General features: G+C 71.7%; 42 protein-coding genes and 1 pseudogene (2 of these 43 only partly in view). 13 read left to right on the top strand and 30 right to left on the bottom strand.

Features of this window, described 5'->3' with window-relative positions; genetic code table 11:
- Positions 1-398, top strand: partial view of a hypothetical protein gene (locus OG214_RS36500; RefSeq protein WP_405987204.1) — the 3' portion only. It extends 94 nt beyond the left edge of the window; only the last 398 of its 492 coding nucleotides appear in the window; the start codon falls outside the window, past its left edge; the stop codon is at positions 396-398.
- Positions 399-599: 201 nt separating this feature from the next.
- Here the strand turns inward: OG214_RS36500 and OG214_RS36495 are convergent, their stop codons facing one another.
- From OG214_RS36495 to OG214_RS36485, 3 genes are read right to left on the bottom strand one after another with little or no spacing between them, the layout of a single operon-like run.
- The gene (locus OG214_RS36495) at positions 600-2,876 is read right to left on the bottom strand and encodes an RICIN domain-containing protein (protein ID WP_405987203.1); all 2,277 of its coding nucleotides are present in this window, start codon (positions 2,874-2,876) and stop codon (positions 600-602) included.
- A 19-nt stretch (positions 2,877-2,895) separates the two neighbouring features.
- The gene (locus tag OG214_RS36490; RefSeq protein ID WP_382866908.1) at positions 2,896-4,293 is read right to left on the bottom strand and encodes a ricin-type beta-trefoil lectin domain protein; all 1,398 of its coding nucleotides are present in this window, start codon (positions 4,291-4,293) and stop codon (positions 2,896-2,898) included.
- Positions 4,293-5,564, bottom strand: coding sequence for a ricin-type beta-trefoil lectin domain protein (locus OG214_RS36485; protein WP_363085057.1), 1,272 nt, complete (start codon positions 5,562-5,564; stop codon positions 4,293-4,295). Before OG214_RS36485 ends, OG214_RS36490 begins: the two co-directional genes overlap by 1 nt.
- A 385-nt stretch (positions 5,565-5,949) precedes the next feature.
- Between OG214_RS36485 and OG214_RS36480 the strand changes: the two genes are divergently transcribed.
- The 4 genes from OG214_RS36480 to OG214_RS36465 all read left to right on the top strand — a co-directional run bounded on the left by OG214_RS36480 (position 5,950) and on the right by OG214_RS36465 (position 9,645).
- Positions 5,950-6,792: an endonuclease gene (locus OG214_RS36480; protein WP_363085058.1), complete on the top strand. Its 843-nt coding sequence runs from the start codon at positions 5,950-5,952 to the stop codon at positions 6,790-6,792.
- Positions 6,793-7,034: 242 nt separating this feature from the next.
- Entirely contained in the window at positions 7,035-7,397 is a 363-nt protein-coding gene (locus tag OG214_RS36475) for a DUF1304 domain-containing protein (RefSeq protein ID WP_405987202.1), read from the top strand.
- Positions 7,394-8,029 carry a TetR/AcrR family transcriptional regulator gene (locus OG214_RS36470; RefSeq protein ID WP_405987201.1) on the top strand — a complete coding sequence of 212 codons (636 nt, stop codon included), beginning with the start codon at positions 7,394-7,396 and terminating at the stop codon, positions 8,027-8,029. The genes OG214_RS36475 and OG214_RS36470 overlap by 4 nt, the downstream gene beginning before the upstream one ends.
- Positions 8,030-8,193: 164 nt before the next feature.
- Complete coding sequence (locus OG214_RS36465) at positions 8,194-9,645, top strand: PP2C family protein-serine/threonine phosphatase (protein ID WP_405987200.1); 1,452 nt, start codon at positions 8,194-8,196, stop codon at positions 9,643-9,645.
- 19 nt (positions 9,646-9,664) lie between these two features.
- On the opposite strand, the gene OG214_RS36460 is transcribed toward OG214_RS36465, so the two are convergent.
- Positions 9,665-11,158, bottom strand: a complete 1,494-nt coding sequence (locus OG214_RS36460) for a hypothetical protein (RefSeq protein WP_363085061.1) — start codon at positions 11,156-11,158, stop codon at positions 9,665-9,667.
- Between the two features lie 233 nt (positions 11,159-11,391).
- Here OG214_RS36460 and OG214_RS36455 point away from each other — a divergent pair, with 233 nt between their 5' ends.
- On the top strand, positions 11,392-12,537 hold the full coding sequence (locus tag OG214_RS36455) for an aminoglycoside phosphotransferase family protein (RefSeq protein WP_405987199.1): 1,146 nt from the start codon (positions 11,392-11,394) through the stop codon (positions 12,535-12,537).
- A 354-nt stretch (positions 12,538-12,891) separates the two neighbouring features.
- A complete protein-coding gene (locus tag OG214_RS36450; RefSeq protein ID WP_405987198.1) occupies positions 12,892-14,889 on the top strand; it encodes an N-acetylmuramoyl-L-alanine amidase in 1,998 nt (665 codons plus the stop codon).
- Between the two features lie 165 nt (positions 14,890-15,054).
- Here OG214_RS36450 and OG214_RS36445 read toward each other — a convergent pair whose 3' ends face one another.
- The 7 genes from OG214_RS36445 to OG214_RS36415 form a co-directional block, all read right to left on the bottom strand.
- Positions 15,055-16,176: a chemotaxis protein gene (locus OG214_RS36445; protein WP_363083179.1), complete on the bottom strand. Its 1,122-nt coding sequence runs from the start codon at positions 16,174-16,176 to the stop codon at positions 15,055-15,057.
- Positions 16,177-16,491: 315 nt separating this feature from the next.
- Complete coding sequence (locus OG214_RS36440) at positions 16,492-18,843, bottom strand: glycosyl hydrolase family 95 catalytic domain-containing protein (protein WP_405987197.1); 2,352 nt, start codon at positions 18,841-18,843, stop codon at positions 16,492-16,494.
- Positions 18,844-19,057: 214 nt separating this feature from the next.
- Positions 19,058-19,558 (bottom strand): hypothetical protein, encoded by a 501-nt coding sequence (locus OG214_RS36435; protein WP_363083177.1) that lies wholly within the window; start codon positions 19,556-19,558, stop codon positions 19,058-19,060.
- A gap of 454 nt (positions 19,559-20,012) precedes the next feature.
- Entirely contained in the window at positions 20,013-20,255 is a 243-nt protein-coding gene (locus tag OG214_RS36430; RefSeq protein WP_066952556.1) for a DUF397 domain-containing protein, read from the bottom strand.
- A 112-nt stretch (positions 20,256-20,367) separates the two neighbouring features.
- Entirely contained in the window at positions 20,368-21,024 is a 657-nt protein-coding gene (gene aroQ, locus OG214_RS36425) for a gamma subclass chorismate mutase AroQ (RefSeq protein WP_405987196.1), read from the bottom strand.
- A gap of 86 nt (positions 21,025-21,110) precedes the next feature.
- Entirely contained in the window at positions 21,111-22,676 is a 1,566-nt protein-coding gene (locus tag OG214_RS36420) for a fatty acyl-CoA synthetase (RefSeq protein WP_383041970.1), read from the bottom strand.
- A gap of 49 nt (positions 22,677-22,725) precedes the next feature.
- A complete protein-coding gene (locus tag OG214_RS36415; RefSeq protein WP_365903689.1) occupies positions 22,726-23,847 on the bottom strand; it encodes an ionic transporter y4hA in 1,122 nt (373 codons plus the stop codon).
- 222 nt (positions 23,848-24,069) lie between these two features.
- Here OG214_RS36415 and OG214_RS36410 point away from each other — a divergent pair, with 222 nt between their 5' ends.
- On the top strand, positions 24,070-25,908 hold the full coding sequence (locus OG214_RS36410) for a serine hydrolase (protein ID WP_363083173.1): 1,839 nt from the start codon (positions 24,070-24,072) through the stop codon (positions 25,906-25,908).
- Between the two features lie 78 nt (positions 25,909-25,986).
- Here the strand turns inward: OG214_RS36410 and OG214_RS36405 are convergent, their stop codons facing one another.
- From OG214_RS36405 to OG214_RS36395, 3 genes are all read right to left on the bottom strand, one after another.
- Entirely contained in the window at positions 25,987-27,519 is a 1,533-nt protein-coding gene (locus OG214_RS36405; protein WP_405987195.1) for a phytoene desaturase family protein, read from the bottom strand.
- Between the two features lie 254 nt (positions 27,520-27,773).
- Positions 27,774-30,065: a tetratricopeptide repeat protein gene (locus OG214_RS36400; protein ID WP_405987194.1), complete on the bottom strand. Its 2,292-nt coding sequence runs from the start codon at positions 30,063-30,065 to the stop codon at positions 27,774-27,776.
- The gene (locus OG214_RS36395; protein ID WP_405987705.1) at positions 30,047-30,934 is read right to left on the bottom strand and encodes an oxygenase MpaB family protein; all 888 of its coding nucleotides are present in this window, start codon (positions 30,932-30,934) and stop codon (positions 30,047-30,049) included. The genes OG214_RS36400 and OG214_RS36395 overlap by 19 nt, the downstream gene beginning before the upstream one ends.
- Before the next feature lie 384 nt (positions 30,935-31,318).
- Here OG214_RS36395 and OG214_RS36390 point away from each other — a divergent pair, with 384 nt between their 5' ends.
- Positions 31,319-32,935 (top strand): ATP-dependent DNA ligase, encoded by a 1,617-nt coding sequence (locus OG214_RS36390; RefSeq protein WP_405987193.1) that lies wholly within the window; start codon positions 31,319-31,321, stop codon positions 32,933-32,935.
- A 105-nt stretch (positions 32,936-33,040) separates the two neighbouring features.
- Here the strand turns inward: OG214_RS36390 and OG214_RS36385 are convergent, their stop codons facing one another.
- The 10 genes from OG214_RS36385 to OG214_RS36340 form a co-directional block, all read right to left on the bottom strand.
- Positions 33,041-34,078, bottom strand: a complete 1,038-nt coding sequence (locus tag OG214_RS36385) for a phosphatidylinositol-specific phospholipase C domain-containing protein (RefSeq protein WP_405987192.1) — start codon at positions 34,076-34,078, stop codon at positions 33,041-33,043.
- Between the two features lie 258 nt (positions 34,079-34,336).
- Positions 34,337-34,537 carry a hypothetical protein gene (locus OG214_RS36380; protein ID WP_365903695.1) on the bottom strand — a complete coding sequence of 67 codons (201 nt, stop codon included), beginning with the start codon at positions 34,535-34,537 and terminating at the stop codon, positions 34,337-34,339.
- 73 nt (positions 34,538-34,610) lie between these two features.
- A complete protein-coding gene (locus tag OG214_RS36375; RefSeq protein ID WP_405987704.1) occupies positions 34,611-36,536 on the bottom strand; it encodes an NAD-binding protein in 1,926 nt (641 codons plus the stop codon).
- 598 nt (positions 36,537-37,134) lie between these two features.
- Positions 37,135-38,298, bottom strand: a complete 1,164-nt coding sequence (locus OG214_RS36370; RefSeq protein WP_405987191.1) for an NAD-dependent formate dehydrogenase — start codon at positions 38,296-38,298, stop codon at positions 37,135-37,137.
- 101 nt (positions 38,299-38,399) lie between these two features.
- The gene (locus tag OG214_RS36365) at positions 38,400-39,344 is read right to left on the bottom strand and encodes a LysR family transcriptional regulator (protein ID WP_363085822.1); all 945 of its coding nucleotides are present in this window, start codon (positions 39,342-39,344) and stop codon (positions 38,400-38,402) included.
- A 55-nt stretch (positions 39,345-39,399) separates the two neighbouring features.
- Complete coding sequence (locus tag OG214_RS36360; protein WP_363085823.1) at positions 39,400-41,388, bottom strand: ABC transporter permease; 1,989 nt, start codon at positions 41,386-41,388, stop codon at positions 39,400-39,402.
- Between the two features lie 151 nt (positions 41,389-41,539).
- Positions 41,540-42,358, bottom strand: a complete 819-nt coding sequence (gene modA, locus OG214_RS36355; protein WP_405987190.1) for a molybdate ABC transporter substrate-binding protein — start codon at positions 42,356-42,358, stop codon at positions 41,540-41,542.
- A gap of 230 nt (positions 42,359-42,588) precedes the next feature.
- Positions 42,589-42,984, bottom strand: a complete 396-nt coding sequence (locus OG214_RS36350) for a helix-turn-helix transcriptional regulator (protein WP_363086320.1) — start codon at positions 42,982-42,984, stop codon at positions 42,589-42,591.
- Positions 42,985-43,055: 71 nt separating this feature from the next.
- Positions 43,056-44,240, bottom strand: coding sequence for a methyltransferase (locus tag OG214_RS36345; protein ID WP_405987189.1), 1,185 nt, complete (start codon positions 44,238-44,240; stop codon positions 43,056-43,058).
- 333 nt (positions 44,241-44,573) lie between these two features.
- Positions 44,574-45,464, bottom strand: coding sequence for a TetR/AcrR family transcriptional regulator (locus OG214_RS36340; protein ID WP_405987188.1), 891 nt, complete (start codon positions 45,462-45,464; stop codon positions 44,574-44,576).
- Between the two features lie 213 nt (positions 45,465-45,677).
- Between OG214_RS36340 and OG214_RS36335 the strand changes: the two genes are divergently transcribed.
- A complete protein-coding gene (locus tag OG214_RS36335) occupies positions 45,678-47,030 on the top strand; it encodes a DUF2252 domain-containing protein (RefSeq protein WP_382866070.1) in 1,353 nt (450 codons plus the stop codon).
- 75 nt (positions 47,031-47,105) lie between these two features.
- Here OG214_RS36335 and OG214_RS36330 read toward each other — a convergent pair whose 3' ends face one another.
- Entirely contained in the window at positions 47,106-47,594 is a 489-nt protein-coding gene (locus tag OG214_RS36330) for a hypothetical protein (RefSeq protein ID WP_405987187.1), read from the bottom strand.
- A gap of 190 nt (positions 47,595-47,784) precedes the next feature.
- Positions 47,785-48,531 (bottom strand): DUF4118 domain-containing protein, encoded by a 747-nt coding sequence (locus OG214_RS36325; protein ID WP_405987186.1) that lies wholly within the window; start codon positions 48,529-48,531, stop codon positions 47,785-47,787.
- Between the two features lie 488 nt (positions 48,532-49,019).
- On the opposite strand from OG214_RS36325, the gene OG214_RS36320 reads away from it, so the two are divergent.
- Positions 49,020-49,529: a GNAT family N-acetyltransferase gene (locus tag OG214_RS36320; protein ID WP_405987185.1), complete on the top strand. Its 510-nt coding sequence runs from the start codon at positions 49,020-49,022 to the stop codon at positions 49,527-49,529.
- Positions 49,530-49,553: 24 nt separating this feature from the next.
- Here the strand turns inward: OG214_RS36320 and OG214_RS36315 are convergent, their stop codons facing one another.
- From OG214_RS36315 to fdh, 4 genes and pseudogenes are all read right to left on the bottom strand, one after another.
- A complete protein-coding gene (locus OG214_RS36315) occupies positions 49,554-49,826 on the bottom strand; it encodes a hypothetical protein (RefSeq protein WP_382866081.1) in 273 nt (90 codons plus the stop codon).
- A 100-nt stretch (positions 49,827-49,926) separates the two neighbouring features.
- Positions 49,927-50,859: an NrfD/PsrC family molybdoenzyme membrane anchor subunit gene (nrfD, locus tag OG214_RS36310; RefSeq protein ID WP_383040666.1), complete on the bottom strand. Its 933-nt coding sequence runs from the start codon at positions 50,857-50,859 to the stop codon at positions 49,927-49,929.
- A gap of 197 nt (positions 50,860-51,056) precedes the next feature.
- Positions 51,057-51,995, bottom strand: a pseudogene (locus OG214_RS36305) (4Fe-4S dicluster domain-containing protein); the annotation flags it as partial.
- On the bottom strand, positions 51,992-55,252 hold the full coding sequence (fdh, locus tag OG214_RS36300; RefSeq protein WP_405987184.1) for a formate dehydrogenase: 3,261 nt from the start codon (positions 55,250-55,252) through the stop codon (positions 51,992-51,994). The gene fdh and the pseudogene OG214_RS36305, both read right to left, overlap by 4 nt.
- 191 nt (positions 55,253-55,443) lie before the next feature.
- Between fdh and OG214_RS36295 the strand changes: the two genes are divergently transcribed.
- A complete protein-coding gene (locus OG214_RS36295; protein ID WP_405987183.1) occupies positions 55,444-56,676 on the top strand; it encodes an aromatic acid exporter family protein in 1,233 nt (410 codons plus the stop codon).
- 435 nt (positions 56,677-57,111) lie between these two features.
- Positions 57,112-57,671 carry the 5' portion of an LAETG motif-containing sortase-dependent surface protein gene (locus tag OG214_RS36290; protein WP_405987182.1) on the top strand. 88 nt of this gene lie beyond the right edge of the window, so only the first 560 of its 648 coding nucleotides appear in the window; the start codon lies at positions 57,112-57,114; its stop codon lies off the right edge, out of view.

Here is a 57,671-nt window from a genome sequence, read left to right as displayed (position 1 = left end):
CCGAGGTCCGGGTCGCCTTCGAGGGGCTGCTCCAGATCCGGCGGCTGACCCATACGGGCCCGGGTGATCCGGCGGCCACTCCGGCACCGTGGGAGCGGCGGCGTCCGGTGCGGGCCGTCGCGCTCGCGCTGGAGGCGGCAGGACTGGCGCCGTCGGCGGTGGACGGGAACGGGCGGCGGACCGCCACGGGGTTCCGGGTACGCGCCGGTGAGCGGCCCGCGTCCGTACGGGTGGAGTGGACCGGTCCGCACGGCGGCGGGGCGGCCCTGGAGGAGGAGCGCGCGCTGGCCGAGTGCGCCGCCGTGCTGGAACGGCTGGGCTGGGAGGCGCTGGTCTACCGCGGCCCCCGCCGACGCCGCTTCCTGGAGGCCGAGCCGATGGCCGGACAGGCTCCCTGAGCCATGGGTACGGAGCCCCCGCTCCCCCGGCGTGTCCCGCCTCCAGGAGCCCGGCACAACGGCGCACAGGCGGCCCGCGGACGGGGATTCCGTCCGCGGGCCGCCTGTGCTGTTGGGACCGCCTGTGCTGTCGGGACTGGCTGTCAGGACCGCCTGTCAGGACGCCCTGTCGGGATGTCCGTCAGGACCCGGGGGTCCCTGTCACGGGTAGGCGACGAGATTCGCCACGTTCGTGGACGAGTTCGACGGGCCTCCCCGGTCGTTGATGACATGCCGGATGGTCCCGGTGCCGCCGAGCGAGACCGTCACCATGTTGCGGAAGCGCACATTGGCGTTGTTGGGCACCTCGTACGCGTGCTCCGCCGTCACACCGCTGTTGACGTTGAAGAAGCAGTAGCTGCCGAGTCCGTACGCCTGATGACTGGTCACGGACGGGGCCACCTTGTAGGCGGCGTAGCCCTGGGTGGCACCGTTCATCCAGGCCGCCTGGTTGGGCGGGTCGTAGGGCATCTCGTTCTGGTAGAAGTACGTCTTCCCGCCGTTGCCGTTCCAGATCGTCTGATGCTTCTGGTAGTGCTCGACGAACAGGCCGTACATCGTGACATCGGCACCGTTCACGACCAGACCGGTGTCCGCCGTGTTGGTGGTCCAGCCCACCCCGCTGCCGTGGTCGGCGCGCCAGATCCACATATGGTCGCCGATCACATTGCGGCTGTTGACGACCAGACTGGTGGTCGCCTTGCCGACACCCGCGCCGCCGATGCGGAAGAACACATCGTGCAGCGAGGTGGGGTTGGCCGCGTGGCTCGCGCCGGAGCCGTCGGCGCCGACCTCCATCAGCCGCTGGGAGTTGACGGGCCCGGCGTCGATGAGCAGACCCGCCACCTTCACCCCGTCCACATCGGCGACCGACACCGCGGTGATGCCGTTGTCCGGGATGAACGTAGCGAGGCCGAGCCCGAGGACGACGGTGTCGGGACGGGTGATCCTCAGGGTCTGGTTGAGGTGGTAGACCCCCGGGGTGACCAGCAGGTTCTTGCCCTGCGCCAGCGCGGCGTTCAGCTCCGCGGCCGTCGCTCCCGGCTTCACGATGTAGAACTGGTCCAGCGGGAGCGACGTACCCGCCGGGGCCCCGGCCGACCAGGTCGTACCGCTGGAGTTGTCACGCAGCGCCGGGACGAACACCTTGTAGGCGCCCGCCTGATCGACGTACAGGAACGGCTTCTCGCGCACCTGCGGGGTCTGGTCGACCGTCGTGTAGGGCGGGTTGGGGAAGCTGTTCGCGGGCGCGTTCCGCGCGCCGACGAACACCATGTTCCAGTTGGATCCCGTCCAGCTTCCCCACTCGGTGTTGCGGGAGAGCCACTGCTGCTGGGAGCCGGACCTGACCTGGCCGTCGACCTTGGAGTCGGCCATGAAACCGCCGCTGGACCAGCCGCCGTCGTCCAGCGCCAGATTGCCGCGCACATGCATACGGCGGTACGGAGCGGCCTGGGAGACCGCCCAGCGGTCGGTGCCCGTGGTGGGTGTGACGGACAGGTTCTCGGCGCTGCGCCAGAAGTTCTGGGTGGCGTTCTGCGGCGGGAACCAGTCGGCCTCGACATGGACGGCGCCCCGGATGTTGACGTCGTCCGGCGAGAGACCGAGACCGGCGACCTGGGTGTAGAAGCCGACGTTCACATCGGCGTCGTAGGTGCCCGGCTTGAAGAGGAAGGCGGCCCGCTGGGTGCCGAACTGATTGGTCTCCTGCTGCCGGAAGGTGGCGTCCACCCGGCTCTGGATCGTGGCGGCCGGCATCGAGGGATCGAAGACGACCACATTGGGGCCGAGGTCAGGGGTGCCCGGGGGCACCGGCGGATCGGCGGCCTCCAGCCGGAAGGACTGCGCGCCCGATCCGTTGCAGGTGTACTGGTGGAGCTGGACGCTGTCGGCGGTCGAGGCGCTGGGCACGTCGAGGCACTTGCCGCTGGCCCGGTTGACGAAGTGGTACGCCCCGTCGGCCTCCTCCACCGGCAGCCACTGCTGGTTGTTCCCGTCGCTGTAGGTCCAGAGCTGGATCGCCGCGCCGTCCGCGGCGGATACGTCGGTCACGTCCCAGACCTGACTGCCGGCGTTGCGGTTGCCCGCCCTGACATGACCGCCACTGGTGGCGGTGAGGCTCCAGTGCTGGGCGAGGCTGCCGTTGCAGGTGTACTGCTGTACGGCGGTGCCGTTGCCCGTGGCGGCGGCGCGCGCGTCGACGCACTTGCCGCTCGTCTTGTTGACGACGGTGGTCCACCCGGTGGGCAGTGCCGCCGCAGCGGCACCGCCCACCGTGACACCGCCCTCCACGGCGGTCCCCGCCGCGGCCTCCTGCTGGGGCAGGGCGACCAGCGACATACAGAGTGCTGCCACGGTCAGCAGCAGGGTGAGCGGGGACAGCCGTCGGTACGGGTGGCGGCCCGGCAGGGCGCCGCCACCGTACGAGAGCGCGTTCATCTGTTCTCCTCGCCCGGCCTCAGCCGGTGTACTGAGCGAAGACGCGGGTGAAGTCCCACGCCTGCTGGCTGACACCGGAACAGGTGTCGGCTCCGCCACCGGTGCAGGGCCGGTCGCGGTTGACCGACCAGAAGGTCAGCCGTGCGAGATGGTGCTGCTGTGCGTAGGCGAGGATGGTGCGGAAGTCCGCGACGGTCACCGTCTCGCTGTTGTCGGTGATGCCGTTCATGGACGAGATGCCGATGCTGCGGTACGTCTGGTCGTCGCTGTACCCGTACGCGTTCTTGACCGCGTTCTTCAGGCCCTCGGCGGCACGGGTGGTGAGCGTGCCCATGTTCTGGCCCGCGCCCCCGAAGTTGAACGGCATGATCGTCCAGCTGTCCACCGTCAGGCCTGCGGCGGCCGCGCGGTTGATCAGGCTGGTGTCGGGGCCGTTCTGGCCGGTGCCGAAGGTGATGTACACCTTGATGCCGGGGTTGTTGGCCTTGATGGTCTTGAGCGCGTCCACGGTGCGCTGCTGGACGGTGGGGCTGTCGTACGCGGCGGCCTCGATGTCGATGTCGATGGCCTTGAGGCCGTACGCGTTGATGACCTTCTGGTACGCGGCGGCCAGCTCACCCGCGCTGGAGCAGGAGCTCTCCAGCTTGTTGCCGCTCCATCCGCCGAAGGACGGGATGATGTCGCCGCCCGCGCCGCGCACGGTGTTGATGGTCTGCTGGTCCACTCCGCCGGTCAGCGGGCGTCCGCCGTCCCACTGCGGGTTGCAGTAGCCGTTGCTGAGGACGAAGGCCAGGGTGAACCACTTCACGCCGGTCGCGTTCATGACCGTGGTCGGGTTCGGCGGGCTGCCCCAGCCGTTGTAGATGTACGGCGCGACCGCCATGGGTCCGCTGGGCGCGGGCGGGTTGCCGCCGCCCGAGGGCGCGGTCCACTTCTGGTTGGCGGTGCCGGTGCAGGTCCAGATCTGGAGCCGGGTGCCGTTGGCGGACGTGTTGCCCGTCACATCCATGCACTTGTTCGCCTGGGTGTTGACGATGTCGCGTGCCGCCGAGACGGACCACTTCTGATTCGGGGTGCCGGCGCAGTCCCAGAGCTGGAGCTGGGCGCCGTTGGCCGTGCTGTTGCCCGTCACGTCGAGGCACTTGCCGAGCGCGCGGATCGAGCCGTCGGAGGCGACGTCCCACTGCTGCGCGGCGGAGCCGTTGCAGTCGTAGAGCTGGACGGCCGTGCCGTTGGCGGCGCTGCCCGCCGCCACATCGACGCACTTGCCGCCGAGGCCCGTGATCGAGCCGACCGCCGCGACGGCGGCGGTGGCCGGGGCGGGCGTGGTGATGAGCGACGCGGCGAGGGCCAGCGGGAGCGCTGCCAGCAGCACGAGGGTTCTCAGGGGCTTGATACGGCTGAGCACACCGGCCATCAGCGGTTCACCGTCCACTTCTGGTTGGCGGTGCCGGTGCAGGTCCAGATCTGGAGCCTGGTGCCGTTGGCGGAGCTGTTGCCGGTCGCGTCCAGGCACTTGTTCGCCCCGATGTTCACGACATCGCGGGCGTCGGGCAGGGCCCAGCGCTGGTTGGGAGTACCCGCGCAGTCCCAGAGCTGGAGCTGGGCCCCGTCGGCCGTGCTGTTGCCCGTGACGTCCAGGCACTTGCCGAGCGCGCGGAGCGAACCGTCGGAGGCGACGCTCCACTGCTGCGCGGCGGAGCCGTTGCAGTCGTAGAGCTGGACGGGGGTGCCGTTGGCGGGGTTGGCCGCGGCCACGTCCACGCACTTGCCGCCGAGACCGGTGATCGTGCCGCCGGTACCGCCGGAGCCGCTGTCATCGGTGCTGACCCGCACATAGTCCACGACGAGCTGGGACGGGAACGGGGTGCTGCTGTTGGGGTCACCGGGCCAGTAGCCGCCGACCGCCAGGTTCAGGATGATGAAGAACGGCTTGTTGAACACCCAGGCGCGGCCACCGAGATCGGCGGGGGTCCGCCGCTGGTAGACATTGCCGTCGACGCTCCAGGTGATCGCGTTGGGCGACCAGTCGATGGCGAAGGTGTGGAAGGCGTCGGCGAAGGCCTGGCCGCCCGGCAGGGTGTAGCCGGCGCCTATGCCGCCCGAGCCGGAGTAGCCGGGGCCGTGCAGGGTGCCATGGACGGTGCCGGGCTCGAAGCCGACGTTCTCCATGATGTCGATCTCACCGCTGTTGGGCCAGCCGACGTTGCCGATGTCGTTGCCGAGCATCCAGAACGCGGGCCACATGCCCTGACCGCGCGGGACCTTCAGCCGGGCCTCGACCCGTCCGTAGGTCGAGGTGAACTTGCCCGAGGTGTTCAGCCGGGCCGAGGTGTACTCGCACCGGCCGTACCAGCACTGGTAGTTGCCCGGGTTGTCCTTGCGCGCGGTGATGACCAGGTTGCCCTGGCCGTCGAGAGCGGCGTTGTTGTTGCCCGCGGTGTAGTACTGCCGCTCGTGGTTGTTGACGTTGTCGCCGGTCTCGATCTGCCACTTGCTTCCGTCGACACCCGATCCCGCGGGGCCGTTGAAGTCGTCGGAGAAGGTCACGGCGGCGATCGAGGCCGCGGCCTCGGAGCGCGCCTCGGGTGCGGTGGCCGCGCCGGCGGGGGCCGCGGTCAGCAGACCGGTACAGCAGAGCAGGGCGAGCGCGGAGAGCGCCATCCGGCGTCCCAGAGGGATTCGCACAGTCATCACATCGCTTCAGTGGGGGGTCATGCGCATGACATTGCGGCCGAGGGGGAGGTCGCGCGTGAGCGCCTCGGGCGCTTATTTCAGTACTTGATTTAAGGCAGGGCGCGAGGGGTCGTCAAGAAGCTGGTATGGACCAAAGTTGACCAGATTCATGGCCGCCGCACATCCATATGAACCCAGACCCTCCACAACCGGGCGCCCGGTGGCCGATCTCACGGTTGACTTGACCTGCACATGACCGACACTGTGTGTTCACACGGGCCCACGGGTCCTGTGGAAGGCTCCCGCTCGACCACGACCTCACGACCACCGCGGCACCCGCCCCCACCCTGTGGCCGTGCGCCGTGGCGGTCCCCCCGCCGGAGAGGACAGCTTCCCCATGTCCCGTCGCCAACGTCCCATCGGACGCCTGCTGCTGGCTCTCGGTGCCGCCACCGCGGTGCTCGCCACCACCGCGGCCGCCGCACCCGCCGCACCGCCGTCCACAAACGTGATCTCCGCCCCTGGTGCGGGCTCGGCCGGCGCGGTGGCCGCGCTCGACGACACGTACTACCAGGGTGCGCTCGGCAAGACCGGATCCGCCCTGAAGTCGGCCCTGCACACGATCATCAGGAACCAGACGAAGATCTCGTACGCACAGGTCTGGGACGCGCTCAAGAACACCGACCAGGACCCCGCGAACAGTTCGAACGTGATCCTGCTGTACAGCGGCCGGTCGCAGTCGAAGTCGAGCAACGGCGGCAACTCGGGCCAGTGGAACCGCGAGCACGTCTGGGCGCAGTCCCACGGGGACTTCGGCACCGCGGCCGGACCCGGCACCGACCTCCACCATCTGCGCCCGGAGGATGTCGGCGTCAACGGCGTGCGCGGCAACAAGGACTTCGACCGGGGCGGCAGCGCGGTCTCCGGCGCGCCGGGCAACTACACGGACTCCGACTCCTACGAACCGCGCAACGCGGTCAAGGGCGATGTCGCCCGGATGATCCTCTATATGGCCGTACGGTACGAGGGCGGCGACTCCTGGCCCAACCTCGAACCCAACGAGCGCGTCAACAACGGCTCCACGCCCGCGATGGGGAAGCTGTCCGTACTGAAGGCGTGGAGCGACCAGGACCCGCCGGACACCTTCGAGAAGCGCCGCAACGAGGTCATATACAGCCAGTACCAGAACAACCGGAACCCGTTCATCGACCACCCCGAATGGGTCGAGGCCATCTGGTGAGCGCGGCGCGGCATGCCCGTACCTGATCACCGCCGGTGCCAGACTGTGCCGCGTTAACTCCAAGCGCCCCCATCGGGGAATGCTGGCCCTGGCCCCCGGGAACGCGCTTCTCCCGGGGGCTTCGGCTTGCCCAGGACAAGGAGCCGCGGCCTCCGCCCCTCCGGCGGACCGCTCCTGGACATGTGTCTATACTTCCTGGACACATGTCCATCCTTTGTTTCCGAGTACGGGGGACCCGCGTCATGCGGACAGCCGCGCACATCCTGGTCGCTCTGGTGGCCGCCTTCCATGTCTATGTCATGGTCCTGGAGATGTTCCTGTGGGAGCGCAAACAGGGGCGCGGCCTCTCCGGGTTCGACGCCGAACTGGCCCGCGCGACCGCGCCGCTCGCCGCCAATCAGGGGCTCTACAACGGCTTTCTGGCCGCCGGGCTGTTCTGGGGACTGATCGCCGACGACCCGACCGGGTACCGGGTCCGGATATTCTTCCTGATCTGCGTGGCCGTCGCCGGGGTGTACGGCGGGATCACCGCGAACCGGCGCATCCTGTCCGTCCAGGCGCTGCCCGGCGCGATCGCACTGGCCGCGGTCCTGGCGGCGGGATGACCGGATCACCGCCCGCGTCACCTTCCGGACCACCGCCCGGCACACCTCCCCCGACGGCTCGCGGCGAGGGCCCGGCCTCGGCTGATCCCCGTACGGCCAGGACCCGGGCCGGACTGCGGCGGGCGCTGCTCGACGAGTGCGCGGAACGGCCGCTCGAAGAGGTCGGTGTCGCCGCCCTGGTGCGCCGGGCCGGGATGGGCCGGGCCACGTTCTATCTGCACTACCCGGATCTCCAGGCGCTGGCCGTGGACGCGTGCGCGGAGGTGGTACGGGACGCGGTGGACGCCCTGCACGCCTGGCGGGGCGCCCCGGATCCGCGCGTTCCGCCACCGCCCCTCGTCCCGTTCTTCGCCGCCCTCACCCGGCACGCCGCGCTCTACCGGACGCTGCTGCGACCGGGAGGCGGCGGCCCGCTGGGGGAACTGCTCCACCGCGAGCTGCGTGAACGCAGCCGCGCCGAGCGGGCGCTGGCCGGGGCACCCGCCCCCGAGCTGATCGCCTCAGCGGTGGCCGCCACCTTCACCGGGGTGCTGGCGGACTGGCTGCACGGTCTGATCGAGGACTCCCCCGAAGGCATCGCGACCCGCATCTGGCGGCTGCTGGTGGCGCTCCACCGGCTTCCCGCCGACTGAGAGGGAGCATGCCGTACCCACGCTCCGGAGAGCCCGCGGCATATGCCGGAAGCAACACTGGATCGAGTGTTGCCAAACGCCTTACGGCCCCCGGGTGCCTGTGCGACAGTTCATAACAGTCCATCAGCTGGACCAGACAGTGCCGCGCCGTATCGGAGTACGAGATGCCGTCCCCTCTGTTCGCGGACCGTTCTGCCCCGCAGCCTCCCGAGCGGGGGACGGTGGAAGCGCTCATCACCCAGACCCGCCGGCTGCGCGGAGAGGTGGACGCGGTGCGCCGGGACACCGAGGTGGACGACGACGACACGCTCTGGCGCTGGCAGCGGGCGCTCTGCGATCTGGCCGTCCATCAACTGGACGATCTCGGCGCGCACTTGGAGGAGCTGAAGGCCGGCAGGCCGGACGGCCCCGCTCCGGAGGAACCGGCGCGGGGACAGCACCGCGCTCCCCGCCAGGGGCGGGAGATCCAGGACGGCGCCGCCCCGGCGCGGGGGCGGATCGGCAGCGCGGAGTGGAATCTCCTCACCGACGAGGTGAGCTGGTCGGACGAACTGTTCGAGATCTTCGGCCGCCCGCCGGAGAGCGGACCGCTGTCGCTGGACGAGCTGCCCTCCCTGGTGTTCGCGGACGACCAGACGCTGCTCACCGCGATGGTGACGGGCTGTCTGATCGACGGCAGGCCCATGGATGGCGAGTTCCGTATCGTCAGGCCCGACGGCCGGGTGCGTACGCTGCGTATGACGGGTGAGCCGGTCCTCGACGCCGACGGCTGCACCGCCTCCATGTGGGCGGTCCTGCGTGACATCAGCGAACTGCGCCGCAGCGAACGGGCGGTGCGCGACGTACGGGACTCGCTCCACCGCGAACATCACATCGCGCAGACCGAGCGACGGCTCGTGGTCGAGTTGCAGGAGGCCGTTCTGCCGTCCTGGCGCGGCTCGTCACGGCCCGCCGCCCGGAGCGGACCCGCCGCGCTCGACGTGGCCGCACGCCATCTCCCGTCCACGGCCGATCCGTCGGCCTGCCGGGACTGGTACGACGCCCTCGAACTGCCCGGCGGAGACACCCTGCTGACCGTCGGCGAGCTGACCGGTCAGGACATGGCCGCCGCCTCCTCCATGGCGATGACGCTGGGGGCGCTGCGCGGTATGGCCGTGGCGGGCATCGAGCCCGGTGCCCTGCTGGGCCACCTCAATCAGCTTCTCGACACCTCCGAGCGGCCCGCACTGGGCAGCGTGCTCTGCTCCCGCTACAACCCGAGGACCCGGACTTTCGCGTGGGCGCAGGCAGGACACCCCGCCCCGCTGCTGTTCCGCGACGGGACGGGGCGTGTGCTGACTCCGCCGGACGGCGTGCTGCTCGGGGCGACCTCGGGGGCCGCGTACGAGCAGGCCGACATCCGGCTCCGGCCCGGGGACCTGCTGGTGCTGTACACCGACGGGCTGACCCGTGACGGTGACACCACGGGGACGGACCGGGACCGGCTCCTGGCACTGGCGCCCCGGCTCGCCGGGACCCGCACCGCGCAGGAGTGTGCCAGGGCGGTCGTCGAGGAGCTCGGCACGTCCGAACGCACCGACGACGCCTGTGTGATGGCCGCCAGGGTCGGCGGCTGAGGTGAGGTGACCAGGGCTGTCAGATGTCGGCGCTCCCCGCCTTCTTGGCGGGCGGCTTGGGCAGGGCCGACTGGATCTCCTGACGCAGATCCTTGATCTTCCCGTGACCCGCGTACTGGCCGGTGAGCCGGTACATCTCCCGCAGCCGGTCCCAGGTGCGGTGCGACGAGGTCTCCCCCATCGACACCAGCGCGAGACGCGCGTACCGGTCCGCCTGCTCCGGGTCGTCCGCGATGAAGCAGGCGGACGCCAGCGAGATGTAGTCGAAGATCTGGGAGCGCTGCCGGCCGTCGCCCCGTAGCTCCAGCGCCTTCCTGGCATGGCTCTGCGCGACGCTCGCCGCCGCCGGTTCATGGTCGGCGAGGGTACGGAAGGCCAGCGCCTCCATCCCGTGGAGATCGGCCTCGTCGAACATCTGCATCCAGCACGGCGGCGGCACGTCCCCCTTGTCCGAGACGAAGAGTTCCTCCGCCTCGCCCAGTGTTCTGCGCATGGCCTGGCCACGGCCCATGGACGCCTGTGCCCAGGCCTCGATGGTGCGCAGCATGGCGCGGGTACGGGGCAGAGCCTCCTCGCCCGAGCCGGACTTGGCGAGCTTCATCAGATCGAGTGCCTCGTCGGGCCGGCCGAGATGGACCATCTGCCGGGCGGCTCTGGACAGCGCCTCACCGGCACGGGGCCGGTCACCGCCCTCGCGTGCCGCGTGGGTGGCGATGACGAAGTACTTCTGGGCCGTGGGTTCGAGGCCGACGTCATGGGACATCCACCCGGCGAGTACGGCGAGATTGGCCGCGACGCCCCACAGGCGCCGCTGGAGATGGTCGGGGTGGCGGTAGGCGAGCATGCCGCCCACTTCGTTGAGCTGGCCCACCACCGCCTTTCGCTGGAGCCCGCCGCCACGGGCGGCGTCCCAGGCGCGGAACACTTCGACGGAGTGCTCCAGCGCGTCGATCTCCTGTGACCCGATGGGGGCGGCCTCGTAGCGGTCGAACCCAGCGGGGTCGGCGTGCAGGGGATCGTCGAGCCGGGGGGCGTCCGACGAGAGTGCGGGGTCGGAGTGCAGCCAGTCGTGCATGGCGCTGGTGAGTGCGGAGCCTGCGGTGAGCGCGGCACCCGCGCCCACCAAGCCGCGACGGTTGAGCATGAGGTCCATTCCCGTGAATTCGGTGAGGACCGCTGCCGTCCGGTCGGGCGCCCACGGCAGACCGTCGGGGTTGTCAGCCTTCCCGGCGTTCCGTCGTTTCCCCGCGCGCCCGCTCCGTACGAACCCGAGGTCCTCGATGGTCACGACACGACCGAGCCGCTCGGTGAACAGGGCTGCCAGCACTCTCGGCACGGGTTCGCGCGGGGTCTCCCCCATGTCGATCCAGCGCCTCACCCGCGAGGTGTCGGTGGCGAGCTGGAGGTGGCCCATGACCGCCGCCTGCCGGTTCACCAACCGCGCGAGTTCGCCCTTGGACCAGCCGGCCAGGCCGAACAGATCCGACAGACGGGTGTTGGGTTCTCCGCTCACGTCAAGCCCCCAGGTTCTCGGCTGACTTGACAGTAGCCCTCCGGCAGATGCGTGGCGACTATTCGCCAGGGTTCGCCAGGGTGCGCCAGATGGTGTGCCACCCGCGTTCGGGTGTCGGGTAGGAAAGCGCCACCCCGCCCCGGCGGCAGGACGTACTCCCCAGGGTGCCGAAGGGCCGCCGGGGCGGGACGGCGCACGCAACTCGCCGGCACACGAAGGGATCTGTATCGCCCATGTACACAGCATCGGCCTCCGTGTCCGCCCCGCCCCGGTCGCAGCGTACGGTCGTGCCCGGGAGCGGACCGTATCTCGACCCCACCCATGTCGGGCGGACTCGGATCAGGACGGGGGCCGTCACCCAACCGCTCAGCGGGAGACTCGACTTGTCCGGCCCCCAGGGCGCGCAGTTGCGGATGGCCATCGCATCGGTGCACCGGATCTGTCCGGAGTTCAAGCCGGTACAGGTACTGCGCCGCAGCGGCCGCTCCGTACTGCTCGTCGGAACCACCGGGCGTACCACCGCGGTCGCCAAGTGTTTACTGGACCACTCGCCGGTATGGACCGAACGGTTCCGGCACGAAATAGCCGCTTACCGTTCCTTCGTACGGCACCGGCCACCGGTGCGGGTGCCCCGGCTCGTCGCCGCGGACCCGGACAACTGCACGCTGGTGATCGAGCGGATGCCCGGCCGGGCCGCGGCGCTGACCCGCCATCCGGCGGAGGCGCCGCCGAGGGCGGATGTACGGGCCGCGCTCGGCGCGATCGCCCGGATCAACACCTGGCGGCCACCGGCCGGACTCTTCGACGCGCCTCTCGACTACGCGTCACGGATCGCCCGCTACCACGAACTGGGGCTGTTCACCGACCGCGATCTGGGGGACCTCCAGAAGCTGCTGCACGGTCTGGCGGCGGGCCGCCAGGGCATGGGCCAGTTCTGTCACGGTGACGCCCTGCTCTCCAACATCCTGCTGTCACCGGCGGGCCCGGTGCTCGTCGACTGGGAACACGCGGGCTGGTATCTGCCCGGATACGACCTGGCGACGCTGTGGGCGGTGCTCGGGGACGCTCCCGCGGCACGCCGCCAGATCAGCCAGCTCGCCCAGGTCAGGGGCCCCGCCGAGCGGGACGCGTTCCTGGTCAATCTGATGCTCGTACTGACCCGGGAGATCCGGATGTACGAGACGGCGGTGCAGCGCGCGATGCACGAGGCGCCGGAGTCCGGCGCGGGCCCGGCCTCGTCGCCGTCCGCTCCGGGAGCCTCCGCCTCCGCGCGGAGCGGTCCGTCCACCGGCGAGGAGCAGCGGCTGCTGCTGCGCCGGCTCCACGACGACTGCGCGATGGCGCGGCGGGCGGTGCGCGCCGCGGTCGGCACCCGCTGACCCGTTCCACCGACCGGAGGAAGAGAACCACGTCGCGTGCCCCGTGCCGGCACACGGGGCGCGTGGTGCGCCGACGCTCCTCGCCACGGGACGGCGCCGCTCCTCGACGGCCGCCGCACTCCGCCCGCCGGGCCGTGAACCGCCCCCCGGACGGCGGGCCTTGTTCTTTCATTGGTTCACTCCACTGACGCGCCGCAGGCGGGGACACCACCGTCGCGAAACTCCACGAAACCCGCGCTGACGTGGGAAATCGCCCCTGTGGCGGATGATTGACGGATCGTCCGGGAGCCGATACCTCTGTAGTCGGCCCCGCCCGGCAGACCCCTCGCGTATCACCCGTCACTGGAGGCTGCGTTGCAAGGTTCCGTCCCCCCACATCCGAGAGCCCGTCGTGGGCGTGCGCTGAGGGCGGGGGGCGCCGTGGCATCCGCCGCGCTGCTGCTGCCCCTGGTCTCGGCCGCGCCCTCCGCCACCGCGGAACAACCCCGCGCCGATACGCTCCAGCAGGAGTTCGCCGAGGCCTCCGAGCACTACGGGGTGCCGCAGAGCGTGCTGCTCGGGGTCGCGTATCTCCAGTCGCGCTGGGACGCGCACAGCGGGGCTCCCAGCGTCACCGGCGGCTACGGCCCGATGCATCTGACCGACGCCAGGGCCGCGCTCGCCGGCACACAGCACCACTCGGAGGGCGCGGAGGACGCGCGCGGTGACACCTCCCGTCCGGCGCGGACGGCCGGGGCGGTACGGTCCGCCGCGGCGACGGCGCCGCCCGAGATGTCCGAACTGCCCGCGCGGCTGCGCACCCTGGACCGCGCCGCCACCCTGACCGGGCTGTCCGCCGAGGCGCTGCGGGAGAGCCCGGCCGCCAATGTCCGGGGCGGCGCCGCGCTGCTGGCCGCGGCCCAGCGGGACCTGGGCGAGCCGCTGAGCGGCGATCCCGCCGACTGGTACGGCGCGGTCGCCCGTTTCTCCGGAGCGGACGACTCGGCGACCGCCAGCGCCTACGCCGACGATGTGTACGCGGTGATCAGGGGCGGCGAGCGCCGTACGACGGACAGCGGCCAGCGGGTGGTGCTGCGCGCGGTCCCGGCGGTCTCGCCCGACACCTCGCAGACCGCGCGGCTCGGACTGCGTACCGTACCGACGGACCGGACCGAGTGTCCGAGGACGGTCGCCTGCGAGTGGCTGCCGGCGGCGTACGCGGAGTTCGGCGACAAGGACTACGGCAACCACGACAAGGCCGACCGGCCGGCGTCCCAGTCGATCGACTACATCGTCATCCATGACACCGAGGGCTCCTGGGACACCACACTCAAGCTCATCCAGAACCCGGACTATGTGTCGTGGAACTACACACTGCGCTCGTCCGACGGGCATATCGCCCAGCATGTGGCGACCAAGGACGTGGCCTGGCACGCCGGCAACTGGTACATCAACGCCAAGTCGGTGGGGCTGGAGCACGAGGGCTTTCTCGCCGCGCCGGACGCCTGGTACACGGAGTCGATGTACCGCACCTCGGCACGGCTGGTGAAGTATCTGGCGGAGAGGTTCGACGTCCCGCTGAACCGGCAGCACATCCTGGGTCATGACACCGTGCCGGGCACCACCACCCCGCTGATCCCCGACATGCACACGGACCCCGGCCCCTACTGGGACTGGGCGCACTACTTCCAGCTGCTCGGCAAGCCGTTCGAGGCGACCGCTGGCGCGAACGCCGATGTGGTGACGATCCGGCCCGACTACGCGTCGAACAAGCCGGTCTACACCGGATGCGAGCAGCCCGGCGAGGCCTGTGCCCCGCACGGCTCGGGCGCCGTACGGCTGTACACCGCGCCGGACGCGGGCGCCGCGCTGGTGAAGGACATCGGGCTGCGCCCCGGCGGCGAGGACACCACCACCGATGTCAACGATCTGGGGGCCAGAGCCACGACCGGCCAGCAGTACGCGGTCGCCGGGCGCCAGGGCGACTGGACGGCGATCTGGTACCTGGGCCAGAAGGCGTGGTTCCACAATCCGCGTACGGGGCCGACGGCGGTGGGCGCCAAGGCCTCGGTGCTGACGCCGAAGGCCGGGGTGGCCGAGGTGCCGGTGTACGGGCGGGCCTATCCGGAGGCTTCGGCGTATCCGGCGGAGGTGCCGGTCCAGACCGTCTCCGCGCTGCCGTACAAGGTGCTCGCGGGACAGCGGTATGTCGTGGGTGACAGCGCGCCGGGCGAGTATTACTACGCGCCGGCGTTCGACACCAGCGGGCACCGGGTGGTGCGGGGCCAGGAGAGGTACTACGAGATCCAGTACGGACACCGGGTCGGCTATGTGAAGGCGTCCGACGTCGAGGTGCTGCCCGTGCGCCGCTGACCCGGCGGACAGGACGGGGGACACGGCGGGTGTCGTCGGCCACGGAGGGGCCGATGACACCCGCCGTCCGCGTATGCCCCGTGTCCACCGCCAGGACCTCTCGTCCAGGACCTCTCGTCCTCGTCCTCGTCCAGGACTCTCGTCCGGATCTCGCCGGGCCCGGGGTCAGAAGCGCAGGACGGCGGCGATCCTGTCGTGCGCGGCGAGTGTGCCGTCCGGCAGGAACACCACCTCGGCTCCGCCGTCCAGCGCCGTCTCCACCAGTTCGTCGACGATGTCGTCGCGTACGTCGTTGTGCCCGGCGGCCACGGACGCGGGCGCGTCGTCGAGGGGCATGAGATGGCCGTCCCGGACCCTGGCCGTACGGCGGTAGTGCTCTTCGAGAGCGACCAGTTCGGCCCGCTTCTCCCGCACCGACTCCCAGACCTCGTCGAGTCCCGCGGCGAAGATGCGCCGCCCCCTGGCCTCGTCCAGCCGGGTCAGCACCTCCTCCTTCTCACGCCGCGCGTACTCCTCTGTCACCGGCTGGAGTTCCTTGAGCAGCACCGGCGCCGGCCCGTCCACCAGACCGCCCTTGACCAGTCTGCCGACGGCCGAGCGGGTGGCGTTGCCCGCCTCCTCCAGCAGGGCGAGCGCGGGGGCGAGACCCACGAGATGCAGCGGTCTCGGCCTGCGGGCCAGGACCGCGCCCACGGTCTCGTCCACGGATCTCAGGAACTTGCGGGTCTCCTCGTCGGTGAAGGTGCTCGGTGTGTCGCCGATCCGCTCCTCGCGTTCGACGTCCCAGCTCTCCTCGGGCGCCACCATGGGGAATCCGTCCGCGCGGTGTTCCCGCAGCGACTCGCCGGAGCCGCTCCACAGCGTCGCGCGGTCGGCCGCGACCCCCAGCACCCAGTACGGCCGCGACTGCGCGGTGGCGGCCACCAGATTCCGGGTGAGATAGCTGTCGCTGAGGACGACACGCTCGGGCACGTCACGCGGCAGATACCAGATCCGGTGCTCCTGGCTGTCCGCGAGGAGCAGCAGCCCGTCGAGCGTATGGCTCAGATCGACCTCGGCGACGGCCCGGTCGAGCTGTGCCCTGACCGCGACACGTGCCCGCTTGTCCATGTCCGGGTCGGACTCGATGCGGTGTCCCGCCTCGGCGAGGAGATTGCGCAGCCGTACGGCGTCCGCCTCGGCGCGGGGATCGCGCCGGTTGGTGGGCATGGTGAGGGACATGGCCGGGTACGGGCGCGGGCGGCGCAGCTCGCGCAGGACCTCCGGCGTCAGACCGTTGTTGTCCATGCTGTCCCTTCGCTCGATGAAGGTCCGGCAGCGGGCGGACAGCCACGTGCCGGCGGGCCCCCGGCGTATATCCATCGTGCGGGATACGGTCCGGTTCCGCGCGAGGTGCGGACCCCGGTTCCGCGCGGGACACCGGCCGGACGGCGCACGGCCCCGTCCGGCGGTGTGCCGGACGGGGCCCATGGGACCCGTGGCGCCTGGGACAGAGGCGCCACGGGGGTTATCGGGGTCACCGGGGTCACCGGGTCCGGAGCTCGGGCGGCCTGCCCCGTGCCTGGTGTCCTGTGTCCGGTGTCCGGTGTCCGGTGTCCGCGCCTAGGCTCCCCGGAAGACGTAGGTCTTTCCGGCGACGGCCCGGAATGTGCGTTCTCCGCCCGTGAACAGGGTGCTGCGCAGCGTCAGCTCGGTCGTACGGCTCGCCCGCAGGGTGATCCGGGTCGCCCGGCCGCCGGACCACTCGATGTCGAGCTCGGCGCCGCCGCGCGCCCGCAGCCCCGTCACCCGGCCGGCGGGCCAGGAGGCGGGCAGGGCGGGCAGCACCTCGATCGGTCCGTGCTGGCTCTGCACCAGCATCTCGGCGACCCCGGAGGTGGCGCCGAAGTTGCCGTCGATCTGGAACGGCGGGTGCGTGTCCCAGAGGTTGGGCAGGGTGGAGCTCTTGAGCTGCTCGGAGAGCATCTTGTGGGCGTGGTCGCCGTCCCGCAGCCGCGCCCAGAAGTTGATCTTCCACGCCTTGCTCCAGCCGGTACCGCCGTCGCCGCGCGCGGTCAGCGAGACCTTGGCGGCCTCCGCCCACTCGCCGCCCGCCTCGATCTGCCGGCCCGGGTGCAGGGCGTACAGGTGCGAGACATGCCGGTGGTCGTCCGTCCGGCTGTCGAGGTCGGTCTTCCACTCCTGGAGCTGTCCCCAGGAGCCGATACGCAGTCCGGGGTCGAGCTGTCCGAGGACGGTCTCCAGCCGGGTGCGGAAGGCCCGGGAGTCCCCCAGGGTCCGTGCCGCCTCAAGGGTGTTGGTGAACAGATCGAAGACGATCTGCTGCGACATCGCCGCGCCCACCGTGAAGTCGCCGTGCTCCGGCGAGTAGCTGGGTGTGACGACGAGCGTGCCGTCCCTCGGGTCGGTCCGGAGATTGGCGAGCCAGAACTCCGCCGCCTCCTTCATCACCGGATAGGCGGTGGAGCGCAGATAGCTGGTGGAGCCGTTGAACCGGTAGTGGTCGTAGAGCTGCTGGGTGAGCCAGGCGGCCGCCTCCGGGAACCAGAAGGAGGTGGCCCAGTTGTGGACCCCGGTGAAGCCGTACGGGTTGGTCTCGTTCTGTACGACCCAGCCCCCCGAGCCGAAGATCTCCCGCGCGCTCACCCGGCCGGGGGCCCGCATCGCCTCGACATAGCGGTCGTAGGGAGCGGTGGTCTCGGCGAGATTGGTGACCTCGGCGAGCCAGTAGTTCATCTGGAGATTGATATTGACGTGGTAGTCCGCCGACCAGGGCGGATTGGTGACGTTGTTCCAGACGCCCTGGAGGTTCGCGGGCAGCGAGCCGGGGCGTGAGGAGGCGATCAGCAGATAGCGGCCGTACTGGAAGAAGAGCGCTTCGAGTGCCCGGTCGGCGGCGCCGGCACCCCCGGTGTACCCCGTCAGCAACTGGTCGGTGGGCAGATCCGGGAGCTGCTGGCCGATGTCGAGCGAGACCCGGTCGAAGAGCTCCCGGTGGTCGCTCACATGGTCGGCGCGCAGGGCGCCGTACGAGCGGCGGGCGGCGGCGTCGACCGCCCTGGTGACGGCCGTGTGCGGGTCGGCGCCCCGGTACCGCGGATAGGTGTCGGCGTAGTCGGTGCCGGCGGCGAGGACGAACCACGCGCTGTCGGCGCCGCTGACCGTGAGGGTGCCGTCCGCGCCCGCGGTGACCCGGCCGCCGTCGGTACGGACCCGGATCTGGGTCTCGAACCGCAGCCCGTTCTCCTGGAGCGCGCCCCGCACGGTGAGCCGGTCACCGCTCGCGGTGGCCGTGAAGTCCTCGCGGGGCGAGGTGTAGCGCAGGGTGAAGCCGGTCTTTCCCGGCCGGTCGGCGGAGAACCGGCCGGCGATCACCTTGCCCGGGTAGGAAGCGAAGAACTCCCTTGTATACGTGACGCCTTCATGGGTGTACGAGACGGCGGCGAGGGCGGTGCCGAGATCGAGCGAGCGACGGTAGGAGGCGTCGGGGGCCGTCGGCGCGCCCGGTACGTCCAGCTGCAGCTCGCCGAGGACCTGGTAGGCGCCGAAACCGTGCTTGGGCTGGCCGAGTTCGGCGGCGACCGTCTCCGGGGTGAGCTTGCCCTCGGTGTCCAGGCGCTGCTGGACGGAGGCGAGCGCGCCGGGGCGGGGCTCGGTCCAGTTGCCGTGGTCGTAGCCCCCCTGATCTCCGGGACCGCCGGTCCACAGGGTCTTCTCGTTGAGCGTGAGCCGCTCGGTGGCGAGCGTGCCGAACACACTCGCGCCGAGCGCTCCGCTCCCGATGGGCAGCGATTCACGCTCCCAGTCGGTGGCGGGCGTTTGGTACCACAACGTGAAATCATCGGAGGAGTGGGCGGCTGCGGTTCCTGACAGGGCCGGAACTCCCAGTGTCAAGGCGCTGGTTACACCCACTGCGGACTTGATCGTGGTTCTACGGCTGATCCCAGGCGTCATGGCCAGCACCGTAAAAGTCCGATGACTGAATTGGCAATACACATGACAAATTCGCTTCACACGGGGTCGGCCCACAGGTGATCGGCGGCCAGGGGTGATCCACCCCCGGCACGCCCTCTCGTATCCGCCCGATCAGCTCCGCGCGGTCCTGCCGGCTCCGTGCGATCCGGTCCGCCGGACCGGCGCTCCGCCGTGACTCGCGCCCGTGCCCGGCTCAGCCCTGCTGGAACAGCTCCGCGGGCAGCGGCTTCAGCAGCGCGTAGAGATCGTCCGTGATCGGCCGGTCCCAGCTCGCGATGGTGACCAGGACATGGTCACTGCGGTCGAACTGCACACAGGAGATCCGGCCCTCGGAGAGCTTGAGACGGCGGACGATCAGCAGATTGTCGCCCTGCATCACCGGGATGTCCTCGGTGCCGATGACCTCGACGGGCTCCTCGTTCTCCAGCGCCAGCAGGAGCTGTGCCACCTCGAACGGGATCTGTCCGTCCACCAGCTCGCGGGCCGGTGAGCCCTCGGGCAGATTTCCGATGATCATCGCGGGGCCACGGCCGCCGAAGAGGTCGTACCGGAGGAAGACACCCTGGCAACTGCCGTCGGGGGCGGGCAGCAGACCGGCGCCCAGGTTTCCGGGCCAGTCACCCGGGTCCATGGCCAGGACGTCGAAGTCCGGACCCGCGGGTGTGGCGGCGCTGCGGCGGCGGAGGAAGGACATCCCACCATGGTACGTGTTCGCGCCACTACTCCGGAGCCGGGTGAACCCTTTTATGGGGGTATGCGAAACCATCCATGAGCGTGTTCTGCCGCCTCCGCCGCCGCCGGGTTTCCGCCAGGTTTCCGCACATCGTTACGGGTGGGGCGGATGGGGCGGATGGGGCGGGATGGTACGGCTGTGGCGACCATGACACCCCGAGCGGGGCCGGACACATGGGGCCGTCAGCCATGGGCGAACGCGTCGGCGACGCGGGGAGGACCCGGCGGCCCTCCGTCGTACCCGGGCTCAACCACCGCACCACGGTGGAGAGTCCGGAAGAGAGCGCCGGGGAAACCCTCCGGTCCCGGGCCTGGGAAGCCGGTCTGCCCCGGGGCCGGTCGGCTTCCCGGGGCCGGTCGGCTTCCCTGAGCCGTCCCGCGCCGCGCGGCGGCTCGCGCGCGGCCGGGCCGCACGGTCAGGTGAGGTCGAACTCCCCCTCACGCGCGTTGATCACGAAGGCCCGCCACTCGGCCGGGCTGAAGATCAGCGAAGGGCTCTCGGGCCGCCCGCTGTTACGCATGGCGATAAAGCCCTCGACGAAGGCGATCTGGACATCACCCGTGCCTTGGCTGCTCGACTGCCAGTCCGCGTTGCTCAGATCGAGCTCCGGCTTGTCCCAGCCCGAAAGCGGCTTGTGGGTGGTGATGCTCTCGGCCACGTCCTGCTCCTCCCGCTGCGTCGTCCCGGGCCAGCCTATCGACCGCCGTCGGTCCTCGACAGGCCACGACGGAAGGACCCGGGAGCGCGCGGGCCATGGCGGGGCCGCCCGGTCATGACGGGCAGACGGACCGCAGGGAGCGGCTCAGCGCCGCCGTGTACGGGCCGTCCAGCCGCCGTTCGGCGCGTACCCGCAGGACGGAGGCGAGCAGCACGCCACCGCAGTACGGTGCGGCACGGTCCCGGGCGGAGCCCGCGATCGCCCGTACGAGCGCGTCGTTGACCCGGTTGATCTCCGCCCGCGCCTCGGTGAGATCCGCGCGTGCCCCGGTGAGATCGGTGAGATCCGGCCGCGCGGACGGCGCTCCCGGGACGTCCGTCTCCCAGCGGCGGAGCAGGGCTCGCTGGATGTCCTTGTTGGCCTCGATCTGGTCGCGGAAGATCCGCAGGGCCACCGCCGGCTCAACTCCCCTTTCCCGGGCCTGCCGTGCGACCGTGTCGAGGACCTGCCGCTCACGGACGGGATCGTCCACGGGGCCGCCGGTCCGCCATTTCGCCGCCGCGACCGGACGGGCGGTGGCGAGGCGCCGCGCGGACAGCTCGACGACCGGCGGAAGGCGCGTGGACGGCGGCCCCGCGCGCCGGGCGGCGGCCACCGGGACGGCCGTGGCGGCCCCGACGTCGGTGACGGGGCCCGTTCCCGCCAGCAGGAGGGCGGCGGCGGTCAGGGCGAGCGGACGGTGTACAGAGCGGCGTACAGGACGGCGCACGGGTCGGCATACGGACGGCATGAAACGCATCAGGGCCTCTCAGCGGTCGGAGCCCCCGAGCCTAGGGACGCGCCGTCGGCCGGGGCTCAGGGCGCGCTGAAGCGCTCCCTCAGCTCACGCTTGAGGATCTTCCCGCTGGCGTTGCGCGGGAGCGCCTCCACGAACAGGATCCGCTTCGGGGCCTTGAAGCCCGCGAGCTTCTGCCGTGCGTGGGCGAGGAGTTCGGCCTCGGTGGTCTCGCCCTTCAGGACGACGACGGCGGTGACGGCCTCGATCCAGCGTTCGTCCGGCAGTCCGATGACGGCGGTCTCCGCGACGGCCGGATGGGTGTAGAGGACGTCCTCGACCTGCCGGGAAGCGACCAGCACACCACCGGAGTTGATGACGTCCTTCACCCGGTCGACCACCGTGTAGTAGCCCTCGGCGTCCCGGACCACCAGGTCGCCCGAGCGGAACCAGCCGTCGCGGAACGCCTCCGCCGTCTCCTCCGGCTTCTCCCAGTACCCCGAGCAGAGCTGCGGAGACCGGTAGACGACCTCACCGGGCGTGCCGTCGGGCACCTCCTCGCCGTGCTCGTCCACGACCCGCGCCGTCACGAAGCGGACGGGCCTGCCGCAGGAGTCCATCCTGCCCTCGTGCTCACCGGGTCCGAGGACGGTGGCGAGCGGGCCGATCTCGCTCTGTCCGAAGCAGTTGTAGAACGCGAGCGCCGGGAGCCGCTCGCGCAGCCGTTCCAGTACGGGCACGGGCATGATCGAGGCGCCGTAGTACGCCTTGCGCAGCGCGGTCAGATCCCGCTCGGCGAACTCCGGGTGGCCGGCGAGCCCGATCCATACCGTGGGCGGCGCGAAGAGGGTGTCCGCGCGGCCTTCCGTGACGAGGTCGAACACCGTCACCGGGTCCGGTCCGTCCAGGATCGTGTTCTCGGCGCCGGCCGCGAGATACGGCAGCAGGAACACATGGGTCTGGGCCGAGTGGTACAGCGGCAGCGCGTGGACGGGCCGGTCGCTCTCGCGCAGATCGAGGGCGGTGAGGGCGCTGACGTACTCGTGGACCAGGGCGCGGTGCGTCATCATCGCGCCCTTGGGCAGGGCCGTGGTACCGGAGGTGTAGAGAAGCTGCACCAGATCGTCCGGGTCGCCGTCGCGCTCGTACGGCCGCGGTGTGTCCAGCGCGGTGAGCAGTGAGTCCCCGGTGTCGCGCAGGGCGCGGACGGGGACGCCCGCCGGGATCCGGCCGGCGAGTGAGGGGTCGGTGAGTACGAGCGCGCTGCCCGACTGCTCCAGCAGATAGGCGAGGTCGTCGCCGTCGAGATGCTGATTGACCGGTACATGGACGAATCCGGCCCGTGCGCAGGCGAGGAAGGCGATCAGATACACGTCGGAGTTGTGGCCGTAGGCGGCGACCCGGTCGCCGTGCGCCAGCCCGTGTCCGGTGAGCACGGCGGCGGCGGTGGAGACGGCGGCGTCCAGCTCCGCGTATGTCCACACCCGGTCCGCGTACCGTACGGCCACCCGGCCCGGCACCCGTCGCGCCGTGCGCCGTACGACACCGTCGACGGTGCGGTCGAGCAGATCGTCGAACGAGCCGCCGCGCGGTCCGTCGGAGGGTGTGTCGGGCGGTTCCGGGAAGGTGCGGTCCTCGGCGGTCATGGCGTGATCCTCGGCGGGCGCCGCCGGAGGGGTCAATCCCCCTGTCGCGTCAGGGGCTGATGGCGAGGAAGACGAACGCGGTGAAGATGCCGAGATGGACCCCGCCCTGGAGCAGGGTGGCACGTCCCGGCGCGACGGTCAGCGCGCCCACCACCACGGTCAGCGCGAGCAGCACCATATGGGTGGCGTCCAGTCCGAGGACCAGCGGTCCGCTCAGCCAGATGGTGGCGAGGGCGATGGCGGGGATCGTCAGCCCGATGCTGGCTATCGCGGAGCCGAGCGCGAGATTGAGACTCGTCTGCACCCGCTCGCGGCGGGCCGCGCGTACGGCGGCGAGGGTCTCCGGCAGCAGCACCAGCAGGGCGATGACGACACCGACCACCGCCTGGGGCAGCCCGGCCGACTCCACTCCCGACTCGATGGTGGGCGACACCGCCTTCGCGTCACCGACGACGGCGATCAGCGCCACGACGAGCAGCACCAGACTGAGCCCGGTCGCCCGGCGGCTGGGCAGCGCCGCGTGCGACTCCTCCTCACGTACCTCACCCTCCTGGGTGACGGGCAGGAAGTACTCGCGGTGGCGCACCGTCTGTACGGCGACGAACAGGCCGTACAGGATCAGCGACGCGACGGCGGCGAAGCCGAGCTGCGCCGACGAGAACTGACGCCCCGGCCGGCTGGTGGTGAAGGTGGGGAGCACCAGGGTGAGGGTCGCCAGGGTGGCGACGGTGGCCAGCGCGGCGCCCGTGCCCTCGGGGTTGAACACGGCGATTCTGCTGCGGAGCGCCCCGACCAGCAGACAGAGCCCCAGGATGCCGTTGCAGGTGATCATGACGGCGGCGAAGACGGTGTCCCGGGCGAGTGTGGCCGACTTGGCGCCGCCGTCGATCATCAGGGTGACGATGAGCGCCACTTCGATGACGGTGACGGCGACGGCCAGTACGAGCGAGCCGAACGGTTCCCCCACCCGGTACGCGACGACCTCGGCGTGGTGTACGGCCGCGAGCACCGCGCCCGCGAGACAGAGGGCGACCAGGGCGACCGCGAAGCCGGGCAGGGAGCGTCCCCAGCTCAGTACGAGGGCGACCACGGCGAGCAGAGGCACCGCCACGGTCCACCGGGACGCCAGTGACCTGATGGCGTTGCTCGTCGTCGTGCGCCTCACGGTCATGCGCCTCACGCTGCCAGAGCCACCGGAGGTACGCGCGGTGGGCTGCGCCGGACGGCGTCCGCGGACCGCTCCCGGTGATGCGGTGTCAGTTCCGGCGTGGTATCGGGGCCCGCGTGGTGTCGGGGCCGCACGGGACGGAAGGGTTGACAGCCCACAGGTCCCGCAAGAAAGTTTCAGAAGTCGATCGAGATCCCGAAAGATACTTTCAGGGGAGGCTTCCTGATGGCACAGGACGGTACGGGCGACGGGATCAGCCGGCGCGGGCTGGGCGGCGGGGTGCTGGCCCTGGGCGGGGCGCTCGCGCTGGCGCCGATCCCGTTCGCCGAGAGCGCGGCCCGCGCGGCGGCGGGCGGACCGGGTGGCGGCGCGGGGGCCACGGGCGGTACGGGCCACGGGCCCGGCTCCGGGCACAGCACGCTGCGGCGCGGCTCGGCCGAGCGGGCCGGTCTGCTCCCCGGCGAGCTGGAGCGGCTGGTCACCGACGCGGAGGCCTTTCTGGGCCCGTCCCCCGTCCACCCCTGGTACGCGGGCGCCGTGCTGCTCGCCGGCCGGGGCGGGACGGTGGCCCTGCACCGGCCGATCGGCAAGGCCGTGCGGTACGCGGCGTACGACGAGAGGACCGGTACCGGAGTCGAGTTCCCCGCCGAGCGGCAGATCCCGATGGCCGAGGACACCGTCTTCGACCTGGCCTCCGTCTCCAAGCTGTTCACCTCGATTCTCGCCGTCCGGCGGATCGAGCGCGGAGAGCTGGAGCTGGAGGAGAGGGTCACGGCGTATCTGCCGGAGTTCGGCCGGGCGGGCAAGGAGGACATCACGGTGCGTCAGCTTCTGACGCACACCTCCGGCTTCCGCGCCTGGGTCCCGCTCTACCCGGCGCCGACCTACGAGGGCAAGCTGGAGCTGCTCTGGAACGAGGCCCCGCTCAATCCGCCCGGCACGGTCTATCTCTACTCGGACCTCAATCTGATCTCGCTCCAGCTCATCCTGGAGCGGATCGGCGGGCGGCGGCTGGACGCGCTGCTCCACGACGAGATCACCGCTCCCCTCGGGATGCACCGCACCCGCTACAACCCGCCCGCGTCCTGGAAACCGAAGATCGCCGCCACCGAGGACGCGCGGCAGCCGTGGTCCGGGCTGGACCGCGGTCTGGTGTGGGGCGAGGTGCACGACGAGAACGCGTACGCCCTGGGCGGGGTCGCGGGGCACGCCGGTGTCTTCTCCTGCGCCTGGGACCTGGCGGTCCTCGCCCGTACGCTCCTCAACGGCGGCGCCTACGGCCGCGCGAGGATCCTGCGCCCGGAGTCCGTGGAGCTGATGTTCACGGACTTCAACACCGGCTTCCCCGGGGACGCCCACGGCCTGGGCTTCGAGCTGTACCAGCACTGGTACATGGGGGCCATGGCGACGCCGGGCACGGCGGGCCACACCGGCTTCACCGGGACGAGTCTCGTCCTCGACCCGACCACCGACTCGTTCCTGATCGTCCTCGGCAACTCCGTCCATCCCGTCAGAAGCTGGCGCTCCGGGAGCGCGCCGCGGGTCGCGACCGCCGACCGGATGGCCAGGGCCGTCGCGGTCCGGCCGGAGAGGGGCCGTACGGCCTGGTTCTCGGGCATGGCGAGCGCCACCGCCGCCACGCTGGCCCTGCCCCCGCTCACACCCGGGTCCGGGCAGGCACGGCTGCGCTGCTCCCTGTGGTGGGACACCGAACCTGGCTCCGACGCGCTGTTCCTGGAGGCGTCGGCGGACGGCGGCGCGAGCTGGCGGCCGGTGCCCTTCACGACCGTACGGACGGGACAGGAGCCGCTGGCCCATCCCACCGGCTCGGCCACGGGCTGGTCGGGCCGGGTCTGGCACCGGCTGACCGCCGATCTCGCGGCCTGGCGCGGTACGGAGGTACGGCTGCGCTGGCGGTACACGACGGACCGGCTGTACACCGGACGGGGCGTGTACGTGGACGGTCTGCGGGTCGAGGACGGCGGCCGTACGGTCTTCGACGAGGCACGGCCGAAGGACGCGGCCCGTATCGCGGCGGCCGGCTGGGTGGCGTCCGAGGACTGACCCGCGCCCGCCCCTCCCTCTGTCCCCGGCCGTGCCCCGCCGTCACCCGTGGTCACCGCCCCTGGTCATGGCCCGGGGTCACCGGCCCAGGGCCGCCATCGCCGCGTTGTGGCCGGGCACACCGCTCACCCCGCCGCCCCGTACGGCGCCCGCGCCGCACAGCAGCACATTCGCGTGCGCCGTCTCCACACCCCAGCGGCCCGTCTCCTCCGTGGCGTACGGGAAGGACAGATCCCGGTGGAAGATATGGCCGCCGGGCAGCCGCAGTTCGCGTTCGAGGTCGAGCGGGGTCTTCGCCTCGATACAGGGGCGGCCGTTCTCGTCCACCGCGAGACAGTCGGCGATCGGCTCCGCGAGCCGTTCGTCGAGCTGCGCGAGGGTCGCGGCGAGCAGCTCCGCGCGTACGGCGTCGTTGTCCGCGGCGAACAGCCGGGCGGGGGTGTGCAGTCCGAACAGGGTGAGTGTCTGGTACCCCTCGGCGGCGAGTCCCGGGCCGAGGATCGACGGGTCGGTGAGGGAGTGGCAGTAGATCTCGGACGGCGGCGCGCTCGGCAGGCGGCCGGCCGCCGCCTCCTCGTACGCCGTCGCCAACTCTTCGTAGCCTTCGGCGATATGGAAGGTACCGGCGAAGGCCTCGCGCGGGTCGACGGACGTGTCGCGCAGCCGTGGCAGTCTGCGCAGCAGCATATTGACCTTGAGCTGGGCGCCCTCGGCGGCGGCGGGCGGTTCCTCGCCGAGGAGCGCGGCGAGGGCCTGGGGGGACGCGTTCACCAGGACCTGACGGGCCGTCACCGTACCCTCGCTCTCCCCTGCGCGGAAGGCGACCTCGGCGGCGGTCCCGTCGGTGACGATCCGGGTCGCCTCGTGCCCGGTGACGATCTCGGCTCCGGCCGACCGGGCGGCGTCCGCCAGGGCGTCGGTGAGCGCTCCCATCCCGCCGACCGGCACGTCCCAGTCCCCGGTGCCGCCGCCGATCACGTGGTAGAGGAAGCAGCGGTTCTGGACGAGTGACGGGTCGTGGGCGTCGGCGAAGGTGCCGATCAGGGCGTCGGTGAGCACCACTCCCCGGACCAGATCGTGGTCGAACCGCTCCTCGACGGCGGCACCGATCGGCTCCTCGAAGAGTGTCCGCCAGGCGGTCGTGTCGTCGACGCGCGCCCGCAGTTCCTCACGCGGGGGCAGCGGCTCGGTGAGGGTGGGGAAGACCCGCTCGGCGACCCGTCCCGTCATCGCGTAGAACTCCCGCCAGGCCGCGTACTCGCGCTCGCCGCCGGTCAGCGCGGCGAAGGAGGCGCGGGTGCGTCCCTCGCCGACCAGCAGTCCCCCGTCGGCCAGCGGGGTGTACGAGGAGACGGTCCGCTTGCGCACCGCGAAGCGGAGTCCCAGCTCCCGCACGATCTTCCGCGGCAGCAGCGAGACCAGGTACGAGTAGCGGGAGAGCCGGGCGTCCACCCCGGCGAAGGGACGGCTGGAGACGGCCGCGCCCCCGGTGTTCCCGAGCCGCTCCAGTACGAGGACGGAGCGGCCCGCGCGGGCGAGATAGGCGGCGGCGACCAGACCGTTGTGGCCGCCGCCGACGATGACGGCGTCGTACGAGACATGTGCGGGCATGGCTCTTGGTAACACGTGGATGATCCCGGGACCAGGGGTGGCCCGGGATACACCGGAGACCCGAGGGGCGCGGCCCCGAGGGGACGGCAGGTACACGGGCCCGGACAGACGGTGCCGGTACGGACGCGGCGGGCGGGCGGGCGCGCGGACGGCCGAGGCTCCTTTACGCGTCGGGCGCGGACACCGTTCCACTCGCCGGCCCCGGACGTCGGCCCACCGGCCCCGGACGTCGGCTCAGCGGCTCCCGCGTCGGCTCAGCGGCCCCGGAGGCCGTGTCCCTGGCGCAGCGCCGCCACCCGCCGGTACAGCTCCACCGCCTCCGCTCCCCTGCCGAGCTGCTCCAGACAGTGCGCCTCGTCGTTGCGGCCGGCCAGGGCGTCCGGGTGGGTCGGGCCCAGCACCCGGTCGCGGGTCTCGGCGACCTGGCGGTAGACGGCCAGGGCCTCGCCCCAGCGGCCCAGCCAGCCCAGGCCGACGGCGATCTCCCGGCGGCTGACGAGTGTGTCGGGATGGTCGGGGCCGAGGACCCGTTCACGGAGCGCGCAGACATCACGGGACTCCGCGAGCGCCTCCTCCCAGCGGGCGAGCCTGCCGAGATTGACCCCGAGGCCGTGCCGTGCGCGGAGGGTCTCCGGATGCTGCGGGCCATGGACGCGCGTACGGTCCGCGACCAGCGCGCGGTACAGCTCCAGCGCCTCCGCGCTGCGGCCGAGCCGCCCCAGGCTGATACCGACCTCGTAGCGGGCGGCGAGGCTGTCGGGATGGTCGGGGCCGAGCGCCTGGGCGCGGGCCGTCGCCACCTCGTGGTACGCGCTCAGCGCCTCCGGCCAGCGGCCCAGCAGACCGAGCGTGTAGGCCACTTCGTACCGGGTGATCAGCGTGTCGGGATGGTGGGCGCCGAGCACCCGGGAGCGGGCGTCGGCGACCTCGCGGGCCAGCCGGTAGGCGTCCTCCAGCCGGCCGAGCCGGCTGAGGTTGTACGCCAGGTTGTGACGGCAGCGCAGGGTGTCCGGGTGGTCGGAACCCATGGTGCGCTCTCGGGAGGCGAGCACCGCCGCGAACACCTGGTGCGCCTCGAAGTGCCGGCCGAGCTGCCCGAGGACGTACGCCATCTCCTGGCGGGCGGTGAGCGTGTCCGGATGGTCGGGGCCGAGCGCGCGCTCGCGGCCCTCCACGACCCGGGTGAACTCGCGCAGCGCGTCGGCCGTCCGCCCGGTCCTGCTGAGGGTGAACCCCACTTCGTACCGGCTGCCGAGGGTGTCCGGGTGGTCGGGGCCGAGGGCGTGCTCCCGTTCGGCCGCGACCGCGCGGTGCACCTCGCCCGCCTCCTCCCAGCGGCCCAGCCTGCCCAGGCTCAGACCGGCGTTGTGCCGGCTGGCGAGGACGGCGAGCTGCTCGGGCGACGGGGTGGGCCGGGCCCGGTGCGGATACGCCCCGGTGGCCAGGCGCGGGTCGGCGGGCGTGGTCCACTCGCCCGTCAGCCCCGCGGTGTGGTCGGGCGGGGTGGACCGCAGGACGGAGACACCGGTCGCCTTGTGCCCGGTCGTCATCCCCCGGGTCCAGGACGGCAGCCGGTCCTCGTCCGGCAGCGGTGCCCGGCGACCGTGGAGGGGCGGCGCGGGCCCCGGGTCCGCCCCGGTCGGGACGGGACGGCCGGGCCTGCTGTGGTGGGCGGCGAAGGCATCGGGCCCCAGGGCCGAGCGTGCGCCGCTGATCCGGCGCCGCAGATCGCCCGCGTCCGAGGGCCGCTCCTCCGGTGCCTTGGCCAGCAGGTCGAGCACGATCCGGTCGAAGAATCCCGGCAGGTCCGCGCGGTGCCCGCTGGGCGGTCTCGGGATCGTGTCACGGTGGCCGACCAGCACCGCCCAGGCGTCGTCCAGGTCGAACGGCGGGGCGCCGGTGGAGATCTCGTACAGCACACACCCCAGCGAGTACAGATCGCTGCGGTGGTCGACATGGCCGCCGCCGATCTGCTCGGGGGACATGTAGTGCGGGGTGCCCATGGCGATGCCCGTCCCGGTGAGCCGGGAGGTGAAACCGATGTCATGGCCGAGGCGCGCGATACCGAAGTCGCAGATCTTCACCGTGCCGTCGGTGAGCCGCATGATGTTGGCGGGCTTCAGGTCGCGGTGGATGATGCCCTGTTCATGGGTGTAGGCGAGCGCGTCCGCGATCTGCTCCGCTATGTCGACGAGATCGGGCACCGGGAGCGGGCGCTGCTCGTTGTCCTCCAGCAGCTGGCTGAGGTTGCGCCCTTCGAGCAGTTCCATGACGAGATAGAGGACACCGTCGTGCTCGCCGAAGTCATGGACGACCGTGACACCGCGGTGCTGGAGCGCGGCGGCGACGCGCGCCTCACGGCGGAACCGCTCGCGCATGATCCGTGTGAGCGACGAGTCCTGCTGCGGCCCCAGCGGCTTGAGGCACTTGACCGCGACCCGCCGGCCGAGCGACTCGTCGCGCGCCCGCCACACCTCGCCCATCCCCCCGCGCCCGATCAGATCGAGCAGCCGGTAGCGGCCCTGGATCAGCCTGGTGTCCGCCATCGCGTGCTGTCGCCCCCGTCACCTCGCTGCGCCCTCCCCGGCCCGTCCAGTATGGCCGCCCGGCCCTGGAGTGTGTACGGGCTGGGCCGGGTGTCGGGGCCGAGCCTCGCCGTCGCCCGGAGAATGTGCTTCGGCGGAAGCTGCCAGCGCACCCGCGCCGGGATCCGGCGCAGCAGCTTCCCGGTGGCGGTGAGCCGGTGGCCGACGGTACGGGGTGAGGGGGCCGCCCTGCCGTACAGCGCGTGGGCGAACGGCGGCAGGGCCTGGTAGGCGAGCGAGGCCACCCGGCGCCAGAGCAGTTCACGGGCGGGTACCAGCAGGGGGTGGGCCGGTGGCCGGCGCAGGAAGTCGTCGACCTCCCGTGCCTCGGGTCCGCACGCCAGCTCGGGCAGGACCTCGGCGAAGTAGTCGGCGAGCTCCGCGGTGGTGGCGGGGACCGTCCCCGGGTCGAGGCCGACCAGCCGGGCCCCCACGCGGTGTTCGGCCACATAGCGGTCGGCCTGCGCGTCACTGAGGGCGATGCCGGAGCGGCGCAGGACCTGGAGATACGAGTCGACCTCGGCGCAGTGCACCCAGAGCAGCAGCGCCGGTTCGTCGACGCCGTAGCGCTCCCCCGTGACGGGATCGGTGGCGGTGAGGAGCCGGTGGATACGGCGGACCCGGGCGCCCGCCCGCTCGGCGGCCTCGGTGGTTCCGTAGCTGATGGTCCCCACGAAGTGGGCCGTACGACGCAGCCTGCCCCAGGCGTCCTTCCGGAAGTCGCTGTTCTGGGTGACGCCCCGGACGGCTCGGGGGTGCAGGGCCTGGAGATAGAGGGCGCGGATTCCGGCGATCCACATCATGGGGTCGCTGTGGAGCTGCCAGGTGATGGAGTCGGGTCCGAAGAGCCCGGGGTCGGCGGACCGCTCGCCGGACTCACCGCGAAGGCCGGACTCAGGGCGGCGCCCGGACTCAGGGCGGCGGCCGGACTCAGGGCGGCGGCCGGACTCGTCTCGGGCATCCGGCCCGCCCCGGAGGTCCGACTCGCCCCCGAGGTCCGGCTCGCCCCGGGGATCCCGTTCACCGCTCGTGTCCCGCGCACTCCGGGGTTCCGTCCCGCCCATCTCCGCACTCCCCGCCGTGTACTCGCTCCGGCCGTCCGGCCACCGGGCCGGGTAGAACCACGCTAGTGCTGTGTAACAAATCCCGCCCGGCCCTCGATCCCCTCCCCCATCAGACGCGCGCGCACGCGTCCGGCGTAGCAGGATGGCTGCATGATGCTGGCTCCGCTCGCTCATGTCTCCCGTGAGGTCGCCCAGACCTCGGCGCGATCCCGGAAGATCTCCCTGCTGGCCGGGGTGTTCCGTACGGCGGGGCCGGAGGACGTGCCCGTGGTCATTCCGTATCTGGCCGGGCGGCTGCCCCAGGGACGTATAGGCGTCGGCTGGCACGCCCTCAGGAATCCGCCCCCGCCCGCGGACCGGGCCACCCTGACCGTGCGCGGGGTCGATGACACCTTCACCGCTCTCGCCTCGGTCGCGGGTCCCGGCTCGCAGGGCGAGCGCCGGCGGCTGGTCCAGGAGCTGCTCGCCGCGGCCACGGAGGAGGAGCAGCGCTTCCTCTTCGGGCTGATCTCCGGTGAACTGCGGCAGGGGGCGCTGGACGCCGTCGCGGTCGAGGCGCTCGCGGAGACCTCGGGCGCCGGGGCCGCCGTGGTGCGGCGGGCGGTGATGCTGGCGGGCTCGCTGGAAGAGGTGGCGCGGCGGCTGCTGGCCGAAGGACCGCATGTGCTGGAGGAGTTCCTGCTGACCGTGGGCCGGCCCGTCCTGCCGATGCTCGCGCAGAGCGCCAAGAGCGTCACGGAGGCGGTCGGGCGGCTGGGGACCTGGGCCGCCGTCGAGGAGAAACTGGACGGGATCCGGGTGCAGGTGCACCGGGAGGGACCGACGGTACGGACCTTCACCCGCACGCTGGACGACATCACCGACCGGCTGCCCGAGGTGACGGCGGCGGCGCTCGCGCTCGACGGCGACCGTTTCGTCCTGGACGGCGAGGTGATCGCGCTGGACGAGGACGGCAGGCCGCGGCCGTTCCAGGAGATCGCCGGCCGGGTGAGTTCCCGTACCGATGTGCGGTCCGCGGCGACGGCGGTCCCGCTCTCCCCCGTCTTCTTCGACATCCTCGCGGCCGACGGCGAGGATCTGCTGGATCTGCCGGGCGCGGAGCGGTACGCGGCGCTGGCGCGGCTGGTGCCCGAGCCGATGCGGGTACGGCGGATCGTGGTCGCCCCGTCGTCGGGCGGCACGTCCGGCGACACGCCCGCCGGGCCGTCCGGTGAGGCTCCCGGCGGAGCGTCCGGTGCCGCCTCCGGCGAGGAGTTCTTCCGGGAGACCCTGGCCCGGGGGCACGAGGGCGTGGTGGTCAAGTCGCTCGACACCCCGTACAGCGCGGGCCGCCGGGGCGCCGGATGGCTGAAGGTGAAGCCGGTGCACACCCTGGATCTGGTGGTGCTGGCCGCCGAGTGGGGACATGGGCGGCGCACCGGCAGACTCTCCAATCTGCATCTGGGCGCACGGCGCGAGGACGGCTCGTTCGCGATGCTCGGCAAGACCTTCAAGGGGCTGACGGACGCGATGCTGGAGTGGCAGACCGAGCGCCTCGGGAAGCTGGCCGTACGGGACGACGGCTACACCGTGACCGTACGTCCTGAGCTGGTCGTCGAGATCGCGTACGACGGGCTCCAGCGGTCGTCCCGCTATCCGGCGGGGGTGACGCTGCGCTTCGCGCGGGTGGTCCGCTTCCGGGAGGACAAGACGGCGGAGGAGTCGGACACCGTGGGGACGGTGCTGGCGGCCCACGGCCAGGACGCCGAACAGCCTGAGCGGGGCTGAGGGGTGCCGTCGGAGCCCCGCCGGGAGAGCGGGACTCCGACGGCGCCCCGGGGCGCCCCGGCCGTGGGACATGGGGACGGTGCGGCGGGGGTCGGTGGGAGGGGACTACTGGGCCGCGCCGCGCGCCACGACGGAGGAGAGCACCGGCTTCAGCCCGTGCCAGTCGGCCGAGATCAGACTCGCGTTCCGCTGGGCGAGCAGGGCCAGCCGGTCGCGGGCCTGCTGCTCGGTCGGGTTGGTGCCGTCGATGGCGGGCGCCACGTTGTGCGCGTCCGTCATCAGCAGGAAGTAGTTCCGCTGCGCGTACCAGGAGGTGTCCAGACCGCTGAACGCGGAGGCGTCTCCGTCGAAGAAGACGAACCAGGGCCTGATCGAGGCGTCCGTGTACCTGGTACGCGGATCGCCGGCCGCCGCGTTGTGGACGGCGGGGAAGGCCGCCGCCTCGCGCAGCCGCCCCGCCGCCTTGAGATCACGCAGATAGGTGGCGTACTCCCGGTCGGTCCAGAGGGTGTCGAAGGGGTTCTGCTCCTCGACCGTGCCGGGGATCAGTTCGACGATGAACTTCCCGGCCATCTGCGCGCGTGTGGGCCAGGCACCGGCCTGGGCGGCCTGGTCGAGGTCGCTGTGACCGCCCACCAGATCCGCGGGACGGTAGAGCGCGTCACCGAGCTTGCTGGTGAGCAGGGCGTCGAGGGCGGCGGGGCCACGGCCCGCGTTCCCCTGGAAGCCGTCCTTCAGTTCGAGCTTGAGGACGATGGGCCGGTGGCCCGGGTTCGCGTCGTGCCAGACCTTGATGTCGGCCAGGCAGCCGGCCAGATCGCGGTTCTGCGCCTTGTTGCGCAGCTCGCCGGCGTTGGTGGCGTTCACACAGTTGTTGTCATTGCCCAGCGGGTTGCTGTGCGAGACGCGCCAGGAGGCGCCGAACACATTGGTCCACAGGTCGAGTTCGAGCATTCCGGCGCCGGAGTCCAGGGCGTCCGCGAAATAGGGGAAGGTGGCCTTCTCATAAGAGTTGTGGACCCCGACCCCGGTGGTGGAGGGGTACGGAAGCCGGCTGGGGTCGGCGGCCTGGGCCGGGGTGGTGACGAAAGCGAGCACGGCCACGGCACCGGCCGCGACCGCGGTACGAAAGAGCTTTGCCATATCCCTTGTTCCTCCCGCTGAGCATGTCTTGGGCATGTCAACCGAGAGGGAGCGTAGGGGAATTCGGTGACCAGCGGGAGGACGCGAGTTTACGGTTGCGCAGGCCGGACAGGGCCTAGCGGGGCGGACAGAAGCGCGTCCCCGCCGCGGGTGTGCGGCGGGGACGCGCTGGGACGAACCGGGGGCCGACGACTCGACGCGGCCCTTCTCGGGGGTGGCGGCTACGGCGATCCGTGACCGCGGACGGTGACCGAGGGGCTACGGGAGCTGCTCCTCGATGGCCGCGCGGCCCCTCTCGGCCAGCCTGCGCCTGGCCCACTCGATGTTCTCCGGGGTGAGATCGCGACCCGAGGCCAGTGCCAGGTCTTCCGCCGTCACCTCGGCACCGGCGGTGTGCAGCAGCCGGTCCGGGGTGATGCCCTCGTGCTCCTCCGGCCGCGCAGCGGACTCCGCGTTCATGCCGCCTCCTCGTTCATCCGGTGTGTGGCCATTCTCGTTCCCGCCCGCCCCGCCCGCATCCCCGGCCACAGCACTAGCCGGGATCCGGGGGCCGGCGGGCGGGGCGGCGGCCGAGCAGCTCCGCGAGGCCGCGCCGGGTGGCCGCCAGTACCACCCGGTCCCGTGGGTGCAGCACATAGCCGGGGTGCAGATCCCAGACGAGCCCCTGCGGCCGGCGTCCCTCGCGGTCGAGACGGGTGTCCGCCAGATCGGGCACCCGGTCCCCCGGCTCCGCGGTGTCCAGCGCGATGATCCGCCAGGCACCGGGCCGGAACACCTCCTCGACCGTGCGTCCTTCGAGCCGTGGATGGCCCGCCACATCGATCGCCGCCACGAGCAGCACCTTGCGCTCCACCGGGATGGCGCCCAGGATCTGACGCCCCATCATGGCGATGGCGAAGGCGGGGGCCGCCAGGGTGGAGACACTGCGGCTGCGGGTGAGGGCGCCGGGATGGGCGGCACGCAGGGTGCGGTAGACGGCGGTCGCGAAGTCGTCGTCGTACACCCGCAGCGCCACCCGCAGACCGGGGACGACCGAGCGCGCGTACAGCGCGGCTTCGAGATTGGTGGTGTCGGCGCTGGTCAGGGCCAACAGCGCGTGCGCCCGCTGGATCTTGGCCGCCTCCAGCACCCCTTCCTGGGTCACATCACCGAGGACGACCGGTACCCGCAGACTGCGGGCGAGCGCGATGCCCCGCGCGTCGGGGTCCTCCTCCACACAGACCACCGGGATACCCAGCTCACGCAGCCGCACCAGCACCCGGCTGCCGATCTTGCCGAGCCCGAGCAGCACCACATGGCCCGAGATACCGCGCGGCGGACGGCGCAGGGCGGACGCCGTACGGAACGTTCCCAGGGCCTCCAGCACCGCCGCGATCACCACGGGCAGCAGCAGAAGTCCCGTGGCCCCGGAGAGGAGTTGCAGGATCTGACGCGGAGCCGGCTCGCCGACCGCCGGATCCCCTATGGCGAAGAGATCGAGCAGCGTGAGATAGGTCGCGCGCAGCGGATGGGCTCCGGTGAGGACCGAGGACGCCACGGCCAGGGTGAGTACGGCCAGCGCGATCCCGGCGAAGGACCAGCGCACCCGGCGGGAGAACAGCGAACCCAGCGGCGCGCCACGGCCGGCGAGCCGGCCCGTCGGCAGGTCGGGGCCCACATGGGACACCGCCTCCAGGACCACCGTGCCCCGTCCGGTGGCGGCGGCCGCGCTGGCCTCGTCGGGCAGCAGCCGCGGGCCCTCCTGACCGCTGTTGTCCGAACCCTCCGCGCCCGCGGGATCGTTGGTGGTGGCGGAGAGCAGGGCGAGGGTGCACAACCCCGGATCGGCCACCTCGCCGGGCCCCGGCGGAGTGCGCTCCACGGCCCTGAGCATCAGCCCGTCCGCCCTGACGACCTTGCTGGTGCCCGCGACGGCGGTGGCGGCCAGCGCGGGCGCCGCGGTGTCCGCGTCCGAGAGAACCGTGGTGGACGCGTCCAGCGCGGCCGTGTCGAGACCGGGCACGGCGACCGCGGCGGCCTGGTCCAGCAGCGCCTCCAGATGCTGGCCGAGCTTGCGGTTGTAGAGCCTGATGACCAGGCGCAGCTGGGGGTTGAGCCGTCGGGCGGCGAGCGCGGCCCGGATATTGATCTCGTCGTCCCCATGGACGAGCGCGAGCGCCGCCGCCTCCCGTACGCCCGCGTCCACGAGAACCTCCTCGTCGAGGTCCAACGCCTCGACGACACGAGGCCCTTCGGCCCTCCCGCCACCGCCCACCGGTCCGGGCGGGTCCGGGGCCGTACGGGTCACCGCCGCGGACATCCTCCCGATGAACGCGGACGCCCTGCCCCGCGCCACGAGCGGCGCGGTCGGAAGGTGAGCGCGTACGGGAGGAACGACCAGCGTGACCTGCTCGCCGTAGACGTCCCGCAACTCGCCGGCGAGCCGCTGGGCCAGCGTGTCGTCGCCACAGACGACCATATGGCCCGCCGGGGACCCGAGTTGAACCTGGTGAGGAAGTGAGGACACAAACACCAGTGTGACGGTTGTCTTTGGGGCTCGGTTCGCCTCCGGGGCGCTTCATGTCGATGCCGACGGTCGACCGTGCGGGACCGGCACGTCTCCGCGGCCCGGGTGGCCGAGGTAACCCGGCAGGAGGCGACCGCCTCCCCCGCCGGCCCGCTGAGGGTGACGGGCGGGAGGGGGACGGGGTCGCAGGAGGTGCGTGTCCGGACACTAAAGCGTGATTTGTGCCGCACACCGAGCCGCACCCGACAACGAGACCCGCACGCGGCGTAAATCATGCCGTCCGGACATGTACCTCCGGAGTGCCCCGGCACCCGCACCACCCACACACCGGCCCCCGCGCCGCCAGGCGCGCACCGCGCCGCAGGCGCACACCGCACCCGCGCCGCCAGGCGCGCACGCCACGGAAGCGACCGACACCCCGCACACACCCACCGGCCGAGCCGAAACGCACCAGCGCCACGGCCCCCCGCCGGGAGGCGAACCGCGGCGGGCCGGGGTCCCGCCGCGGTGACCGGACACCGTAGCCGTCAGCTCCTCGCGACGGAGTACGTCAGCTCTTCGCCACCGAGTAGGAGTGCGCCCCCACCCCGGCCAGCGCACCCTTGTCGACGATCAGATACTCGTCACGCAGCGGGGTGCCCGCGAACCAGTTCTCCAGGATCTCCCGCGTGCCCGCCGCGTACCGCGCCTGCGCCGAGAGCGAGGAGCCCGAGATGTGCGGGGTCATGCCGTGGTGCGGCATGGTCCGCCAGGGGTGGTCGGCCGGCGCGGGCTGCGGGTACCACACGTCGCCCGCGTACCCGGCGAGCTGTCCGCTCCGCAGCGCGCGGTCGATCGCGTCACGGTCGGCGATCTTCGCGCGCGCCGTGTTGATGAGATACGCGCCGCGCTTCATCGTGGCGATCAGCTCGTCGCCGAAGAGTCCCTCCGTCTCGGGGTGGAGGGGCGCGTTGATGGTGACGACGTCGCAGTGCGGGACCATCGCGGCGGCGCTCTCGTGCCAGGTCAGCCCCAGCTCCTGCTCCACGGACTCGGGCAGCCGGTGCCGGTCGGTGTAGTGCAGGCCGACATCGAAGGGGGCGAGACGGCGCAGCACGGCGAGCCCGATACGGCCCGCGGCCACGGTGCCGACCTGCATGCCCTCCAGGTCGTACGAGCGGGCGACACAGTCGGCGATGTTCCAGCCGCCGTCCAGGACCCACTTGTAGGAGGGCAGATAGTTCCGTACGAGCGACAGCGTCATCATCACCACGTGCTCGGCGACGCTGATGCTGTTGCAGTACGTGACCTCGGCGACGGTAACGCCCTTGGCGATGGCGGCGTCGAGGTCGACATGGTCCGAGCCGATGCCGGCGGTGATGGCCAGCTTGAGGTTCTCGGCCTTCGCGATCCGCTCGGGCGTCAGATAGGCCGGCCAGAAGGGCTGGGAGATGACGATGTCGGCGTCGACCAGTTCCCGGTCGAAGACCGATCCCTCCCGGTCCTTGTCGGATGTGACGACCAGGGTGTGTCCCTGGGACTCCAGATAGCTGCGCAGACCCAGTTCACCGGAGACGCTTCCGAGCAGATGCCCGGGGGTGAAGTCGATGCCCCGCGGGGTGGGGGTGGTCTGGCCGCCGGGGTAGTGGTCGATCTTGGGGAGGTCGTCCCGGGCGTAGGTCTTCGGGTATCCGTCGACCGGGTCGTCGTACAGCACGCACAGCACCTTTGCCATGACTGCGGCTCCTCGTCCGTTGTTGCGGGAAGGTGTTTCCACCCTGCTCCGGACGGTGCCCATGGTCAAAATGAACCTTTCTATGTCGGGATAGGGACCGGCTATCCCAGTGGCCCGGCGGGGTGCAGATAGGTGTCGAGGAGCTGGTCGAGGGCCTCCCGTACGCCCGCTCCCCTGGCGATCTCCAAGAGAGCTCTGGCCAGTACGGGTTCGGGGCTGCGGTCGGCGATGACCAGACCGACCCGGGGGCCGTGCGCCGGGTGCGCCACCGGGATGACGACCATGCCGTCGGGAACGCCGAACATATGGAGCCAGGCGTGCGAGATCACGCTGGACCACCGTCCTGCCGTGAGATGCGCGTACAGACCGGCGACGGAGTCGGTCTCGATCGCGGGGACCACGGTGGTCACCCCGTCCGCGGCGAAGTACTCGTCCATGATCAGACGGTTGCGCATCTGCGGGGAGAGCAGACAGAGCGGCAGTTCGGCTATCTCCGCCCAGCCGGCGGCCGGTTGTCCCTTCATGGGGCCGTTCCGCGGGGTGAGCAGCAGATAACGCTCCTCGTAGAGCGGGGTCCTGCGCACCTGGCCGAGACTCTCGTCGTCCAGATAGGTGAGCGCGATGTCCAGCTCGAACTCGGCCAGACGCTGGGTGATGTCGCGTGAGGAGAGCGAGTCGAGCGAGACGCGCGCCCGGGGGTGCCGTTCCACGAACGGTGTGGTGAGCAGCGAGGCCGCGGTGAGAGCGGTGGGGATGGCGCCCATCCGCAGGGTGCCGGCGAGCCCGCCGCGCATCGCCGACAGCTCATGGCGCAGGGCGTCGCGTTCGGCGAGGATCCGCTGCGCCCAGAGCAGTACCCGCTCGCCCTCGGGCGTCAGCCCCTCGAAGCGGCGGCCACGGCGCACGATCGGTACGTCCAGCTCGTGTTCGAGCTTTCTGATCGCGGCGGACAGCGAGGGCTGGGACACGTAGCAGGCCGCGGCGGCGCGAGCGAAGTGCCGTTCCCTGGCGAGGGCCACCAGGTACTCCAACTGACGCAGCAACATCGCTTGCTCCCTGCTCTCCTGGACCGCTCACCGGGACTGCTCCCCGGGACGGTTCTCATATGGCGACGAGAGTCACCTCGGTGGCCTTGACACTGGTCCATACGGACGCGCCGTCGGCCAGGCCGAGTTCGGCGGCGGCCTCCGGCGTGATCTCGGCGACCAGGTCCGGTGCCTCGTCCGAAGTGATCAGAACACGGAGCCGGCTGCCGAGGGCGGTGATCTCCCTGACCGTTCCCGGCCAGACGTTGCGGGGACTGCCGGCGGGCCGGGTCCGGTGTACGGAGACGGCCTCGGGCGCGATGACGGCCAGTGCGGCCGTACCGTCGGCCGACGGCTCGGCGACGATCAGCCGCCCGCCCGCGGTCAGTTCGAGCCCGCCGGGACCGAAGGTACCGGGCCAGGCGTTGCGGCCGAGCATCCTGGCCACCCAGGGCGAGCGCGGATGGCGCGTCACCTCGCCGGGAGGGGCGTCCTGGAGGGCCAGCCCCTCGTCGAGTACGAGCACCCGGTCGGCCAGCGAGATGGCCTCGACGGGATCGTGGGTGACGATCAGGCAGACCCCGCCGAAGCCGTCGAGATGGCCGCGCAGGGTGTGCCGTACCCGCGCCCGGGTGGTCTGGTCGAGCGCGGCCAGCGGCTCGTCCAGGAGCAGCAGCCGGGGGCTGGCGGCGAGCGCGCGGGCGAGCGCGATCCGCTGCGCCTGGCCGCCGGAGACCTGGTGCGGCTTGCGCTGGGCGAGATGGCCGACACCGAGCCGGTCGAGCCACTGCTGGGCGGTGCGGCGGGCCTCGGCCCGCCGCACGCCGTGGGCGCGCAGTCCGTACGCGGTGTTGGCGAGCGCGCTGAGATGCGGGAAGAGCGCGCCGTTCTGCGGGACCCAGGCGACACCTCGCCGGTGCGGCGGCAGCGAGGTGACGTCCAGGTCGCCGAGGCGGAGCCGGGCGTGGGCGCGCGGAGTGAGTCCGAGAAGGGCGCGCAGCAGCGTGGTCTTGCCGGCTCCGTTGGGTCCGACGACGGCGATGGTGGTACCGGGCTCGGCGTCGAGGGTGAGCCGGTTGAACCCGGTGACCTCGGCGTGCAGCCGCCACCGCTCATGAGGGGCGGGCGGTCCGGCGGCGGGCGGCCCGGGGACGGCAAACGGCTCGTGGTCCGCGGGCCCTGCGGTCTTGGGGGCACCCATGCCCAGGGCGGGCGGTGGCGCCGCCGGTTCGTCGGGCACCGGGCCGGGACGGGGTACGCGGTCGACGGCGCCGGTGGTCCACCGTCCGCGCAGGGCGATCAGTACGCCCATGGCGATGGCGAGCAGCAGCAGCGAGACGGAGGTCGCGGCCTCCGGCGAGTTCTGGAGCAGCAGATAGACCTGGAGCGGCAGGGTCTGGGTGGTGCCCGGCAGATTGCCCGCGAAGGTGATCGTGGCACCGAACTCACCGAGCGCGCGGGCCCAGGTCAGCGCGGCGCCCGCGGCGAGACCGGGGGCCACCATGGGCAGGGTGACGGTGAGGAACACCCGTACCGGTGAGGCGCCCAGCGAGGCGGCGGTCTCCTCGTAGGCGGGCCGCAGCCCGGCGAGGGCGCCTTCGAGACTGATGACGAGGAACGGCATCGCCACAAAGGTCGCGGCGACCACGGCGCCCGAGGTGTGGAAGGGCAGGGTGAGCCCGAAACTCTCCTCCAGCCAGGGACCGAGCAGCCCACGCCGGCCGAAGCCCAGCAGCAGGGCGACCCCGCCGACGGTGGGAGGCAGCACCATCGGCAGCAGCACCAGCGTGCGCACCAGTGTCTTGCCGGGGAACCGCACCCGGGCCAGCAGCCAGGCCAGCGGCACCCCGAGCACCAGGGAGAGCCCGAGCGACCAGAAGGAGACCAGCAGCGACAGCCGCAGTGCCTGGACCACCTCGGGGCTGGTGAGATGCGTACCGAGTTCGCCCCAGGAGGTACGCGCGAGAATCCCGATCAGCGGCAGCAGCAGAAAGGCGATCGCGAGCAGCGCGGGCACCGCCAGTGCGACAGGGGCGCCGGGACTGCGGGTGCGGGAGCGGCTCATCTGGTTCCTGGGCTGAGGGGTCGGCGGACAGCGGGGGCGGTGGTGTGATGACAGGCTTGTCCGGTCCCGCGCCCCGGACAAGCCCTGTCACACGGCGGATGTCATCCGACGGGTGTCCGGGCCGTCGGTGACGGCTTGCGCGCGGTGGGTGCTACGGCTGCTGGAATCCGGCGTCCTGAAGGATCTTCTGCGCCTCGGGGCCGCTGAGCCAGGTGACGAACGCCGCCGCGGCGGCGCTGTGCTCGGACGTCTTGAGGGTGGCGGCCGGGTACTCGGCGATGGCGTTCTGCGCGTCGGGGATCTCCACGGCGTCGACCTTGTCGGGCGCGGAGTCGGCGTCCGTCTTGTAGACGATGCCGGCGTCGGCCTCGCCCAGCTCCACCTTGCTCAGCACGGCGCGGACGTTCGGCTCCTCGGAGACCGGCTTCACCGTGATGCTCTGCGCTTCGAGGACCTGCCGGCTGTACCGGCCCACGGGGACCTCTGACGCGGCCAGGACGACCTTCAGCTTCGGATCGGCGAGGTCCTTGAGGTTCTCGATCTTCTCGGGGTTCCCCTCGGTGGTGGCGATCACCAGCCGGTTCTTGGCGATGATCGCCGGGGTGCCCGTGTCGTCCTTCAGCCCGTCCATGGTCTTCGTGTCGGCGGTGACCAGCGCGTCGGCCGGGGCGCCCTGCTCGACCTGGGCGGCGAGTTCCTGCGAGCCGGCGAAGGAGAACGTCACCTTCGTGCCGGGGTTCTCCTTCTCGTACGCGGCGCCCGCCGTCTTGAAGACATCGGTCAGCGACGAGGCGGCGAGCACGGTCAGATCCGCCTCCGGGGCCGCGCTCGCCGACGGGTCGGCCGGGGAGGCCGAGGGGGCGGACTCGTCGGTGCCGTCGTCATTGCCGCCGCACGCGGCCAGCGGCAGGAGAAGGACGGCGGACACGAGCGCGGTGGCCGCGCGGCGCCGGGTGAGAGCGAAGGACATGGGGGTGGACTCCTTTGCGGTACGGGCCCGTAGGGGCACGCGAGCGGACGGGCCGACGACGGCGGCCCGTGCGGTGCGATGGCGCTGGAAGTACGGCGGCTCGGGCGGCGCGGTGGCCCGCCGAGCCGCTGGAACGCGGAACGGCGCGACTGCGGGAACGGCGGAAGCGGCGGGGCACGCCGGAGCGGACCGTGGCCTGCGAGCGACAGCGGCTCGACGGACCATGCCGGTCAGGCGCGGTCGATGTGCACGCTCGTGGACTTCACCCGGGCGGTGGCCTCCATGCCGACCTCGAGCCCCAGTTCCTCGACGGCCTCCCGGGTGAGCAGGGAGACCAGCCGGTGCGGTCCCGCCTGGACCTCCACCTGTGCCGCGACATCGCCGAGGGTGACGGCGGTGACGATGCCCGGGAACGCGTTGCGGGCCGAGGTGTACGAGACGTCGTCCTCGCCGCTGCCGCCCTGCGCGACCTCGACGGAGAACGCCGCGAGCGCGCGGCCGTCGATGACCCGGCGACCGCTTTCGTCACGATGGGTCGTGACCCGGCCCGCGTCGGCCCAGCGGCGCGCGGTGTCGGGGCTCACCCCGAGAAGCCGGGCGGCCTGGCCGATCGTGTAGGACTGCATGTGCGACAAGATAGGCCGTTCAACCTCGCATCTACAACCCTTGAGGCGATACCGTCTCGCAGATGCGAGGTTCAGCGTTTGACGGCCCGTAGGATGACGAACTTGGGATCGCTCGTGACGGTCTCGCAGTTGCCGAAGAGCCGCCGCAGCTTGATGTGGTAGCCGAGATGCCGGTTGCCGATGACCCACAGCTCTCCCCCGGGCCGCAGCGCGGCGCGCGACCCGGTGAACATCCGCCAGGCCGTCGCGTCGGTCGTCGCCTGGTGGGAGTGGAACGGCGGGTTGTTCAGCACCAGGTCGGCCGTCCCCGCCGGCATGTCGGACAGACCGTCACCGAGCAGGAAGTCCGCCGGGGCCGCGGCGTCGGCGTTCGCGCGGAAGGTGGCCTCGGCCGAGGCCACCGCCGAGAACGACTCGTCGACGAAGGTCACCCTGGCCGCCGGATTCGCCAGCGCCGCGGCGGTGCCGATCACACCGTTGCCGCAGCCGAGGTCGACCACATGCTCGGGACCGTGGCGGCGCGGGAGATTGCGCAGCAGGAAGCGGGTGCCGATGTCGAGCCGTTCCGCGCAGAAGATCCCCGCGTGATTGACGACGGTACGGCCCGACACGGCGCCGAGCCCCTCGGGCAGCGTGTAGCTGTGCGGCCAGGGACTGGGGGTCCTGGTCCGGCCCGCCGCGGGCGCGCAGAAGATCAGCCGCGCCTTGCGCTCGGCGAGCGAGGTCCTGGTCGGACCGAGGATCTGCTCGAAGAGCTTCAGGGTGGAGGTGTGGATCTCGGTGACCCGTCCCGTACCGATGACCACGGTCCCCGGGTGCACGGCCGGTGCGAGCCGGTGCAGTTGGTCCTCCAGCAGCGCCAGGCTCTTGGGGACACGGATGAGCAGCACATCGATCCGCTCCGGCGGGGTGTCCCTGACCGACCGCAGCCGTACCCCCTCCGTGTCGGCGCCGCCGCGCCGCAGATTGGCCCGGGTCGCCCGCTGGGTGAGATACGAGTCGGTGATCTGTACGAGCGGCTCCGCGCGCAGCTGGTCGAGGCGGCGGACGGCGAGCACGGTGGTCAGGGCGCCCCACCGGTCCCCCAGGACGACGACGGTGCCCGAGAGGTCCGTCGGCCCGGTGCCGGTGTCGGTCCCCGCGAGATGCCGCAGCAGATACTCGTCGGCGGTGTCCCACGCGCGTAGCGTGTCGCGGGGAAGCTCGGGGAAGCGGGTGAGGCCGAACTCGCCCCAGGGTGTCGTCAAACGGTTCATCGTGCTCTCAGGCTAGGGCCTCGGCGGAGCGGTCATGACACCAGGATCACGCGCCGCCGATCATGCGGTCGGCGGCGGGCGCCGCGAGGACGCCCTGGTGGGGCCATATGTCCGGCGGGACGGGGGTGCGGGCCGGGGGGCCGGTGGGACCGGGGCCGGTGGGTCCCGGAGGCGCAGGCGGGCCGGGGGCCGGTCGGGGCCGGGGTCCGGTCATACGCCACCGGCCGTACGCCACCGGCCGTACGGGACGGGCTCACGCGGCGTCATACGCGGTCGAGGGCCGTCCGCGCCCGGCCATGGGTCAGGACCTCCTGCCGGAGTCCGGCCGTCGCGTCATTCCCCTTCGTCCGCGGCGGGGCCGCCCGGCGGGATACCGAGGGTGGCGAGAGCGTGGTGGACCAGCTCGTCGGCCAGCCGCCGCCGGGTGAGCGAGCCGCTGTCGCGCGCCCAGTGCGCCATCAGCTCGTTGACGGCCCCGATGAGGGCGACCATGGCGAGTGTGTAGTCGCGTGGCACGGCCTCGCCGCGCCCGACGGCGCGTTCCGCCTCCCCGGTGAGAAAACCGGCCCACAGACCGCGCCACAGGAGCCGGTGATCGTCCAGCGCCTGCCCGGCCCCGACGACCTCGATGAACGCGATCCGGGTGGCCGCGGGATCGGCGGTCACGGCGTCCACATAGGCGTGTGTCAGCGCCGTGATCCGCTCGCGGGTGCTCGCGCTCTCCGCCGCGGGATCGCTGAGCACCGTCAGCGCGGCCTCCATACCGGCTCGGGCGACATCGTTGTGGAGGGCGATGAGCACCGCCTCGCGGCTCTCGAACTCCTCGTAGAACGCGCGGATGGAGACATGGGCGCCGGCGCAGATCCGCTCGATGGAGGTGCCGGTGTAGCCGCGGGTGGTGAACAGACCGAGCGCGGTGGTGAGCAGCCGCTGACGGCGCTGCGCCCGCCGGTCCTGTCCCATGCCGGCCGTGTGGTCCCCGCCGGGCGGCTGATGCCCGGTGCCGTTCGTGCGGCCGTCCCGCCGTGTCTGTGCGCTCCGGTCCCCGCGGACCGGCGGGGCGTCGGTGGAGGAGGTGGAGGAGGGGTCCGCGGGAGCGGCTCCGGTGCGCGGCGTACCCGCCCGGGATATGCCCGTACGGGTCGCCCCCTCGGAAGGGGCGCCCGCGCGGGACGTCCCCGTACGAGCTGACGGTGTGTCTGCGGATTCCCCGCCCGTGTCCATCCGACCTCCCGAATCACCCTGCGAACGCGCGGTGTTGCCGCCGGTAAGGGCTCTTATCGAGCATGCCACGCAGAGCACGCCGACAGGTACGGTTCCGTATTTGTCAGGACCACCCGAATGCCCGTCCCGCCGGGCTGCCCGCCCGCGGGGAGGGAATGCTCGTGCTCAGCAACCGTGCCGCGGCACCCACCACCGGAGCGAGAGGGGCCTTTCATGTTCACCCCCGCCGACCGGGCGGCACGCGGCAGGGCCGCGCGCAAAGAGGCGTCGCGCTCCTCGCACGGACTGTGGATACCGGCGGCCGACCGGCTCGATCCGCTCACCTCACTGGCCCGGCAGACCGCCACCCGGGTGCCCGAACTGCTGCCCCTGCGCTTCGAGCGGATGGCCGTCTCCCCCTACGCCTTTCTGCGCGGCGCCGCCGCCGTGATGGCCGCCGATCTGGCCACCCAGCCGCGCTCGGGGCTGACGGTGCAGCTCTGCGGGGACGCCCATCTGCTGAACTTCGGCGCCTTCGCCTCGTCCGACCGCGCCCTGCTCTTCGATGTGGACGACTTCGACGAGACCCATCCGGGACCGTTCGAATGGGATGTGAAGCGGCTCGCGGCGAGCATCGCGGTGGCCGCCCGCGACAACGGGCAGTCCGGCACCGACACCCGCAGGGCCGTCCACGCCGCGGCCGAGGCGTACCGCACGTCGATGCACCGGCTGGCCGGTCTCGGTGAACTCGACGTCTGGTACGAGCACATCGACACCGCCGACATACTGCCGCTCGTGCGCCCCGGCCGGCAGGAACACATCGAGGCGGACCCGTCGCTCGCCCGGCCGCGCACCACCCTGCGGGCGCTGGAGGAGCTGACCGACACCCCGGACGGACAGCGCGGGATCGCTCCCGACCCACCGCTGCTCGAACCGGTGGGGCGGCTCGACATGGCCATGCTGCGGCGCATCTTCATCGGTTACCGGTCCACGCTCCCGGAGGAACGGCGGACCCTGCTCGACCGGTACCGCTTCGTGGACGCGGCCCGGAAGGTGGTGGGGGTCGCCGGTGTCGGTCTGCGCTGCCACATCGTGCTGCTGGCGGGGCGTGACACCGACGATCTGCTCCTCCTCCAGATCAAGGAGGCCGAGAGGTCCGTACTGGAACCCCATCTCCAGCCGAGCGGTTACGCCCATCAGGGACATCGCATCGTCGCGGGGCAGCGGCTGCTCCAGACGGGAGGCGATCTCTTCCTCGGCTGGGTCACCGGGCCCGAGGGGCGTCATTTCTACTGGCGTCAGTTGCGTGACACCAAGGCCTCCATCACCATCGACGATCTGTCGCCCTCGCTGCTGTACGACCAGGCATGGCTGTGCGGCCGGGCTCTGGCGCGTACCCACGCGCGGTCGGGCGACCGCATCGCCATCGCCCACTACCTCGGCGCCTCCGATGTCTTCGACCGTGCCATGGCCGATTTCTCGCTGCGCTACGCGGACCGGAACGCTGCCGATCACGCGGCGCTCGCCTCGGCGGTCGTGGCGGGCCGTATCCCGGCGGGGCGCCCGGCACCGGCCGGACGCCGGTGAGGGCTCCGGTGAAGACGCCGGTGACAGGGACCGCCGGCCGGTACCTCTCAGGCGGTACGGCTCAGGCGGTACGGCTCACCGGATCGACGGATTGACGGCGTCGAACAGGACCACACCGCGGTCGACGCTCAGATAGAACGTTCCGGTGTATTCGCCCCTGGTCACGGCGGCGTCGAAGCCGGCGCTGGTCAGCCAGTCGCCCTCCGTCGGCAGTTCGGACAGAAGGGTCTTCGGAACCGAGGACGACGGTCGCGACCTGCTCCAGGAGTACCGCTCGGAGATCCCGGCGACAGCGGCGCCGGACAGGGACGCCACACCCGTGAGCCGGACGTCCGAGGGACCCGGCACATCGGAACGGCCGCCGTCGTTGAGGACGTCGGACACCCAGGAGGTGCCGCTGATCTCACCGAACTCCGGGAAACGGTCCCGGATGGGCTTCCGGTCATGCCGGACGGCGCCCGGCCCGCTCTCCTCCGCCCGCTCCCGCCCCCGCGAGCCGTCCACCGCGCTGTCCGGGGCGCCGGCGCAACCGCCCACCACGACGGCGGCCAGGACAACCGCCACCACACGGCGGCGAACGGGACGAGAACGCGGCCGCGTCCGTCCGACGGACGCGGCCCGGCCCCGTACAGCCGCTCCACGCGTCACCCCGGCCCCCCTGAATCCCCGCACACGCCCCCCAGTCCTCGCGCACGCCGCTGATCCTCGCGCACGCCCGCCGGCGCTCACGCACACCGGCGGGGACCAACGTAGCTCACCGGTCCAGGACCGGGCCCACGGTGTCGAGTGCGGTGCCCGCGTCGTCGGCCAGGGTCACCGCGACCTGGCGGACCTGGCGGGTGGGGATGAGACCGGGGCTGGGGCGGAGCATGAAGCGGCCCAGATAGCGGCCGTGGCCGGAGACCCTGATCTCGGTCTCACCGTCCGGCCAGCCGAGCCGTTCCAGCTCCCAGGGCCGGCCGTCCACGGCGACCGTGCCGTCCTGGAGCAGCCGGGCCGGATGACCGAGCAGGGTGCCGTACTCGAAACGGCAGCCGCGCAGCCGCAGGATCTCCACGAGATGACGGCTGACCTGGTCCACCACGGCGTCGGGTGAGCCGGTGGAACGGGCGAGCGCGGCGGTGTCGTGGATCCGGGCGAGCAGGCCCGAGTCCACCACCGTCAGTACACGCAGTCGGCGTGCCCGTACGGCCAGCAGTGATACGGCCAGTCCCACGGCCAGCAGCAGGACGGCCGTCGTGATGTCGTCGGGGTCGGTGACGGTGAAACGCTCGAAGGGCCGGGCGAGGAAGAAGTCGAACCACACCGCCGAGGAGAGCGCGGCGAGCACGCCCGCGGCACGGTTGCCCAGGGCCGACACCGCCACGACCACCACGACCAGGATCAGCGCGAGATTGGTCCCAGGCAGACCCGTACGGAACGGCACCAGCACCAGCGCCACCAGCAAAGGCGCCGCGAGCGCCGCGATCAGCGCGACACGGTCACGGAGCGGGTATGCCATGGTCCACCTAGGGCCTCTCGTTTGGATCTTGCTGGGCTCGCGTGCCCTGGCACCGCGCCTCGCCGCGTTGTCGTCGGTCGCCTACGCTCCGCGTGGGCTCCCTCCTCCGCCTTGCGATCCACGGCACCAGCCCCCGCTCCCTCATCCAGCCAGATCCAAACGAAAGACCCAGCCCTACGTCGTCCCCGGAACGTGCCCCGGACTCGCGGGCCGTGGCGCGGCCCGCCGGTCACTCCTAGGCTCCGTCCTCGCCGCCCCCGCGGCACGCGCGGACGGAGGTCTTGACGCGCCCCTGCCGTCGTCCGAGGGCCTCTTGACGCGCCCTTGACGGCCCGGCGGGTCCGGTGGCCCGGCCGCCTCGCCGCACGGCGCTCCGGCGGGCCCTGAGGACTCCCGGGCGACGCCACGGTGACCTCCGGGCGTACGGGACCACGAGGTCCGGTGAACCGGCTGTGGCCGGGACACGGCACGTGATACGTCTCCATGTCATGGATGATCTTGTGACAGAGCGGCTCGTGCTCCATCCGCTGAGCGTCGTGGAGGCCGAGCGGGTCGCGGCGGGCGAGCCGGAGGACGGTGACCGGTGGGCGCCCGGCTATCCCACGGACGACGACATGGTGGGGGCCAGGCGCTATCTGACGACCTGCGCGATCACCGGTGATCCCCAGCCCTTCGGCGCGTACGAGATCCGTCTGCGCGAGGACGGCCGGGCGATCGGCGGTCTCGGCTTCCACGGCTCCCCCGACGAGGATCTCCGCGTCACGATCGGCTACGGGCTGATCCCGTCGGCGCACGGCAAGGGATACGCCTCCGAGGCCGTGCGCGCGCTGCTGCGCTTCGCGCGCTCCCGCGGCATCACCTCCGTGAAGGGCGACACCGACCATGACAACACCGCGTCCCAGCGTGTCATGGCCGCGGTCGGGATGCGGCTCGTCTCGCAGGACGAGCGGCTGAAGTACTACCGGATCGACTGGGCCGACGACCGACGGGCCGGGTGATCACCTGGCCCGTCCGGTCGGCGCTCATCCGCGACGCTGGGCGTTCGTACGGCGGCGTGCGGAGGAGGACCTGTCGGAAGAGGACCTGTCGGAGGACCACCTGTCGGAGGAACGGTCCGAGGACCTCTCCGGGGTCCTGTCCATGGACCTGTCGGGGACGCTGTCCATGCCGCCGCCCTCGTCCTCCCCCTCGCCCTCGTGCAGGGGCGGCAGTTCGACGGTGTAGCGCGGCTCCAGGAAGATGCCGTGGTGCTGCGGACGCGCGTTCGGCGCGGACGCGGCGGACGGTCCCCGCATCGGTTCCTGGCGGGACGGTGAAGAAGGCATGCACAACCGTTCGGAGAGTGGAGCGGCCGCGCGGCCCGAATGCCGACGACCCGCTGGAGAGGTGTCTACCTCATCCTTCCCCGTCATGCACAACCGCCGCTCCCCGGAGGGCCTCGCGGTCCTTCGCCGCCCGCTGCGGGCGCACGGTGTACGCGGGGTCCTCGGCGGAGGCGATACCCGCCGCGAAGATACCGAATCGGGTACAGGCCGAGCCCGCGAGCAGCATGGCGCCGCTGCCCACGGCCACCGTACGGCTCCGCCGCCCGTAGAGGGCCGCGCCCGCCGCGCCGGCCGTCATGAGCACACGGGAGGCACGCATGAGCCGTCCCGCGCGGCCCTCGCGATAGGTCTCGGCGACCATCCCGAGCCGTCGCTCGGCCGCCGCCATGGCGGAGATCTCCCCCGCCGCCGCCAGCACGGCGGCGCACCGGGCGGGACCGGTCTCGTGCGCGGGCGCGAGGACGAGTGCCATCCCGGACGCGGCGGCCGTCGCCGACGCGACGAAGACATAGGGGAGTTCGCGGTGGGCTCCGTGCCAGGCGGGTACGGCGGTGTCCGCCGCGAGCACCGCCGTGTACGCGGCCAGCGGGGGCCCGAGCACGGCCGCCGCGCCGGTGGCCGCCGCCCCCGCCCTGGGCAGCCGGCCGGTGGTGGCGCAGAGCGCGGCGGCGCCCGCGCAGGGCGCGTACGCGGAGATCAGCCAGGAGCCCATGCTCATCGGCGAGGTCGGTTTGACGACCCGCAGCATGTTCAGGAACCGCTCGGGCCGCCCGAGGTCGTTGACGAGCGCGGCGGCCGAGAGGGTGATCGCCGCGAGCGAGGAGACCTTCATCGCCGTCGCGGTGGTCCTGCGGCCCGTCAGATGCGCGCCTGCGGCGAGCACGGAGCCGGCGCCCGCGAGTCCGCCGAGAAAGAAGTAGCCCGCGATGTCACGGGCCGACCAGCCGGGCGCCTTGATGACGGGCCGTCCGTAGTACGAGTCGAACGTGGCCCGGGGCACCATCGGCTCCTCGCCGCCCCGCTTGCGCCGACGGGTGTCCGGGGGCCTCTCGGAGGCGGTCACGTCCCTCCCTCTCCTCATGTCCGTCCCTTCCGTGCGGTGAGCGTCCTTGCGGTGAGCGCGGTGAGCACCCTGCCGGTGGGAGTCCGGCCGGTGGGGGTCCTGCCAGGGGCGGTCCTGCCGGGGGCGGTCCTGCCGGTGAGCGCGGGAAGCGCGGCGAGCCCGAACGACAGCGCGAAGCCGCCCATCAGCGAGAGCGCGGCCGTGGCCGCGTGCTTCCACATCGCGGGCAGATCGCGGGTGGTGACCACGGGGGCCGGGGGCAGCCCGTAGACCTCGGGTTCGTCGAGGAGCAGGAAGAACGCCCCGTCACCGCCGACCCCGTCGTCCGGGTCGTGCCCGTACAGCCGTGCCTCGGTGACGCCCTCCTTGTGCAGGAGGTCGACCCGCAGCGCGGCCCGCTCGCGCAGTTCGTCGAGCACGCCGAACTGGATGGACTCGGTCGGGCAGGCCTTGGCGCAGGCGGGTTCCATCCCGGCACCGAGCCGGTCGTAGCACATCGTGCACTTGAAGGCCCTGCCGTCCGAGGGCCGCTGCTCGATCACCCCGTACGGGCAGGCGGGGACGCAGTAGCCGCAGCCGTTGCAGATGTCGTCCTGCACGACGACCGTGCCGAACTCCGTGCGGAAGAGGGAGCCGGTGGGACAGACGTCCAGACAGGCGGCGTGTGTGCAGTGTTTGCAGACGTCCGACGACATGAGCCAGCGCACCTCCCCGCCGCTCCCACCGCCGCCGCCACCGCCACCGCCACCGCCACCGGAGACAAGCGGAAGTTCCTTACGCCCGTCGCTCGTCGGCACGGCGGCCGGCGAGGACGGCGCGGACCGCACGGACTGCTCGATGAAGGCCACATGCCGCCAGGTGGAGGCGCCGAGGCTCTGGGTGTTGTCGTACGACATCCCGGTGAGGGTCAGTCCGTCCTCGGGGATCGTGTTCCACTCCTTGCAGGCCACCTCGCACGCCTTGCAGCCGATGCAGACCGAGGTGTCGGTGAAGAACCCGACGCGGGGCGGCGCGTCCTCATGGCCCGCGTCACGCGCGGGGTCGTGTTCCGGTCCGCTGAGCAGATGGTGCGTCACGTCCGCGTCTCCGTTCCGGTCCGTACGGTGATGCCGGCCCGCCGGCGGTACTCGTCGACGAACCGGGGCAGATCGGGCCCCCGGGGACGGCGGCCCTCGATGATGTCCGCCGTCAGGGCCTTGTCCTCCTGGATGTGCGCGTTGGGGTCGAGGGCGATGGCGACCAGTTCGTTGGCGGCGTCGCCGGTGGAGACCCCGTTGGGGCCCCAGTGGAACGGCAGCCCGATCTGGTGGACCGTACGGCCGTGCACCGTCAGCGGTCTGATCCGCTCGGTCACCATCACCCGGGCCTCGATGGCGTTGCGCGCCGTCACGATCGTGGCCCAGCCACCGTGTCTCAGTCCGCGCTCCGCGGCGAGCCCCGGGGAGATCTCGCAGAAGAACTCCGGCTGGAGTTCGGCGAGATAGGGCGACCAGCGGCTCATCCCGCCCGCCGTGAAGTGCTCGGTGAGCCGGTGGGTGGTGATGATGTACGGATAGACGCCGGCGCCCGGCTCGTCGCCGCTGGGGTGGAAACGGTTTCCCTCGCGGGTGAGCAGCCGCCGTACGGGGGAGCGCGAGACGGCCGGGTACAGCGCGTTGGTGAACGGCGAGTCCTGCGGCTCGTAGTGCGTGGGCAGCGGGCCGTCCTCCAGCCCGGCGGGCGCGAACAGCCAGCCCTTGCCGTCCGCCTGCATGATGAAGGGATCGTCGCCGCGCAGCGCGTCGGGCCCGGTGGCGCCGTCCGGCGGTACGTAATCCGGAGCGCGGTCGAGGATGAAGTCCGGGACGTCGCGGCCGGTCCACCGTCCGCTTGCGCCGTCCCACCAGACGTACGCCTTGCGTTCGCTCCAGGGGGTGCCGTCGGGGGCGGCGGACGCCCGGTTGTAGAGAATGCGGCGATTGGCGGGCCAGGCCCAGGCCCACTCCGCGGCGACCCAGTCCTGCTCGGTGTGCGGCTTGCGGCGGGCGGCCCGGTTGACGCCGTCCGCGTACACCCCGCAGTAGATCCAGCAGCCGCACCGGGTCGAGCCGTCCCCCTTCAGCTCGGTGTAGGCGCTCAGCGGTGAACCGTCGGCGGCGTACCCGTTGATCTCGGCGAGCACGGCCTCGGCGACCGGGTCGTCGTAGGGGCCCTCCACCGGATAGTCCCACGCCAGATCCTGTACGGGCCGGTCCATCGGATCGGTGGAGGCGGCCAGCTTCGCCTTGACGCGCCTGCCGAGGTGGTACATGAACCACAGATCGCTGCGGGCGTCGCCCGCGGGTTCCACGGCGGCGTGGTGCCACTGGAGCCAGCGGTTGGTGTTGGTGAACGAGCCGGACTTCTCGGTGTGCGCGGCGGCCGGGAAGAAGAAGACCTCCGTGCCGATGGACTCCGTACGCAGCTCGCCGGTCTCGATCTCGGGGCCGTCCTGCCACCAGGTCGCGGACTCGATCAGGGAGAAGTCCCGTACGACCAGCCACTCCAGATTGGCCATGGCGAGGCGCTGGAGACGGGTGTTGGCCGAGCCGACGGCCGGGTTCTCCCCCATCAGGAAGTAGCCCTTGCAGACGCCGTCGAGCTGCGCGACGACCGTCTCGTAGGTGGAGTGCGAGCCGGTCAGCCGGGGCAGGTGGTCGTAGCAGAAGTCGTTGCCGGCGGTGGCCGCGTCGCCGTAGTACGCCTTCAGCAGACTGACGAAGTACGCCCGCGCGTTGCCCCAGAAGCCCTTCTCCGTACGGGTCGCGTCGATGTAGGACTCCAGGTCCGGGTGGGCGTGCGCGTGGGGCATCGGCAGATAGCCCGGAAGGAGATTGAAGAGCGTGGGGATGTCGCTGGAGCCCTGGATCGAGGCGTGGCCGCGCAGCGCCTGGATACCGCCTCCGGTGCGGCCGATGTTGCCGAGCAGGAGCTGGAGCACACTGGCCGCGCGGATGTACTGGGAGCCGACCGAGTGCTGAGTCCAGCCGACGGCGTAGGCGAAGGCGCTGGTGCGCTCGCGGCCCGAGTTGGCGGTCAGGGCGTCGCACACCCGCCGGAAGGTCTCACGGGGGATGCCGCAGGTCTCCTCGACCAGTTCGGGGGTGTAGCGCGCGTAGTGCCGTTTGAGGATCTGGTAGACACAGCGCGGATGCCGGAGCGTCTCGTCGCGGGTGGGCCGGGCGGTGCACTTGGGGCCGCCCGAGCCGTGCGACTCCGCGTGGCCGGCCTCATGGACACGGGCCTCGGTGTGTCTGTCCCTGCGCTGCCGCCCGCGCTGCCCGCCCTGCCCGGACCGCTCCGCGCTCTCGTACTGCCAGCTCGTGTGGTCGTAGTTGCGCAGTTCCTCGTCGAACCCGGAGAAGACCCCGTCGAGATCCTCGGTGTCCCGGAAGTCCTCGCTGACGAGCATGGCCGCGTTGGTGTACGCGAGCACATACTCCCGGAAGTCCTTCTCCTCGGTGAGCACATGGTTGATGAGCGCCCCGAGGAAGGCGATGTCACTGCCCGCGCGGATCGGTACGAACAGATCGGCGACCGCGCTCGTACGGGTGAACCGCGGATCCACGTGAATGATCGTGGCGCCGCGTGCCTTCGCCTCCATGACCCACTGGAAGCCGACGGGGTGCGCTTCCGCGTAGTTGGAGCCCTGGATGACGATGCAGTCCGCGTGCTGGAGGTCCTGCATGAAGGTGGTGGAGCCGCCGCGTCCGAACGAGGTACCGAGACCGGCCACGGTGGAGCTGTGACAGACCCGGGCCTGGTTCTCGACCTGGACCACCCCCAGACCGGTGAACAGCTTCTTGATGAGGTAGTTCTCCTCGTTGTCGAGGGTGGCCCCGCCGAGGCTGGCGATCCCCAGCGTGCGCGCGGTGCGCAGCCCCTCGTGCTCCCACTCCCAGGTACGGCGACGGGTCTCGACCATCCGCTCCGCGACCATGTCCATGGCCGTCTCCAGATCGAGCGGCTCCCACTCCGTGGCGTACGGACGCCGGTGGAGGACCTGGTGGCGGCGGGCCGGGCCGGTGGTGAGCTGGAGGGTGGCCGATCCCTTGGGACAGAGCCGGCCCCGGCTGACCGGGGAGCCGGGGTCCCCCTCGATCTGTACGACCCGGTCGTCCTTGACGTACACCTGCTGACCGCAGCCGACGGCGCAGTACGGGCAGATGGACCCGACGATCCGGTCGGCGGTCGCGGTACGGGGACTGAGCGCCTCGGTACGGGCGGACATCGCGGCCCGGCCGCGCCCGAGCGGGTCGGAACCGGTGAGCTGGCGGCGGACGGGCCAGTCGTGGATCAGTCTGCGGACACCCATCGCTTCCTCCAGCGTCTGCGTCCCTGGACCCCGGCTTCACGGGGAAGGCGCCTCTCCAGACTCACCCGGCGCGCCGGGGTGTGCGACCGGTCGGGACGTCGAATGGCCCTTCGCCGGGCCCGACTCAGCCACACGGCCCTATCGGGGACCCCGGCGGGTCCCGCCGGTCCCGGCACGGGAAGGGAGACGTCGTGGGTGTTGTCCGAACCTCAGTGAGCGCGCCGGTGGCGGAGTCCCTGAAGCGGCTCCGGGAGCCGGCCGTCGCCCAGACGCTGCGCTCCACCGCCGCCGCGACCATCGCCTATGTGGTCGCCCTCCAGCTGAGCGACGAGACGGCCCCGCTCACCGCTCCGCTGACCGCCCTGCTCGTCGTGCAGGTGACCCTCTACTCGACCCTCACCACCAGCGTCCGCAGGGTGAACTCCGTGGTGGCCGGGGTGCTGGTCGCCATCGCCTTCAGCGCGCTGGTCGGGCTGTCGTGGTGGAGTCTGGGGCTGATCATCCTGGCCTCGCTCGTCGTCGGCCGGCTGGTCCGGGTGAGTGAGTTCGTGCCCGAGGTCGCGATCAGCGCCATGCTCGTCCTCGGGGTGACCCGGGTGGCGACCACGGCGTGGGACCGGGTGCTGGAGACACTGATCGGCGCGGTGGTGGGGCTGCTGTTCAACTTCCTGTTCGTGCCGCCGGTGTGGGTCGACACCGCGGGCGAGTCCATCGAGGACCTCTCCCGCCGGATGCGCCGGCTGCTGCTGCGTATCGGTGAGGGGCTGACCGAGTCGATCCCGGTGGAACGGGCGGTGGCCCGGCTGCACGAGGCGCGGCGGCTCGACCACGACATCAGCGAGGTGGACGCGGCGCTGCGGCAGGCGGAGGACAGTCTCCGGCTCAACCCCAGGGTGAGGGAGGGGCTGCTGCACCGGGTGGTGCTCCGTACCGGGCTCGACACCCTGGAGATCTGTACGGTCGTGCTGCGTGTGCTGGCCAGAACCCTCGCGGATCTCGCCAAGGAGCGTACGGAGGAGGCGCTGTTCCCGCCGGAGGTGGGAAACGCGCTGGAGGATCTGCTCGCGCGGGTCGCCGACGCCGTCGTGAGCTTCGCCGTTCTGGTCACCACGGAGGTGAGCGAGAGCGCGGAGAGGGCGGAGGCGCGGCTGTCCGGGGATCTCGCCGCGGCGACGAGGAGCCGGGAGCGGGTGGCGCGGCTCCTGCTGGTGGGCGTCCAGCGGCATCCTCGTCAGTGGCAGCTCCATGGCGCGCTGCTGGCGGAGATCGACCGGATGCTGGACGAGCTGAACATGGAGAACCGCTCCCAGCGCTTGATGGAGGAACTGGACCGCGCCTCGCGGGAACAGCGCGAACGTCATCCTCGGCTGGCGGCGGCACGGCAGTGGGTACGGCGACGGCCGCGGCGCGGCGGCCGTCGGTGAACGGGCCGGGACACAGGTGCGGGGACGGCGTCATTTCCCGCGCGCGCATTCCGGAATCCGGCCGCCGCACTGGCGCGAATCACTCGCTGACGCCGCAACGAGAAACTCTGGCGCATTAATTGACGCAAACTTTGCTCAATGTGCAATGGTCCCGGTCACATTCGGGGAAGGGCGCTCGGGCTCACCGTCCAAAACCCGGCGGAAATGGGCGTCATCAGCGATGACACCCTGATCCGATCGGCCTGCCGCGATGTGATCACGCTCTCCCGGCCTGCCCCTTTCGCCCGGTGCGCGACCCGCCATCACCCCTCCCACCAGGGACATGAGGCCCGTGGAGAGGCTGAGTTGGGTGGGGCGGTTGATGAGGTCATGGCCGATGGCGATACTGTGCGCCCGCGCCGTCATCGTGGGCGGCGCGGTAATTCGGAGGAATCTGTGACTCTATTCAGCGGATCATGGCGGCGCAGAGGCGCCCTCATAACAGCCGCGACGGCAGGTGCGCTCGCTGTCGGCCTGTCGGCCGCTCCGGCGTTCGCGCACACGCCGACGTGGTCGGTGACGTGCTCGGAGGTCAGCCTCGACCTGACCGCCTACGGCAACAGCGACAAGAACACCGTGACGGTCACCGTGGACGGCAAGGACCTGCTGCCCACGGAGAACTTCAAGGACGGCTTCCACAAGAAGCTCACGCTTCCGGAGCACACGAACGAGCTGTCCGTCCGTCTGATCGTGAAGGCGGCCGACGGCGACCAGTTCAACCGGGACGAGACCAAGACGGCTCCGGTCTGCGAGGGGACCACCCCGCCGCCGGCGGAGTCGACGCCGCCCGCGCCGTCGGAGACCCCCGCGGAGACTCCTTCCGAGGAGACTCCGGCGGAGACCGCTCCGGCCACGCCGACCGAGGAGCCCACCAGCTCCGAGGCCGCGCTTCCCTCGTCGCAGCCGAGCCCCGCCGGGGACAACCTCGCCGAGACGGGTTCTTCGAGCGCCACGCC

Origin of the sequence: Streptomyces sp. NBC_00872 (assembly GCF_045161915.1) — a bacterium.
Classification (GTDB): domain Bacteria; phylum Actinomycetota; class Actinomycetes; order Streptomycetales; family Streptomycetaceae; genus Streptomyces.
This window is presented reverse-complemented; position numbering and strand designations above follow the sequence as displayed.

Coding starts and splice junctions, on each gene's coding strand:
- OG214_RS36480 (WP_363085058.1), top strand. CDS start 5,950: ATGTCCCGTCGCCAACGTCCCATCGGACGCCTGCTGCTGGCTCTCGGT.
- nrfD (WP_383040666.1), bottom strand. CDS start 50,859: ATGGTGCCCCGGGCCACGTTCGACTCGTACTACGGACGGCCCGTCATC.
- OG214_RS36400 (WP_405987194.1), bottom strand. CDS start 30,065: ATGGCGGACACCAGGCTGATCCAGGGCCGCTACCGGCTGCTCGATCTG.
- OG214_RS36410 (WP_363083173.1), top strand. CDS start 24,070: ATGGCACAGGACGGTACGGGCGACGGGATCAGCCGGCGCGGGCTGGGC.
- OG214_RS36370 (WP_405987191.1), bottom strand. CDS start 38,298: ATGGCAAAGGTGCTGTGCGTGCTGTACGACGACCCGGTCGACGGATAC.
- OG214_RS36345 (WP_405987189.1), bottom strand. CDS start 44,240: ATGAACCGTTTGACGACACCCTGGGGCGAGTTCGGCCTCACCCGCTTC.
- OG214_RS36405 (WP_405987195.1), bottom strand. CDS start 27,519: ATGCCCGCACATGTCTCGTACGACGCCGTCATCGTCGGCGGCGGCCAC.
- OG214_RS36350 (WP_363086320.1), bottom strand. CDS start 42,984: ATGCAGTCCTACACGATCGGCCAGGCCGCCCGGCTTCTCGGGGTGAGC.
- modA (WP_405987190.1), bottom strand. CDS start 42,358: ATGTCCTTCGCTCTCACCCGGCGCCGCGCGGCCACCGCGCTCGTGTCC.
- OG214_RS36390 (WP_405987193.1), top strand. CDS start 31,319: ATGATGCTGGCTCCGCTCGCTCATGTCTCCCGTGAGGTCGCCCAGACC.
- OG214_RS36380 (WP_365903695.1), bottom strand. CDS start 34,537: ATGAACGCGGAGTCCGCTGCGCGGCCGGAGGAGCACGAGGGCATCACC.
- OG214_RS36445 (WP_363083179.1), bottom strand. CDS start 16,176: ATGGACAACAACGGTCTGACGCCGGAGGTCCTGCGCGAGCTGCGCCGC.
- OG214_RS36440 (WP_405987197.1), bottom strand. CDS start 18,843: ATGACGCCTGGGATCAGCCGTAGAACCACGATCAAGTCCGCAGTGGGT.
- OG214_RS36420 (WP_383041970.1), bottom strand. CDS start 22,676: ATGACCGCCGAGGACCGCACCTTCCCGGAACCGCCCGACACACCCTCC.
- OG214_RS36415 (WP_365903689.1), bottom strand. CDS start 23,847: ATGACCGTGAGGCGCACGACGACGAGCAACGCCATCAGGTCACTGGCG.
- OG214_RS36385 (WP_405987192.1), bottom strand. CDS start 34,078: ATGGCAAAGCTCTTTCGTACCGCGGTCGCGGCCGGTGCCGTGGCCGTG.
- OG214_RS36465 (WP_405987200.1), top strand. CDS start 8,194: ATGCCGTCCCCTCTGTTCGCGGACCGTTCTGCCCCGCAGCCTCCCGAG.
- OG214_RS36335 (WP_382866070.1), top strand. CDS start 45,678: ATGTTCACCCCCGCCGACCGGGCGGCACGCGGCAGGGCCGCGCGCAAA.
- OG214_RS36325 (WP_405987186.1), bottom strand. CDS start 48,531: ATGGCATACCCGCTCCGTGACCGTGTCGCGCTGATCGCGGCGCTCGCG.
- OG214_RS36360 (WP_363085823.1), bottom strand. CDS start 41,388: ATGAGCCGCTCCCGCACCCGCAGTCCCGGCGCCCCTGTCGCACTGGCG.
- OG214_RS36490 (WP_382866908.1), bottom strand. CDS start 4,293: ATGGCCGGTGTGCTCAGCCGTATCAAGCCCCTGAGAACCCTCGTGCTG.
- OG214_RS36320 (WP_405987185.1), top strand. CDS start 49,020: ATGGATGATCTTGTGACAGAGCGGCTCGTGCTCCATCCGCTGAGCGTC.
- OG214_RS36340 (WP_405987188.1), bottom strand. CDS start 45,464: ATGGACACGGGCGGGGAATCCGCAGACACACCGTCAGCTCGTACGGGG.
- OG214_RS36365 (WP_363085822.1), bottom strand. CDS start 39,344: ATGTTGCTGCGTCAGTTGGAGTACCTGGTGGCCCTCGCCAGGGAACGG.
- OG214_RS36375 (WP_405987704.1), bottom strand. CDS start 36,536: ATGGTCGTCTGTGGCGACGACACGCTGGCCCAGCGGCTCGCCGGCGAG.
- OG214_RS36475 (WP_405987202.1), top strand. CDS start 7,035: ATGCGGACAGCCGCGCACATCCTGGTCGCTCTGGTGGCCGCCTTCCAT.
- OG214_RS36315 (WP_382866081.1), bottom strand. CDS start 49,826: ATGCGGGGACCGTCCGCCGCGTCCGCGCCGAACGCGCGTCCGCAGCAC.
- OG214_RS36435 (WP_363083177.1), bottom strand. CDS start 19,558: ATGTCCTTCCTCCGCCGCCGCAGCGCCGCCACACCCGCGGGTCCGGAC.
- OG214_RS36455 (WP_405987199.1), top strand. CDS start 11,392: ATGTACACAGCATCGGCCTCCGTGTCCGCCCCGCCCCGGTCGCAGCGT.
- OG214_RS36495 (WP_405987203.1), bottom strand. CDS start 2,876: ATGAACGCGCTCTCGTACGGTGGCGGCGCCCTGCCGGGCCGCCACCCG.
- fdh (WP_405987184.1), bottom strand. CDS start 55,252: ATGGGTGTCCGCAGACTGATCCACGACTGGCCCGTCCGCCGCCAGCTC.
- OG214_RS36470 (WP_405987201.1), top strand. CDS start 7,394: ATGACCGGATCACCGCCCGCGTCACCTTCCGGACCACCGCCCGGCACA.